The sequence below is a fragment of the Paenibacillus enshidis genome (genome assembly GCF_042136365.1).
Lineage (GTDB): Bacteria > Bacillota > Bacilli > Paenibacillales > Paenibacillaceae > Paenibacillus > Paenibacillus enshidis.
Window position 1 is genome coordinate 1 of sequence record NZ_JBHHMI010000036.1, and the last position, 42,446, is coordinate 42,446.

The 42,446-nt window shown below is 52.2% G+C and carries 39 protein-coding genes, 5 tRNA genes, 1 other RNA gene and 1 pseudogene; 2 read left to right on the forward strand and 44 right to left on the reverse strand.

Translation table 11 applies throughout. The annotated features are described in order from the left end of the window. From ACE41H_RS22995 to ACE41H_RS23060, 14 genes and pseudogenes are all read right to left on the reverse strand, one after another. Positions 1–253, reverse strand: a pseudogene (locus tag ACE41H_RS22995) (group II intron reverse transcriptase/maturase); the annotation flags it as partial. Between the two features lie 510 nt (positions 254–763). Continuing rightward, positions 764–1,612, reverse strand: a complete 849-nt coding sequence (gene ltrA, locus ACE41H_RS23000; RefSeq protein WP_375357904.1) for a group II intron reverse transcriptase/maturase — start codon at positions 1,610–1,612, stop codon at positions 764–766. Between the two features lie 534 nt (positions 1,613–2,146). After that, positions 2,147–2,722, reverse strand: coding sequence for an ATPase (locus tag ACE41H_RS23005; protein ID WP_375357905.1), 576 nt, complete (start codon positions 2,720–2,722; stop codon positions 2,147–2,149). Beyond that, positions 2,715–2,912, reverse strand: coding sequence for an MDR/zinc-dependent alcohol dehydrogenase-like family protein (locus tag ACE41H_RS23010; protein ID WP_236420363.1), 198 nt, complete (start codon positions 2,910–2,912; stop codon positions 2,715–2,717). Before ACE41H_RS23010 ends, ACE41H_RS23005 begins: the two co-directional genes overlap by 8 nt. 88 nt (positions 2,913–3,000) lie before the next feature. After that, positions 3,001–3,364, reverse strand: a transfer-messenger RNA (tmRNA) gene (gene ssrA, locus ACE41H_RS23015). Between the two features lie 258 nt (positions 3,365–3,622). Continuing rightward, on the reverse strand, positions 3,623–4,102 hold the full coding sequence (gene smpB / locus ACE41H_RS23020) for an SsrA-binding protein SmpB (RefSeq protein ID WP_375357906.1): 480 nt from the start codon (positions 4,100–4,102) through the stop codon (positions 3,623–3,625). A gap of 193 nt (positions 4,103–4,295) precedes the next feature. Continuing rightward, positions 4,296–6,947 carry a ribonuclease R gene (gene rnr / locus ACE41H_RS23025; protein WP_375357907.1) on the reverse strand — a complete coding sequence of 884 codons (2,652 nt, stop codon included), beginning with the start codon at positions 6,945–6,947 and terminating at the stop codon, positions 4,296–4,298. Between the two features lie 276 nt (positions 6,948–7,223). Continuing rightward, positions 7,224–7,457, reverse strand: a complete 234-nt coding sequence (gene secG / locus ACE41H_RS23030; protein WP_375357908.1) for a preprotein translocase subunit SecG — start codon at positions 7,455–7,457, stop codon at positions 7,224–7,226. Between the two features lie 355 nt (positions 7,458–7,812). Next, the gene (gene eno / locus ACE41H_RS23035) at positions 7,813–9,099 is read right to left on the reverse strand and encodes a phosphopyruvate hydratase (RefSeq protein ID WP_375357909.1); all 1,287 of its coding nucleotides are present in this window, start codon (positions 9,097–9,099) and stop codon (positions 7,813–7,815) included. 50 nt (positions 9,100–9,149) lie between these two features. Beyond that, complete coding sequence (gene gpmI / locus ACE41H_RS23040; protein ID WP_375357910.1) at positions 9,150–10,694, reverse strand: 2,3-bisphosphoglycerate-independent phosphoglycerate mutase; 1,545 nt, start codon at positions 10,692–10,694, stop codon at positions 9,150–9,152. A 1-nt stretch (position 10,695) separates the two neighbouring features. After that, a complete protein-coding gene (gene tpiA, locus ACE41H_RS23045) occupies positions 10,696–11,448 on the reverse strand; it encodes a triose-phosphate isomerase (protein WP_375357911.1) in 753 nt (250 codons plus the stop codon). A 20-nt stretch (positions 11,449–11,468) separates the two neighbouring features. Then, positions 11,469–12,650, reverse strand: a complete 1,182-nt coding sequence (locus tag ACE41H_RS23050) for a phosphoglycerate kinase (RefSeq protein WP_375357912.1) — start codon at positions 12,648–12,650, stop codon at positions 11,469–11,471. Between the two features lie 299 nt (positions 12,651–12,949). Then, entirely contained in the window at positions 12,950–13,957 is a 1,008-nt protein-coding gene (gene gap, locus ACE41H_RS23055; RefSeq protein WP_375357913.1) for a type I glyceraldehyde-3-phosphate dehydrogenase, read from the reverse strand. A gap of 98 nt (positions 13,958–14,055) precedes the next feature. Then, positions 14,056–15,084, reverse strand: a complete 1,029-nt coding sequence (locus ACE41H_RS23060) for a sugar-binding transcriptional regulator (RefSeq protein ID WP_375357915.1) — start codon at positions 15,082–15,084, stop codon at positions 14,056–14,058. A gap of 295 nt (positions 15,085–15,379) precedes the next feature. Between ACE41H_RS23060 and ACE41H_RS23065 the strand changes: the two genes are divergently transcribed. Together ACE41H_RS23065 and clpP are read left to right on the forward strand one after the other, a co-directional pair. After that, positions 15,380–15,454, forward strand: a tRNA-Arg gene (locus tag ACE41H_RS23065). A gap of 196 nt (positions 15,455–15,650) precedes the next feature. Beyond that, positions 15,651–16,247 (forward strand): ATP-dependent Clp endopeptidase proteolytic subunit ClpP, encoded by a 597-nt coding sequence (gene clpP, locus ACE41H_RS23070; RefSeq protein ID WP_375357916.1) that lies wholly within the window; start codon positions 15,651–15,653, stop codon positions 16,245–16,247. A gap of 97 nt (positions 16,248–16,344) precedes the next feature. Here clpP and ACE41H_RS23075 read toward each other — a convergent pair whose 3' ends face one another. The 30 genes from ACE41H_RS23075 to ACE41H_RS23220 form a co-directional block, all read right to left on the reverse strand. Beyond that, entirely contained in the window at positions 16,345–17,427 is a 1,083-nt protein-coding gene (locus tag ACE41H_RS23075) for a PdaC/SigV domain-containing protein (protein WP_375357917.1), read from the reverse strand. Between the two features lie 147 nt (positions 17,428–17,574). Continuing rightward, complete coding sequence (locus ACE41H_RS23080; protein ID WP_375357918.1) at positions 17,575–18,330, reverse strand: SIMPL domain-containing protein; 756 nt, start codon at positions 18,328–18,330, stop codon at positions 17,575–17,577. Positions 18,331–18,463: 133 nt separating this feature from the next. After that, positions 18,464–18,733: an HPr family phosphocarrier protein gene (locus ACE41H_RS23085; RefSeq protein WP_305757081.1), complete on the reverse strand. Its 270-nt coding sequence runs from the start codon at positions 18,731–18,733 to the stop codon at positions 18,464–18,466. A 147-nt stretch (positions 18,734–18,880) separates the two neighbouring features. Continuing rightward, complete coding sequence (whiA, locus tag ACE41H_RS23090; RefSeq protein ID WP_375357919.1) at positions 18,881–19,825, reverse strand: DNA-binding protein WhiA; 945 nt, start codon at positions 19,823–19,825, stop codon at positions 18,881–18,883. A 5-nt stretch (positions 19,826–19,830) separates the two neighbouring features. Beyond that, positions 19,831–20,817, reverse strand: a complete 987-nt coding sequence (gene mgfK / locus ACE41H_RS23095; RefSeq protein WP_375357920.1) for a gluconeogenesis morphogenetic factor MgfK — start codon at positions 20,815–20,817, stop codon at positions 19,831–19,833. Positions 20,818–20,832: 15 nt separating this feature from the next. Then, on the reverse strand, positions 20,833–21,735 hold the full coding sequence (rapZ, locus tag ACE41H_RS23100) for an RNase adapter RapZ (RefSeq protein WP_375357921.1): 903 nt from the start codon (positions 21,733–21,735) through the stop codon (positions 20,833–20,835). 45 nt (positions 21,736–21,780) lie between these two features. Further along, positions 21,781–22,731: an ROK family glucokinase gene (locus ACE41H_RS23105; RefSeq protein WP_375357922.1), complete on the reverse strand. Its 951-nt coding sequence runs from the start codon at positions 22,729–22,731 to the stop codon at positions 21,781–21,783. A 284-nt stretch (positions 22,732–23,015) separates the two neighbouring features. Next, the gene (trxB, locus tag ACE41H_RS23110; protein ID WP_375357923.1) at positions 23,016–23,969 is read right to left on the reverse strand and encodes a thioredoxin-disulfide reductase; all 954 of its coding nucleotides are present in this window, start codon (positions 23,967–23,969) and stop codon (positions 23,016–23,018) included. 31 nt (positions 23,970–24,000) lie between these two features. Beyond that, positions 24,001–25,743: a tetratricopeptide repeat protein gene (locus ACE41H_RS23115; RefSeq protein WP_375357924.1), complete on the reverse strand. Its 1,743-nt coding sequence runs from the start codon at positions 25,741–25,743 to the stop codon at positions 24,001–24,003. A gap of 143 nt (positions 25,744–25,886) precedes the next feature. Further along, complete coding sequence (locus ACE41H_RS23120) at positions 25,887–26,834, reverse strand: ribose-phosphate diphosphokinase (RefSeq protein WP_375357925.1); 948 nt, start codon at positions 26,832–26,834, stop codon at positions 25,887–25,889. A 203-nt stretch (positions 26,835–27,037) separates the two neighbouring features. Continuing rightward, a complete protein-coding gene (gene hisJ, locus ACE41H_RS23125; protein ID WP_375357926.1) occupies positions 27,038–27,862 on the reverse strand; it encodes a histidinol-phosphatase HisJ in 825 nt (274 codons plus the stop codon). A 47-nt stretch (positions 27,863–27,909) separates the two neighbouring features. After that, positions 27,910–28,605 carry a bifunctional phosphoribosyl-AMP cyclohydrolase/phosphoribosyl-ATP diphosphatase HisIE gene (gene hisIE, locus ACE41H_RS23130; RefSeq protein ID WP_375357927.1) on the reverse strand — a complete coding sequence of 232 codons (696 nt, stop codon included), beginning with the start codon at positions 28,603–28,605 and terminating at the stop codon, positions 27,910–27,912. Continuing rightward, positions 28,602–29,360 carry an imidazole glycerol phosphate synthase subunit HisF gene (hisF, locus tag ACE41H_RS23135; RefSeq protein ID WP_375357928.1) on the reverse strand — a complete coding sequence of 253 codons (759 nt, stop codon included), beginning with the start codon at positions 29,358–29,360 and terminating at the stop codon, positions 28,602–28,604. The genes hisIE and hisF overlap by 4 nt, the downstream gene beginning before the upstream one ends. Before the next feature lie 28 nt (positions 29,361–29,388). Beyond that, on the reverse strand, positions 29,389–30,126 hold the full coding sequence (gene hisA, locus ACE41H_RS23140) for a 1-(5-phosphoribosyl)-5-[(5-phosphoribosylamino)methylideneamino]imidazole-4-carboxamide isomerase (RefSeq protein WP_375357929.1): 738 nt from the start codon (positions 30,124–30,126) through the stop codon (positions 29,389–29,391). Between the two features lie 34 nt (positions 30,127–30,160). Then, positions 30,161–30,805 (reverse strand): imidazole glycerol phosphate synthase subunit HisH, encoded by a 645-nt coding sequence (hisH, locus tag ACE41H_RS23145; protein WP_375357930.1) that lies wholly within the window; start codon positions 30,803–30,805, stop codon positions 30,161–30,163. 3 nt (positions 30,806–30,808) lie between these two features. Then, complete coding sequence (gene hisB, locus ACE41H_RS23150) at positions 30,809–31,417, reverse strand: imidazoleglycerol-phosphate dehydratase HisB (RefSeq protein WP_375357931.1); 609 nt, start codon at positions 31,415–31,417, stop codon at positions 30,809–30,811. 3 nt (positions 31,418–31,420) lie between these two features. Next, positions 31,421–32,713 (reverse strand): histidinol dehydrogenase, encoded by a 1,293-nt coding sequence (gene hisD, locus ACE41H_RS23155; protein ID WP_375357932.1) that lies wholly within the window; start codon positions 32,711–32,713, stop codon positions 31,421–31,423. After that, positions 32,710–33,369 (reverse strand): ATP phosphoribosyltransferase, encoded by a 660-nt coding sequence (hisG, locus tag ACE41H_RS23160; protein ID WP_375357933.1) that lies wholly within the window; start codon positions 33,367–33,369, stop codon positions 32,710–32,712. Before hisG ends, hisD begins: the two co-directional genes overlap by 4 nt. Positions 33,370–33,398: 29 nt before the next feature. After that, entirely contained in the window at positions 33,399–34,598 is a 1,200-nt protein-coding gene (locus ACE41H_RS23165) for an ATP phosphoribosyltransferase regulatory subunit (RefSeq protein ID WP_375357934.1), read from the reverse strand. Positions 34,599–34,803: 205 nt separating this feature from the next. Then, positions 34,804–36,000, reverse strand: coding sequence for an acyltransferase (locus tag ACE41H_RS23170; protein ID WP_375357935.1), 1,197 nt, complete (start codon positions 35,998–36,000; stop codon positions 34,804–34,806). A 177-nt stretch (positions 36,001–36,177) separates the two neighbouring features. Continuing rightward, positions 36,178–36,660, reverse strand: a complete 483-nt coding sequence (locus ACE41H_RS23175) for an acyltransferase (RefSeq protein WP_375357936.1) — start codon at positions 36,658–36,660, stop codon at positions 36,178–36,180. After that, positions 36,657–37,310: a pyrophosphatase PpaX gene (gene ppaX, locus ACE41H_RS23180; protein ID WP_375357937.1), complete on the reverse strand. Its 654-nt coding sequence runs from the start codon at positions 37,308–37,310 to the stop codon at positions 36,657–36,659. The genes ACE41H_RS23175 and ppaX overlap by 4 nt, the downstream gene beginning before the upstream one ends. A gap of 2 nt (positions 37,311–37,312) precedes the next feature. Continuing rightward, on the reverse strand, positions 37,313–38,359 hold the full coding sequence (gene lgt / locus ACE41H_RS23185; RefSeq protein WP_375357938.1) for a prolipoprotein diacylglyceryl transferase: 1,047 nt from the start codon (positions 38,357–38,359) through the stop codon (positions 37,313–37,315). 35 nt (positions 38,360–38,394) lie between these two features. Continuing rightward, complete coding sequence (gene hprK / locus ACE41H_RS23190; protein ID WP_375357939.1) at positions 38,395–39,333, reverse strand: HPr(Ser) kinase/phosphatase; 939 nt, start codon at positions 39,331–39,333, stop codon at positions 38,395–38,397. Positions 39,334–39,536: 203 nt separating this feature from the next. After that, positions 39,537–40,661: an ABC transporter ATP-binding protein gene (locus ACE41H_RS23195; protein ID WP_375357940.1), complete on the reverse strand. Its 1,125-nt coding sequence runs from the start codon at positions 40,659–40,661 to the stop codon at positions 39,537–39,539. 101 nt (positions 40,662–40,762) lie between these two features. After that, positions 40,763–41,872 (reverse strand): PucR family transcriptional regulator, encoded by a 1,110-nt coding sequence (locus ACE41H_RS23200; protein ID WP_375357941.1) that lies wholly within the window; start codon positions 41,870–41,872, stop codon positions 40,763–40,765. 132 nt (positions 41,873–42,004) lie between these two features. After that, positions 42,005–42,077: transfer RNA gene (locus ACE41H_RS23205), tRNA-Lys, on the reverse strand. An 8-nt stretch (positions 42,078–42,085) separates the two neighbouring features. Further along, positions 42,086–42,171 (reverse strand) — tRNA-Tyr (locus tag ACE41H_RS23210). A gap of 8 nt (positions 42,172–42,179) precedes the next feature. Next, positions 42,180–42,252, reverse strand: a tRNA-Phe gene (locus ACE41H_RS23215). A 117-nt stretch (positions 42,253–42,369) separates the two neighbouring features. Beyond that, positions 42,370–42,446: transfer RNA gene (locus tag ACE41H_RS23220), tRNA-Asp, on the reverse strand.

Below are 42,446 nucleotides of genomic sequence, written 5' to 3' on the forward strand. Positions count from 1 at the left end.
CAGATACTGTAGGTACGCCCAGAATCCTCACTCCACCATTCTTCTTCGGTATTTCTACCGCTTTGACTGGCGGGGGGAAGTAGCTGCCCGAGGACATCCGGTTCCAGATTTTATAGAGGTTGTCTTTCAGGTTGGCTTCAAACTCCTGAATCGACTCGTCGTCGACTCCGGCCGCTCCATTGTTCGCCTTGACCAGCTTATACGCTTCCCAAACCATGTGCCTTGAGATTTCATACGGCTTTGTTTTGTCCATTTGTTCCTCCCACTTTTGCGGTTGACGCATTTCCAAAACGGGATAACACAGCCCCTTCGCTCCGCCACCTTTTCAGTGGGTTCATCGCTACTACGGGCTATTCCGCCCCTATACTCCGCATCTGTACTTTCATCCTTGCGGGATTTCCGCTTGGATTTTTCCATTATCATCGGAGTCGTAGGTTCCCACGTTCCGATCAAGAGCCTGTGCTGCGTTCACGCCGCCTTCATGCCGGTCACCATCTGGACAGTAAACAGGTTTCCTCCAGACTCATCCCAGGCCAACGACTCCCTCCTGGTTTTGATGACATCCCTACGCTTTCGACACTTTATCAGCCATTGACTTGTGTTCGTCTCCGTAGCACTCACCTGACAGAGTCTCGCTCTGCCTTTTCCTTAACGCTCACCACCACGGCTTTTGTCCGCAGCAGCTTAAGGTGGTTTGGAGCCTCCGCCTGCACAGCGGCTCCGAGGGGCCCGCCCTCATCTCTTGTTCAGCATTGCTTGGCTCTTACGCGCCGCGCATTCGTGGCGCACTGTCGTCCGCATAGCGCACGAATCGATGCCCCCGGTTCTCTAGTTCCTTGTCCAGTTCATTCAGCATGATGTTGCTGAGGATCGGACTCAGGTTTCCCCCCTGTGGTACACCGATTTCCGTGTCCGCGAAGCGGTGCTTCACAACTACACCGGCTTTCAGGTACTTATGGATGAGCGAGATGAACCGTCCGTCTTTTATGGTTCGGGATAATACCTCCACCAGCTTGCTTTGATTCACGGTGTCGAAGTATTTCTCCAAATCCATATCGACGACATACTTGTACCCTTCCTGGATGGTTCTCTGGCTTTTCCGAATGGCATCGTGGGCGCTTCTCTTGGGCCGGAATCCGAAACTGCTCTCCGAAAACTGCTTCTCGTAAATCGGTGTAAGGACTTGAGCAATCGCTTGCTGGATCACTCGATCCACCACCGTGGGAATCCCCAGATTCCTTTTCTTCCCGTTCTCCTTCGGTATCTCTACCCTTCGAACGGGTTTCGGACGGTACGTTCCATCCAGAATGCATTGCTTGATGGTTTCTCCGTTCTCTCGGAGGTATTGTAGAAGTTCATCTACTCCCATCCCGTCGATCCCGTGAGATCCTTTGTTTGCTTTGACTCGTTTGAACGCTTTGTTCATGTTGTCTCTGCTCACCATTTCCTCAAGTAATTCATCCCTCGACTCGATTGCGTCGGTGCTGTCGGTTTCAGATATCCTTGCAGAATTGTACGCTCTCGCATATTCTCCATGTTCCGCATGTACCTTCTGCCTCGAGCCCTCTTTTCGAGGTTGGCTGCACTTCGTTCCTGTTTTGATATCTTTCATTGACTCACACCTCCTAAGGTTCGGCCCTTCCCTCTTGCCGCCTGGCTGCATGAGGTACTATGGCTTCTGCTGACTTCTCATGATAAATCTTGTTTCAACCGTGATTCGAAATCCATCTCCTCACGTCCATGAGACCTCCCACGGTAAGACGATTCCCTTTCCTTCCATGTACCCGCACCATTTACACTGGCATGTCCGTGTAGTGTATTGGACTTCGCTTTGTGCTGCAAGCTCATCCCATGTCCCGTGCCTGATGATGTTCGTGTTCCTCAGGTCAGAAGTTTGCCTCCGGCTTCCTTCAGATTCCACCTCGCGATGGACACCCTTGCCCTTGGCTAGTGGTTGGCCACTACCAGCCCCCACAGCGGACTTTCACCGCCTAGGTAATCGCCATGCGTGGCGCACAGCAAAATCCACAACCAGATTCGGTTGTGGATTTAACAAATGGAGGCGAGGGGAGTCGAACCCCTGTCCGAAGATAACGCCACATAAGCTTCTACGGGTGTAGTAACAGTTTTGATGGCAACTAATTAATCATCTGTACCTTACAAGCACAGTTCTGGACCAATCAGGTATTGACTCCACACAATAAAGCAAATTACCATTTATGATTTCAGCAACAATCGAAGGCTCGTATGTATTATCAATGATGGTAACCTGTTCTGCGATGGCTAAAGCAGGTTTAAGATTTTGTAACGACTGACCATATCGAAAACGAATATCCTCTTCAGCAATCCAATGTCCACCTTGCTCGACACGAGAAGCTACACGATCTATATGCATTTGGACATCTTGGAGGCCGATATAATACATGACAATCTTATATCCGGCTTCTTTGGCAATTTGCATATGCTTCAAAACAAATGTACCTGATAATGTCGTTTCAATAGCAAAGGGGTGGCTTCCCTTGATGAGAGAACGAATTCTTTTTACTGCTTCCCGTCCTGCTGACAAATCGGCACCTCTTGGATCATCAGGCTTTAATTCTCGTGCGATCTGGTCTGGGTCAACTAGCTCACCTAGCCATTCTCTCATCTGCAAGCTAATTGTGCTTTTGCCAGCCCCATTGGTACCCGCAAAAACCGTCATAATGGGTCGGGTATCATTCATTATATTCTAGCTCCCGTCGGTTGCCGGTTGCATCAAAAACGATCTCGAATTTATTCCCTTCTGCGTCTTCTCGTATACGTTTATTATTTTTTATATAATATATTGATGCACCTGATTCTTTGGCTTGCTTGCGTGCATGTTGGTTAGCTTTTTTAAGAATTTCTTGGAGCTGTTCTCGATTTGAAAGCATCTTGAATCCCTCCATCTTTATAATTACGCTTATTATATCATAAAGAGCCACCAACCAGATGACTGGTCGATGGCCTTTGACTTACTACGTATGGAGGCGAGGGGAGTCGAACCCCTGTCCGAAGATAACGCCACATAAGCTTCTACGGGTGTAGTAACAGTTTTGATGTCACCCTAGAGACTCCCTGTTACCGGATTCCCTTCGGGTCAGCCTGGTTGTCTTCTTCAGCTAGCCGCAGGCGGAGACTAGACAGCGTATCCCACTAAAGTTGAGCCCTCATCCCGGTACATGGGCGATACAGAGCGAGAGCACGTGTGCAGGTTATTAAGCTGCTACAGCGTAGTTAGTTGTTTGTTTGCCGTTTAATAGGCTTTAGCGTTGATGAAGCGGACGCGTCCCCACTACCCGCTACTCATGCTCGAACTATCCCCGTCGAATCCATAAACGCCCCCTCATTATAAAAGGGCTCCTGGATTAGATCCGGCAATGCCGGGCATAAGCAATGATCTATTCCACATCCTCCCCCTCCATAAAAAGGAAGGATGCTCAGAAGCATCAAGGTGCGGTGCTCATAAGAACACTACTCCGTCATTATACCATATATCAGCCTTAAAATATATACGTTCTGCTATACTGAGCGTATATAAAATACCCCAACCCAGTTCATCTGAACCTGCGCAAGCAACTTGTACCTGTACATCCAAATCCGCTTAACGTGCCACCTTCTGCTTCTCGCGCAGCGCACGCTGGATGTCACGCTGGGCATCCCGTTTGGCTGCCGAGTCTCGCTTGTCGTATTGCTTCTTGCCTTTACCAAGGCCAAGCAGCAGCTTCGCGTAACCGTTGCGGACATAAATTTTCAGCGGGACGATCGCATAGCCATCCTGCTTCGACAAACCCAGCAGCTTGTTGATCTGCTCCTTATGCAGCAGCAGCTTGCGCGTGCGGGTCGGATCATCGGGATTATGCCGGTTGCCCTGTTCGAACGGACTGATGTGCATGTTATGAATATGAATTTCTCCGTTGCGGATGGTTGCGAAAGCGTCGCTAATATTGGAACGCCCGTTGCGGATGGACTTAATCTCCGTTCCCGTCAGCACCATGCCCGCCTCATAGGTGTCCTCGATAAAATAATCATGGGAAGCTTTCTTGTTCTGGGCGAGTACTTTCCCGTCGGCTTTTTTCCCCATGACGATCACTCCCTCAATAAATTGATGTTCCTTTAACCAAAATAGCGCGGCCAGATATTAATTGTAGCAAAAGCGGCTCGGCAAAAGCAAGGATATCCGAGGCGCCGTCCGTGGCCTCTGAGGTAACGGACGGCCCACATGCAGGTCGTTCTGCCGTGCTTACGTATAAATCGTCTATAGATTGTCTGTCCGTTTATTTTTTCTTCTTACGGACAAAGGTTGCCGTCGCATTTCCGCCACTGCCGCCTTTGGACTTCTTCCGCTTGCGGCGCACCGGACTGCCGGCATCATTGCCCGGCGTCGCCGACTCGCCGATGAAGACGCCGCTCGCCGATGTCTTCTTGCGGCGGCTTCCACTGCCGCCGTTGCCACCTGCAGGCGAGTTGTAGCCGCCCTTGCCGCTACCGAACCCGAAACTGACCGCCGGAGCCGAAGCAGCGCCCCGTTCGGAGCGGCCTCTGTCGCCGCTCCGCTTGCCTTTTCCGCCTCCATTGCCGCCGGAACGACCCACTTCCGACGCTGCAGCCGCACCATCGCGACCGCCTCCATTACCGCTCCGCTTACCTTTGCCTCCGGAGCGGCTTCCTTCAGCGGCGACTGCACCGCCACGACCGTCTCCCTTGCCTCGACCGCCGCCGCCCTTGCCACGTCCACCTGGCCGTCCGAAGCCGCCGCCTGCCCAGTCAGGCCGTCCGCGCTCGCTGCGCGGCTTCATGTCCACCAGCTCGAAGTCGATGGTGTGCTCATCCATGTTGACACGCGCTACTCGCACCTTCACTTCATCGCCAATGCGGAATACGCGGGAGGTACGCTCCCCGATCAGAGCCATGTGGGCCTCATCGAAGTGATAATAGTCGTCCGTCAGGCCGCCCATCCGGATGAGACCCTCCACCGTATTTTCCAGCTCGATGAACATACCGAAGCTGGTAACACTGCTGATCATGCCGTCGAATTCTTCCCCGACCTTATCCAGCATGTATTCCGCTTTCTTCATCTGCTCTACATCCCGTTCGGCATCCACCGCAACCCGCTCACGCTCGGAGGACTGCTGCGCAATATCCTGCATACGGGAAGCAAGGTATTCCTGCCGCTCCGGCGAAAGCGTGCCACCGCTTTCCAGCACCTCCCGAATGACACGGTGAATGACCAGATCGGGATAACGCCGGATCGGTGACGTAAAATGCGAATAATATTCTGCAGCCAGCCCGAAATGGCCCGTGGACTCCGCATCATATTTCGCCTGCTTCATCGAACGCAGCATCATCGTGCTCAGCACGGTTTGCTCCTTCGTGCCCTGAATATCCTCCAGCAATGTCTGCAGCGCGCGCGGGTGAATTGAATTGCCGCGGCCTTTAATCTGAAAGCCGAAATTGGCGGCAAATGCCATAAAGTTCTGCAGCTTTTCCTGATCCGGGTCCTCGTGAATCCGATAAATAAACGGCACCTTCAGCCAGTGAAAATGCTCCGCCACCGTCTCATTCGCCGCCAGCATGAACTCCTCGATAATCTGCTCGGCTACGCTACGTTCTCTTTTAACAATATCGACGGCCTTGCCTTCCTCATCCACGATAACTTTGGCTTCGTCAAAGTCAAAATCCACCGCGCCCCGGTTCATCCGGTGGCTGCGCAGCTTCATGGCCAGCTCTTTCATCAGCTTGAAGGTATCCACCAGGTCCTTGTACCGCTCCAGCAGCTCCGGTTCCTCTTCGTCAAGGATTTTGCGAACGTTTTTGTAGGTCATCCGTTCCTTCGTCTTGATCACGCTTGTAAAAATATCATGCCGTACGACCTTCATATTCGAATCGAATTCCATTTCACACGACATCGTGAGCCGGTCTACCTGCGGGTTCAGGGAGCAGATCCCGTTGGACAAACGGTGTGGAAGCATCGGAATGACCCGATCCACCAGATACACGCTGCAGCCGCGGTTATATGCCTCCTGATCAAGCTTGGAGTTTTCGCGCACATAATACCCTACATCAGCAATATGAACACCGAGCAGGTAGTTTCCGTTTGGCAGACGCTCTACATTGACAGCATCGTCAAGGTCCTTTGCGTCTTCACCGTCGATCGTCACGATCGTTTTGTCGCGCAAATCCCGTCTCCCCTGGCGGATGATCTCATCCTCCGTAATGGAATCGGGAGCCGCCTCCGCTTCCCCCATAACCTCTTCCGGGAAAGACTCCGGAAGCTGATGCTTGCGGATAATGGACAGAATATCCACACCCGGGTCGTCCTTATGACCAAGAATTTCAATGATCTCACCTTCCGCAGCCGTACGGCCCTCGGGGTAATTCACAATTTTCACAACGACCTTCTGTCCATTGACCGCTCCATTAAAGCTGGGTTGAGGAATAAAAATATCCCGATTAATCCGTTTGTCATCAGGAATCACGAAACCGTACACTTCATGGCTCTGGAACACGCCAACCACCTGCAGAATACCACGCTCAACGATCCGTACCACTTCACCTTCCAGACGTCCGCCTGCAGGTCCTCTGGAGGTCACACGGACGAGCACGGTATCGCCGTTCATCGACCCCTTGAGATCATTGGCATGAATATAGACGTCAGGATGGTCCCTGTCCTCAGGAATGAGAAAAGCAAAACCCTTCGCGTGAGCCTGCAGGCGTCCGCGCACCAGATTCATTCGCTCCGGAACGCCGTAGCGGTTGCCGCTGTTGAGCAAAAGCTTGCCGCTTTCCTCCAAAGCGTTCAGCAGCTTGAGGAATTCCCTGAAATCCGCCGCACTGTCAATCCCGAAATGCTTCTCCAGTTCCTGGTAAGTCATCGGCTTGTATGCGGCATCCCGCATAAATTCAAGTATTTGTTCTTCTGTTATCATTTTGTCCACCTCGGGTGACCTTTAATTTTCGACCCATTTATCTCTGATCTGTTCCTGCAATACGTCCATGAGTGCAGGCGCCTCATCCGGTCAGGATATGACCAGTCCTAGTATACTCATACCCTAGTATACACAGATTCAATCTCCGGCATCCCCGCTCCAGTGTAAGTATGAATTTCCTATATTAGAATATCGCTTATTATGTATCTCGGTCACTGCCGTTTGAATATTTAAAAAGCCCCCGTTTCGGTTGAAACGAAGGCTTAAGTGTTCGTATTAGCTCACCAGGACGGCAACCAGAATGGCGACGATCATAAACGCCGCTCCAAGCCCGGCTGTAACACGCTGCAGGATCAGATCCATCCCGCGCGCTTTGGTTTTGCCAAACAGATGCTCCGCTCCGCCGGAGATGGCACCGGACAACCCCGCACTCTTACCTTTTTGCAACAATACAACCGCAACCACAGCAATGGACAATACAACGAGCACAATTTTCAAAAACAGTTCCATGTATTCCACCTCCTAAGCCTGAGCATCACTTTTATACATTAAAATGAAGAGTTCACGTTTCATAAACAGCATTTTTATTCTATCACATCCCTTCGTTTAACACAACCAAACTTCCCAAAATCTCCAACAGGCTTAGCCCGGCACAAAGCATGAAAGTATCACAACCCATAATATTTCTTTGCCATGTTTTATATATGCTGCACTGCGGCTCAAACGCGCGGATTTAACCGGCCGGACTTTGAATGGAAAACGCCTTCACTAGCCCTCGAAAGACAGTCATTTTTCAAAAAAACAGGGTATTCCCGGCCATATGGCGGGGAATACCCTGTTTTGCGTTTACTGCCGAATCAGACAATTATTTCTTCAGGTTGTAAAAGGACTTCAAGCCGTTGTATTGAGCCAGCTCGCCGAGATCGTCTTCGATACGAAGCAGCTGGTTGTATTTCGCGATACGATCCGTACGGGAAGGAGCACCGGTTTTGATTTGACCAGCGTTCGTTGCAACCGCGATATCAGCGATCGTGCTGTCTTCGGACTCACCGGAACGGTGGGATATTACCGCTGTGTAACCGGCGCGTTTCGCCATTTCGATCGCATCGAACGTTTCAGTCAGGGTACCGATTTGGTTCACCTTGATCAGAATGGAGTTGCCGATGCCTTCTTCGATGCCTTTGTTCAGACGCTCGGTGTTGGTTACGAACAGGTCGTCACCAACCAGCTGGATTTTGTTGCCCAGCTTCTCAGTAAGCAGCTTCCAGCCTTCCCAATCGTCTTCTGCGCAGCCGTCTTCGATCGTAACGATCGGGTATTTCTCAACCCAGGAAGCCAGCAGATCAACGAACTCAGCAGAAGTGAAGGATTTTCCTTCGCCTTCCAGTGTGTACTTGCCGTCCTTGTAGAACTCTGTGGAAGCTACGTCCATGCCGAGCAGAACGTCTTCGCCTGGCTTGTACCCTGCTTTTTCAATCGCTTCGATAATAGAGGACAGCGCATCTTCGTTGGATGTGAAGTTAGGAGCAAAGCCGCCTTCGTCGCCAACTGCGGTGTTCAGGCCTTTTCCTTTCAGAACGGATTTCAGGTTGTGGAAGATTTCCGCACCCATACGCAGCGCTTCCTTGAAGCTTGGAGCGCCTACTGGCAGGACCATGAATTCTTGCACGTCAACGTTGTTGTCGGCATGGGCGCCGCCGTTCACGATGTTCATCATTGGCACAGGCAGTTGTTTCGCGTTGAATCCGCCGAGGTATACATACAGAGGCAGACCAAGAGCGTCTGCAGCAGCGCGGGCTACAGCCATGGATACCGCCAGAATCGCGTTTGCGCCCAGCTTGCCTTTGTTAGGCGTGCCGTCCAGAGCGATCATCTTTTTGTCGATTTCGAGCTGATTTACAGCGTCCAGACCGATGACTTCCGGTGCGATCACTTCGTTTACGTTTTTAACGGCTTGCAGAACACCTTTGCCGAGGTAACGGTCTTTATCGTTATCGCGCAGCTCTACAGCTTCATGCGCACCTGTGGAAGCGCCGGAAGGAACGATTGCGCGTCCCATCGCACCGGATTCCAGATATACTTCAACTTCTACAGTCGGGTTGCCGCGGGAGTCAAGGACTTCGCGAGCGTACACGTCAGAAATAATAGTCATTGTACAGATCTCCTTTTGGTATGTTTATTCTATTTCTAAATTAGCACATCTTATTTACGTCCTGCAATCATGGACGTTCCAGTCATTTCCTTAGGCAACGGCAGACCCATCAGGTCCAGCAGCGTGGGAGCCACGTCAGCCAGGATACCGCCTTCGCGCAGCACCAGGTTTTCATCAGTCACGATGAACGGAACCGGGTTGGTCGTGTGAGCGGTGAAAGGACGTCCCTGCTCATCGATTTCCATATCTGCATTGCCGTGGTCGGCAATGATAACCACAGTACCACCTTTGGCCTTCACAGCGTCCACTACACGTCCAACGCACTCATCCGTCACTTCTACCGCTTTAATCGTAGGCTCCATTTTACCGGAGTGTCCCACCATGTCCGGGTTCGCAAAGTTCAGGATAATCGCATCATGCTTGTCGGACTCGATTTCCTTCACGCAAGCGTCCGCCACTTCATAAGCGCTCATTTCCGGCTGCAGGTCATAGGTAGCAACTTTAGGCGAATTAATCAGAACCCGTGTCTCGCCAGGAAGCTCGACATCACGGCCGCCGCTGAAAAAGAACGTCACGTGCGGGTACTTTTCGGTTTCGGCAATACGCAGTTGCTTCTTGTTATGCTGTACAAGCACTTCACCGAACGTATTGTCCAGATTCTTCGGTTCGTAAGCCACAAAACCGTTCACCGTTTCGCTGAACAAAGTCAGACATACGAAATGCAAATTTTCCGGGAATTTCGGTCCTCTGTCAAATCCGCGGAAATCCGCGTTGGTGAATACTTGAGACAGTTGGATGGCACGGTCAGGACGGAAGTTCAGGAACACAACGGAATCCCCGCTCTCCACCAGTCCTACCGGGCTGCCGTTTGCCTGGGTAATCACGGTCGGTTCCACAAACTCGTCAAATACGGACTTCTCATACGATTCACGCAGGGCCTGCATTGGATCCGTATATTTCGGACCATCTCCGTACACGATGGCACGGTAAGATTTCTCAACCCGTTCCCAACGCTTGTCGCGGTCCATTGCATAATAGCGGCCTTGTACGGTCGCTATTTTGCCAATGCCGCTTTCCTGAATCTTGGCAATCAGCTTCTCCATGAAACCAACGCCGCTGTCAGGCATGACGTCGCGTCCATCCATAAATGCATGAATATAAACTTCGTGCAAATCCTCTTTCTTCGCCAGGTCGATCATGGCGAACAGATGATCAATATGGCTGTGCACGCCACCATCGGACAGCAGTCCGTACAGATGCAGCTTCTTGTTGTTGTTCTTCGCGTTACGAACCGCCTCAACCAACGTTTCGTTATCGAAGAACTCGCCCTCCCGGATGGACTTGGAGATTCTGGTCAGATCCTGATACACAATCCGCCCTGCGCCAATGTTCAGGTGTCCTACCTCCGAGTTGCCCATTTGTCCTTCCGGCAGTCCAACCGCTTCACCGGACGCTGTCAGCGTCGTGTGCGGGTAAATGCTTAAGTATTTGTCGTAGTTCGGCTTGTTGGCCTGTGCAACGGCATTGCCTTCCACAGTGTCGCGAAGTCCGAATCCGTCCATAATAATTAATGCAACCGGTCTTGGTGCAGTCATGTTACTTCGCCCCCTCAACAAGCGCGATATAGGATTCCGGCTGCAGGCTTGCCCCGCCGACCAGTGCGCCGTCGATGTCGCTTTGACCCATGTATTCTGCTACATTTTCGGGTTTTACGCTGCCGCCGTATTGGATACGAACCGCATTAGCCGTGCTCTCGTCATACAGTTCTGTAATCAGCGTACGAATGTAGGCAATAACCTCATTGGCATCCTGCGCCGTGGAGGACTTGCCTGTTCCGATCGCCCAGATTGGCTCGTAAGCCACGACAACCTGTGCTGCCTGATCCTTGGCAAGCCCGGCAAAAGCCGCCTCTGTCTGCACTTTGCAAACTTCCTTCGTCTGTCCGGCTTCACGCTCTTCCAGCTTCTCACCGACACATACGATTGGAATCAGATCGTTGCGGAAGGCGGCGTGAACTTTCTTGTTCACCGTTTCATCCGTTTCCGCGAAATATTGACGGCGCTCGGAGTGTCCGATAATGACGTAGTCCACGCCCAGATCCTTCAACATGCGGCCGCTGATTTCGCCCGTATAAGCACCGTCTTCAGCGAAGTGAAGGTTTTGTGCTCCGATTTTGATGGAGGTTCCTTTTACAGCTTCCACCAGAGCAGGCAGATTCGTGAATGGCGCGCAGATCACGCTCTCCACACCTTCCACTTCGGCTTTGCCTTTTACGTTCTGAATGAAGTCTGTTGCTTCAGGAACCGTTTTGAACATTTTCCAGTTGCCTGCAATAATCGGTGTTCTCACTTTTTTCAGCTCCCTGCTAGTTACTTATCGTTCAATGCCACAACGCCCGGAAGCGCCTTGCCTTCCATGAACTCAAGGGAAGCGCCACCGCCTGTGGAGATGTGATCCATTTTATCAGCCAGACCGAATTTCTCGGCTGCAGCCGCGGAATCGCCGCCACCGATGATGGTGTAGCCTTCGGTTGCCGCGCAAGCTTCCGCTACTTCACGGGTACCATTCGAGAATGGCTCGATTTCGAATACGCCCATTGGCCCGTTCCAAACGACCAGCTTGGAGTTTTTGATAACATCTGCATAAATAGCACGGGTTTTCGGACCGATGTCCACGCCTTCCCAATCGGCAGGGATTCCGTCGATATCAACGATTTGCGTATTCGCATCAGCGCTGAAATCATCGGATACCACGATATCCACCGGCAGGTAGAAATTTTTACCCAAGCTTTTTGCTTTCTCGATAAAGCCAAGGGATACGTCCAGCTTGGAATCGTCCAGCAGGGACTTGCCGATTTCGTGGCCTTGTGCTTTCAGGAACGTGTAAGTCAAACCGCCACCAATGATGATGTTGTCTGCAAGGCTGATCAGGTTGTCGATCACGTCAATTTTGTCTTTAACCTTGGAACCGCCAATAATGGCCGTGAACGGACGATCCGGATTGGACAGCGCTTTGCCCAGGACGGACAATTCTCTCTCCATCAGCAGGCCGGATACGGCCGGCAGCTGATGTGCAATGCCTTCCGTGGAAGCATGCGCACGATGTGCGGCACCGAATGCGTCGTTGACGAACAGGTCCGCCAGCTCGGCAAATTGCTTCGCCAGTTCAGGATCGTTTTTCTCTTCGCCTGGATAAAAGCGGACGTTTTCGAGCAACAGTACGTCACCGTTTTGCAGCTCCGCCACTTGTGCTTTCACCGCTTCACCAACAGCCTCATCAGCCTTGGCTACAGGTCTGCCCAGCAGCTCGGACAGGCGTGCCGCCACAGGTGTCAAGCGCATGGATTCAACCACTTCACCTTTGGGGCGTCCGAAATGGCTTGCCAAAATAATTTTAGCACCTTTTTCGATCAGGTAGTTAATCGTTGGCAAGGTTTCACGGATACGCTTGTCGTCGGTAATTTTGCCGTCTTCCACAGGAACGTTGAAATCTACGCGGACAAACACTTTTTTGCCGCTTACTTCTACATCGCGAACGCTTTTCTTGTTCATATCCATACTCCTCCGCACCAGGGATTTGATGATGTGCACTACAAGAGGTTGTTCAAAAAGTCATCTTTTGATCACGAAGTAAATCAGGAAGCGGACTCGACATCGAATCTTGAATTCAGCCGGGCCTTCCGGTGCTCACGTACCCCTAGTACGCTCCGCTCCTCAGTCCCTAGCTTCATCCAACCTTCTCGGTGCTGAAAACCTGACTTTTTGAACTCTCACTACAAGGAAGTCATATATAAAGAGCGGAAACAATAGTCTGTTTCCGCTCTATGTGGTTGCATAACGCCAAGCCGTTATTACTTAGCCAGCTTCGCGAAGTGCTCCAGGGTACGAACCAACTGAGCTGTGTAGGACATTTCGTTGTCGTACCAAGCTACAGTTTTAACCAGTTGTTTGTCGCCAACAGTCAGCACTTTGGTTTGAGTTGCATCAAACAGGGATCCGAAAGTCATACCTTTGATATCGGAAGATACGATTTCATCTTCTGTGTATCCGTAAGTTTCCGGATCGGAAGCTGCTTTCATTGCTGCGTTAACTTCGTCTACAGTTACGTTTTTCTCCAGAACGGTTACCAGCTCAGTCAGGGAGCCAGTTGCAACCGGAACGCGCTGTGCAGCACCGTCCAATTTGCCTTGCAGTTCAGGGATAACCAGACCGATTGCTTTAGCAGCACCAGTTGTGTTAGGGATGATGTTCTCAGCAGCAGCGCGTGCACGACGGAAGTCGCCTTTCGCATGCGGAGCGTCAAGTGTATTTTGGTCGCCTGTGTAAGCGTGGATTGTAGTCATCAGACCTTCCACAACACCGAACTTGTCGTTCAATGTTTTAGCCATAGGAGCCAGGCAGTTGGTTGTGCAGGAAGCACCGGAGATTACAGTTTCAGTACCGTCCAGTGTGTCATGGTTTACGTTGTACACGATCGTTTTCATGTCGCCTGTAGCTGGCGCGGAGATTACAACTTTCTTAGCGCCGCCTTTCAGGTGCTTTTCAGCTGCTTCTTTAGTTGTGAAGAAGCCTGTGCACTCCAGCACGATGTCAACGCCCAGCTCGCCCCAAGGCAGTTCTTCAGGGTTGCGGTTAGCCAGAACCTTAACTTCTTTGCCGTTTACTTTGAAGAAGCCGTCATGTACTTCAACGTCTCCGTCGAAACGTCCTTGCGTTGTATCATATTTCAGCAAATGAGCCAGCATTTTGGCATCAGTCAAGTCGTTGATTGCTACTACTTCAATGCCTTCCACATTTTGAATACGACGGAAAGCCAGTCTGCCGATACGTCCAAAACCGTTAATACCTACTTTAACCATGAGTAAGTTCCTCCCAAGTTTTGTATGTTTTTATTTATTCAAGACAGGCGGTAAAGCCCGTCAAGACAACAATATTTAAAATATCTCCGTGAAAGAAATCAGCAATTGCGCGCGATAATCTCCGCTGCCGCTTCGTCGGTGACCAGAATATCTTCCTGTCCGAACCGCAGCACGGCCTGAATCGCCGCCGCCTTGCTTGCCCCCCCGGCGATGCCGAGCACGATTTCCGTCCGCTTAATGTCCTCGAGACGCAGCCCAATGGTGAGCATCCGGTGTACAACTACACCCTGTTCGTTAAAGTAGTAGCCAAAAGATTCAGCTACCGCTCCCTCAGCCTGGATCTCCGCCACCGTATCCGGGTCAAGCCTGCGCCTTTTCGCCATTGCCATGGCATTACCAATCCCGTGGATGATAATCCGGCTCTTGCGGATCGTCTCTACAATTTCCTGAATCATATGATCCTGGACAAGCGATTCATAGGCTTCCTGGCTCAACAAATCCGGTACATGCAGCAGTCTGTACTGTGCCCCTACGTTGCCAGCCATCTTGGAAACAATGGAGTTGGCTTGCATTTCCAGGCTTTCGCCCAAGCCCCCACGAGCCGGCACAAACCATCCGCCCTTCAGCGGTCCGCCCGGCGGTGTCGTCAGATGCTCCGCGACATCGGCAATGGTGGTTCCTCCGGTCACGGCCACAACGTCCTCATCCCCCATGACGCTCAGCAGCGCCTTGGCTCCCGCCCGGCCCAATTCCCGCTTGGTCATCGGCGACGTATCCGAATCACCCGGCACGACGATTACCTTGCGCAGGTTATATGCCTGACGGATTTGATCTTCAAGCAAAGACAATCCAAACAGCTCTTTGGCAATGGGTTCAAGCTGTTCCAGCAGCTCCCTGCCGGCTTCGCTCACCCGCATACCAATACTCTCAATCTCTATAAGGCCCTGGGCTTTCAAAAGATCGGTTTCGGCTCGCAGCACACGTTCGGTCATATGCAATGAAGCCGCAAGCGTTCTGCGTCCGATGACGTCTGACAGCATGATCTGATGCAGGATGGTATACCTTTTCTTCAATACATCCGTGAGATCTGGCAGAAGCTGCTTCTGAATTTCTAATATATTTCGCATGCTTTCCACTCCCGCAGACTTCCTACTGGTTCATATACATTTATGTTGCTTTATGCTGGCCTCAAAATGTCCCGGGTTAACTTTTTAAGTCCCACATTCATTTTAACCAATTCCAACCTCACATGCAAGTGTCAGAACCTATATTTCTCACTCCTCCAACCGATTATGCGCAGCGTTTTAGCATCCATTATTAACATAAAAGCCTTTCGTCAGACCACTGAAATAAAAACTTGCATTTTGCCCCAGAGTCACATATAATCATTTTTGTGTCCTATTTCAAAGGAATGTTAAATATGCGCCCGTGGTCCAACGGATATGACGTAGGCCTCCGGAGCCTGAGATCGAGGTTCGATTCCTCGCGGGCGCGCCATTTTTATTGATGTTATATATAAGTGTTTAACCAACGAGAGCGCTGAGGGCTCTTTTTTTTCACCGATAGTTTGACTTTCTTTGACTTTTTACTCGAAATTGTTTATGATGTGGTTAATACGGTAACAGTTTATTATGGAGACTTTACCTGTATCAGGTAGTACGTATCCTAGCACATATTTAAGGGAGGGTTTTACGTGAGCTACATTCCTATGGTCGTTGAACAAACCAACCGCGGTGAGAGAGCCTATGACATTTACTCCAGATTGCTGAAGGATCGCATCATTTTCCTCGGGTCTGACGTAAATGACGTGGTCGCCAACTCCATTATCGCGCAAATGCTGTTTCTGTCTGCGGAAGATCCGGAAAAAGACATCCACCTCTACATCAACAGCCCCGGCGGTTCCATCACAGCCGGCATGGCGATTTTCGATACGATGCAGTTTATCAAACCCGACGTATCCACCATCTGTGTGGGGATGGCCGCTTCCATGGGCGCATTCCTGCTGAACGCAGGCGCCAAAGGCAAGCGCTTCGCCCTGCCAAACAGTGAGGTTATGATTCATCAGCCTTTGGGCGGCGCTCAAGGTCAAGCGACAGATATCGAAATCCGTGCACGCCGTATCCTGAAAATGCGGGATAAGCTGAACCGCATCCTCGCCGAGCGTACCGGCCAGCCGCTGGACCGTATCGAGAAGGATACCGACCGTGACTACTTCATGTCAGCTGACGAAGCCAAAGAATACGGCCTGATCGATCAAGTGATTTCCAGCACTCCAACACCAGGAGTCTGACCCGTAACACAAGTCTTTTAAGTCCCATTTGCAAAAAAATCCGCCCCATGTTCCTGATGCAGGAACGCGGGACGGATTTTTCTTTTCTCCTGGATGATTACTTTCCGAGCGGCTTGGCCCCAGCAGGAAGAAGCTCCGTGAAAGCAAAAGGGAACTCCGGAATACCTGCCGCATAAGCTGTGTACTCGTACTGTTGGAAGAAGATGACGATGCCTGTGCCAGTGACGTAGAAACCCGGCTGATCCGAAAGCCCCTTAAAGTCTCCCAAATATCCGTTGGATGCCGGCACTTGTTTGAGCAGCTTGTTGTTCAGCGTTTTCTTGTAATCCGGGTTGGCCTTCAACACATCGCCCAGTCCAAGCTGCTTGCCGTCTGCCAGCGAGAACGTATACCCTGTGCGGGTCGTGGAGCCGTGAGCGCCGCCAAAATAGGAGTAGTCCTCCACAATCAGGCTGATATAACCTCCCCTGTTGTAGATCACGGCATAATTGCTTTCAAATTGATAAGGTCGGTCCGCGGTAGCTTCTCCGATCTCTTTGATTTGCTTCTTGATCTCTGCCAGCACCTTTTCTTCATGCTGCTTCAGCACGGCATTGATTTTATCAACACCTGCCTGGCTGCCTGTAAGCTGAGGGTATTTCAGATCGAAGTTCATCGTATCCGATTTTTCCCGAGACAGGCTTACCGTTTTGATGGAGACGGAATTCAGCTGGCTTTTGGTCATGCTGACCGTCTTGGCGGCTGCGTTCCAGGCAGCGTCAATGCCGAGGTAAGCCTTCAGGTGACCGATAGGAACATAGAGCCGGTTGCTGACCATCCGGGCCTGCATATCATACGTGTGCACCCCGTTTACATTGACGTACAGCTCATCGTACCCTGTTGTAATTTTCAGCTTGTTATAGCCGGCACCGATCGTATAAGATTTCTCGGACGTATTATATGACACAGGCAGCTTCAGGTCATCCCTGAGAGCCGCTACAGGAATCAGGGTCTGCCCTTTGATCATGAGCCCTTTCGTTTGCAGGGTCTTGCCGTTCCATTTCAAGGTTACCTGAGTTTGCTGAACGGTTTGGGCTGCACCACCAGCTGCGTGCAGTTCGGAAAAAGCAGCAGTAACGCCACCGGTGACCAGAGCGGCCGCAAGCATTACTGTACCCAATCGTTTTGTGTGAATATTCATTTGTTAATATCCTCCTCTGATCCTTGACGCAAGTCGCGGGATGAAAAAACCATCTGAGTGATATATTAAAATACTTTGAGCCGGAAAATGTTACAGGCTGGGTTACAATCCTGACTCATTTCCGGCTCATTGATCACTTTCGTGTAATCAGTTCATTTCATACTGGGCACTTAACTGGGTATTGAGCTTAATTTCCCCTGGCTCTACCGCAGTGTTGGCGCCTGCAGAGTCTGCAGCCTTGGCCACAGCAGCCTCCTGATAAAAAACGGGCGGCTGGGCATTCTCCAACGATACATTAAGCAGGCTGCCCAATTGGCGCTTGGCCGCTTTAGCCACCGCACCCGCTTTCATCTGCGCGTTGGCGAGCGCTTTGGCAATCACTTCTTCTTCATACTTCTCCGGATTCTCTACCGTAAACCGGACACCGTCAATGTTGTTGGCGCCGGCACTTGCCGCTGCGTCAAGCAGCTGTCCAATCTTGGACAAATCACGATAAGCCACGTTCAGCGTATGATAAGCTGTATAACCTTTTAGCTTCTGACCCTCTTGTTCGCTGTAGGCGTAATCTGGCTGAACCGAAAACTGGGTTGTCTTGATATCCTTTGCGTTAATACCCCAGGTTGTCTTGAGCAGACTGTTCACTTTGTCCATGATCTGTGCATTCTCTTTCTGGGCGGCGACTGCCGTCTTCCCCTGCGTCTGTACACCGATGGACAGGTAGGCGATATCCGGACTTACTGAAATTTCACCTTCGCCATTTACACTGATGACATTACGGACCACGTTGGCAGCATCAGCATATACGGTTCCACTATAGTTCCCAAAGCCCAATCCGCCAAAACCGCCAACAAACACTGTTCCCGCCAGCAGCACCGCGCCCGCTGTTTTTGCCCACATTTTCATTTGTACCCGCTCCTCATGGCAGTTTTTTCATAAAATTGTTGTACCCTCTAGACGGAGATAGAGCCAAAAGGTTGCAGGACAATCTAAAAAAGGCCCCCTATCCGGGGACCTCCTTAACGAATTCAGCCGTACTTTACTGGTTTTCCAGCTCTTCCTTGCTGACCAGGCTAACTAAAGCGTTTACAGCCTGTTCTGCATCCGCACCTTCTGCACTGACATAAATTTCTGTGCCGGAACTAATCGCCAGGCTCATAATACCCATGATGCTCTTGGCATTTACTTTCTTGTCGTCCTTTTCCACAAACACTTCTGAGGAATATTTATTGGCTTCCTGTACGAACAATGCAGCAGGTCTTGCATGCAGGCCTGTTTTCAAACGTACAACTACCGGATGTTTGGTCATGAACAACGGCTCCCCCTTTATGAGTAAATTGACAAATGAATCTAAAATCACATTTATTCCATTTTATTTATCACATTATACCATCAACCCGAATCATAAACTAGAAAAAAAACAGGCACCCATCCCCGTGCGTGCCTGTCAGACGGGCTACAGGATCAATCCCCGCTCTGCCCGGACCTTGTCAGCCAGCTCATCAATCTTCCGCAGACGATGGTTTACCCCGGATTTGCTGACCGTGCCCTTCAGCAGCTCTCCGACCTCTTTCAGATTCATGTCCGGGTGGGCCAGGCGTATTTCAGCCACTTCGCGAAGTTTGTCCGGCAGGGTATCCAGCCCGACCTCCTTCTGCAGCAGCTTGATATTTTCGATTTGACGGACCGCCGCGCCGATCGTCTTGTTCAGATTCGCGGTTTCACAGTTGACGATCCGGTTGACCGAGTTCCGCATGTCACGCATGATGCGCACATCCTCAAACTTGAACAAAGCCTGATGAGCACCGATAATGCTCAGGAACTCAATAATTTTCTCGCCTTCCTTAATGTAAAGAATGAACCCCTTCTTCCGTTCAATACAACGGGCATTCAAATGAAACTCATTCGCGAGATCCACCAGTGCCTGGCAGTGTTCTTCATACATCGAGGCAATTTCCAGATGATAGGAAGAGCCCTCCGGATTATTCACCGAGCCCCCGGCCATGAACGCTCCCCGCAGGTAAGCCCGCTTACAACAGTTTTTCCGGATTATTGCCGGATTAATCCCGTCTGTAAACAGAAAGCCCTCCGAGACGATGTACAGCTCCTTCAAAATCTCTTGAACCCGGTCCGGAATGCGGACAATGTACACATTGTTTTTCTTGAGCCGCATTTTCTTGCGGACCAGCAGCTCGGTATGCACTTGAAAATGCTTTTTAATGAAGGAGTAAATGCGCCTTGCGATCGCGGCGTTTTCAGTGGAAATGTCCAATACCACTTTTTTGTTCGAAACCTGCACGGAGCCTAGCATCCGGATCAATGCCGACAATTCGGCCTTCTCACAGCAAGGCTGGCCTTCAATCATCGTCAGCTCTTTTTTCGTTTGAGCCGCAAAAGACAAGGGACTCACCTCCTTCTTAAAATCCAGTTTTGCACGAGCTGATAGATGTGCTGGCTCAGCCTGTCGGCATCATGCCTTAAATATGTTCTGAACAGCACCAGTGTATCAGCCACCACTTTATACCCCTGTCCGGTCACCGATTCCAGGTCCAGCTGAACCGGCCTGGCGCCCTGTTCTGCGTATTTATCCAACACCTGGGCCGGAATGTCCCCGTTATTGACGATCACGTAGTCAAAAAGCTGATGACCTACATGATCGTAAACAGCCTGCAGGTGATCCCCTACACTGTAATTATCAGTTTCCCCCGGCTGAGTCATGACATTGCATATAAAAATCTTGACCGCCTGTGAAGCCACGACCGCTTCGGCCAGCTTGGGCACAAGCAGGTTGGGAAGAATGCTCGTATACAAGCTTCCCGGTCCTATCAAGATAGCATCAGCCCGCTCGATCGCCTCCACCGCCTCAGGCAACGGTTCCACGTGAGTCGGCTCAAGGAAAACACGTTTGATGCGGCCACCGGCTTCCGGGATCTTGGACTCGCCCGAGACCACGCTTCCGTCTTCCATTTCCGCATGCAGCACCACCGCTTCCCCTGCCGCAGGCAGCACCCGACCGCGTACGGCAAATACACGGCTCAGCTCACGAACACCAGTAACAAAATCACCCGAAATATCGGTCATGGCCGCCAAAATGAGATTGCCCAGACTGTGGCCCGCCAATCCCGACCCTGAGCTGAAGCGGTATTTGAGCAAATCCGCCATCAGTGGCTCAACATCGGCCAGGGCCGTTAGTACGTTGCGGATATCACCAGGCGGGGGCATTTGCAACTCGCTGCGCAAGATGCCGGAGCTGCCCCCGTCGTCAGCAACGGTAACGATCGCCGTGATATCCAGCGGCTTCTGCTTTAATCCCCGCAGCATGACGGACAAGCCCGTTCCCCCGCCCATCACGACAATGCGCGGACGCTCCAGCTGTGGTCCCGCTAATTTCATAATTTCACCTCTATATCAATGCCGATCCCGATCCGCGTCCCGATGGCTTACCGCAACGGCCTCCGTTTCACTCGTTCCAAGCATTTTCCCAAGATATTCGGAGATGGCCACCGACCGGTGCTTGCCTCCGGTACATCCTATACCGATAATGACCTGACTCTTGCCCTCCTTGCGGTACTGCGGGATGAGGAAATGCAACATATCCAGCAGCTTTGTCAGAAAGGTCTGGGTTTCTGGCCACTTCATTACATACTCATATACGTCGCTGTCCATCCCGGTATGCGGCCGCAAGGTCTCTATATAATGCGGATTCGGCAGAAAACGCACATCAAACACAAGGTCTGCGTCAATAGGGATACCATATTTGAATCCGAAGGACATGATGTTAATGGATAGCAGACTGCTTTCCAGGTGAGAAAACCTGGATATAATACGCTTTTTTAGCACAGAAGGCTTCATCGTGCTGGTGTCGATGACCTGTGTCGCCGAACTTTTGAGATCCTCCAGCAGCTTGCGCTCCATACGGATGCCGTCAAGCGGCATGCCGTCCGGGGCAAGGGGGTGGCGGCGCCGGCTCTCTTTATAACGCTGAACCAGGACGCTGTCATTGGCATCGAGAAAAAGAATTTCACAGTGAATCGTAAAATGATCTTTAATATAATTCAAGGATTCCGAGAGTGCTGTGAAAAATTCCCGGCCACGCAAATCGATCACCAGCGCTACCTTGCCAATTTTGCCGTTGGACTGCTCAATCAGCTCCGCAAATTTGGGAATAAGGACAGGCGGCAGGTTATCAACGCAAAAGAAACCGAGATCCTCCAGGCTCTGTACGGCGATTGTCTTGCCCGCACCGGACATCCCTGTAATAATAATCAGCGTTGCGCCTACCGACGGTGCCGTGTTATTATTCTCCGACATGTTCCTTCTTTCCCCTTCCCGTAATCCAAAATGATAAGCCGGGCTCTAGGACCGCAGAAGCAATCCGGCTGCTCCGACGATACCGGCGTCATTCCCCAGCGTAGCCGGCACAATGGACGTGCCTCGCTGAAGCGGCTCCGGTGTCAGCTTGGCGAACACCTGCCGCAATTCGTCGAACAGAATGTCGCCCGCCTTGGATACGCCGCCGCCTATAATGAACATTTCCGGGTTTAAGAGCGCAGCAGTTGTCGCCATGGCTTTACCCAGATAAAAAGCGGCCCGGGCAACAATACGCAACGCCACTTCGTCCCCGGCCTTGGCCGCGTCAAACACACCCTTGGCCGCAATTTTCTCTACCGTTGCAAGGGACGTGCGATCACCACGCTCCACCGCATCGTTGGCCATGCGGATAATGCCCGTGGCTGAAGAGACTGTCTCCAGACAGCCCATTTTGCCGCAGCCGCACTGAATCGCTTCGAGGTCAGGCACAACGGCGATATGACCGACTTCCCCTGCCATGCCAGAGAAGCCCTGATAAATTTTACCGTCAATAATAATGCCGCCGCCTACACCAGTCCCCAGTGTGAAGCATAGACAATTGTCCACACCCTTGCCTGCTCCGGCCCAGGCTTCGCCCAGTGCCGCTACGTTGGCATCGTTATCAATTTTGACCGGCTTCGCCAGCCGTTCCTCTAATAGGGCCCGAATCGGCACATCACGAAAACCTATATTCGGCGCAAGCACGACAACTCCATCACGCACGTTCAGAAAACCCGCAATACCGGCGCCAATCCCCTCCAGCTGCTCCCAACCGAATGGCGATTGCTCCACAATAAGTCTTACGTACTTCTCGATATTGGCCAAGACGGAGTCCACACCCTTAGCCACCTCGGTGGGACCTTCATAGGTATGCAAAAGCTGCCCTTCCACATTGCAGATGCCGACTTTGATTGTCGTACCGCCCAAATCCACGCCGATATAGATGCTTTCAGACATGTTACAAGCCACCTTTTTCTATACATATAATGTTGTTACCGGTCTATAATACAGCACCGGCAAACGATGGTTCCATATCGCAAGTCTCGTATCCAACTATAAGCGAACCTCCCCATCCGGTCAAGGCGCGGAAGCCGCTCCGGGAGTGTGAGGAATACTTGTGCCCGGCAAAATTTTGTGTCCCCCGATTACCTCGTCTTCCGCTAAAAAGCACCCGCGCAAGAAATGCTGTGCGGGTGCTCCCGGTGAAACAATCGCTGCAAAGCAGAGCAAGCTTCTACAGGTTACTTATCAAGTGTTTCACTCCAGTCATGCACTTCACTGCCTTCGAGGAATTTCTCGGCATCCATGGCTGCCATACAGCCTGTGCCTGCCGCAGAAATAGCCTGACGGTAGCGGTTATCCTGCACATCGCCGCAGGCGAAGACGCCCGGAATATTCGTCTCGGTTGTACCCGGCTTCACTTCAATATAACCCTGGGCATCGGTCGTAATTTGTTCTGCCAGGAAGCCTGTGTTAGGGGTATGTCCAATCGCCACGAATACGCCGTCCGCTTCCATCAATTCCTCCTGGCCGGTCTCATTATTGAGCACCTTCAAGCCTTTTACTCCGTTGTCGCCTGCAATGACTTCAATCGGAGTACGGTCCAGCGCCCATTGGATCTTTTCGTTATCACGGGCACGGTCCTGCATGATTTTGGAGGCACGCAGCTCCTCACGGCGGTGAACCAGTGTCACTGAGGAAGCAAATCGTGTCAGGAAGCTCGCTTCTTCCATGGCGGAATCGCCGCCGCCGACAACCACGATCTTCTTGCCGCGAAAGAAGAAGCCGTCACAGGTTGCACAGGTGCTGACCCCGCGTCCCACGTTGTCCTGTTCGCCAGGGATACCTAAATATTTGGCAGAGGCACCAGTCGCGATGATGACAGATTCAGCTTCCAGCACACCTTGTCCTTCGACCTTGATTTTGAAAGGACGCTTGCTGAAATCCACTTCCTCTACCCAGCCGGATTTGAATTCCGCGCCGAAGCGTTCAGCCTGCTTGCGCATGTTGTCCATCAATTCGGGTCCCATAATCCCTTCCGGAAATCCGGGGAAGTTCTCGATTTCGGTCGTCGTCGTCAACTGTCCGCCCGGCTGCATGCCTTCGATGACAAGCGGATTCATGTTGGCACGTGCCAGATAAATCGCTGCTGTATATCCTGCAGGGCCTGTTCCGATGATAATGGATTTGTACATAGATGGTACCTCCTTCATAATTTATATTTTGTTATACCTTCTCGGTAAAAGAAGGGAATCGCTGGGCGATTTTCTGCTTGATCCCGCATACACTGTCAATCTGGCGAGCGTAACGGCTGACGGTGGATACCGAAATGCCGTATCGGTCGGCAATCTCTCTATAGGTTGCCCGTGTGTGATGCATTTTGGCTGTCAAATACTCAAGAGCCGCCGCCCAGCCTTCCACATGCTGAATGGAAAATCCCTCCGGGCTGATCCGGTCCAGGTACTCGAACCACAGGTCTTTCAGATCATTCTGCCGGGCGATGTCATAACGCTTGCCCATCACGGAAAATGCCTTATCCAGCACTGCCTGGATCTGCGGATCGGCGGCCGCTGTTCTCTGCTCCAACGGCTGCTCCCCTGGCTGACCGGCAGACACGAGCGCGTGCGCAGGCATCCGGCTTGCATCCATATCCTGCAAAGCGGCCCTTGCCTGCTCTCTCAAGGCCGGAGCCTGAGTCGTATCGGCAAGCAGCAAGCCGAGCGCTTCCCGCACCTCTTCGTCTCCAATGAGCGTCAGCGCTTGAATGACCTGGGACTTCGTGGCATCGTCCCCATGGCGGAGTGCCCAGAAGAACGAAGACCTGACAAGCGGGTCTTTCTTCATTTCCTCCGGCACATTGCGGCTTCCGTACTTCTCCCACAGCTTGAATTGCTCATCAAATGGCAGATGATAATGGTAGCTGAGCTTCTCCATAGGCTTGCTCCTGCTGCGGAGCTCATGCAGCCGGGACAGATAAAACCGCGGTGTCTCCGAAGCCGGGTCGAGCTTCTTGACTTGCTGCCACAGCCGTTCGGCCTCCTCATACCTCCCCGTATTGCTGGCGGCCACGGCCGCGTAGTGATACAGGGATGCATCCGTCTTGTTCCCGCTGTCCTTCAGCAGCCGGCGGAAGTGCTTGTAGGCCTCCTCGTGGCGGCCCATGATGCCCATCGTCGTCCCCAGCTTGAATACCTGGTCCTGCTGAAAGGGCACGATGACCGCCAGGCTCTCCAGCAGCACATCAAGATGGGGTCCTCCGCCCTCATTCTGATAAAATATAGCCAGGTTGCAGAGCGCATGCAGATTGCCTGGATCATCCTGCAGCACCCGCAGAATGGTCCCCTTCGCCTTTTCGAACATTCCCATATAATAATAGGAAAGCGCCAGGTTATTGCGTGCCGCCAGCAGATCGGGCTGGTCACCAGAGATTTTCTCCAGCAGCTTTGCAGCCTGTGCAAATTTGCCTTCCTCCAGCAGCAGACGGGCCTGATCGTGCTCAACGGCTCCCTGCCGCGCTTTGATCCGGTTCAGCTTGGTCGGCCGGTTCAGCTCATAATACAGCAGCTCCATCATGTCTTCCGCTTCCTCCAGGAAATGGCCCTCCTCATCTTCCTCCAGATAGGTTACAAGCGCGGTCTCGGCCGCCTCGAACTGTTCCATGTTGGCATAGTTGTTCGCCATATAGAAGTAGCATTCCGTCATCGACGGACTGACATTTTGCAGAACGGATTCCAGCACCTCATTCGAGCCCTGGTAATCGCCCATCTCAGATAATATACCCGCCATATTGCAATGATTTACCGGATTATCCGGTTCATATTCCACAGCCTTGCGAAAATATTTCAATGCCTTGTCATAATGATTGCGATCCAGCGAGCGGACGGCTCTCTCAAAGAAAAAAGACGCGTCAAGACGCAGGGCAATAATATTGGGGCGAGTGTCCGTAACCCGCAGGTTTTTGCCTTTCATAATAACAAAGGCACCTCCTTTAACTTGCTATTGAGCCTATACATTATAACATAAGTTTGAAGCGCTGCTCATCCCATTTGAAAGCATGTTTTCTGTAATTTCACCCAAATGGTTTCATAGAACGCAGCTCAAAGACACGGGCTTTATATACCCGCGTCTTTGAATAGAGTCGCTATAGATCCGCCATCCACAATGATGCGGACAGCGCGGGCCAGCATCGGGGCGACGGGAAGCACCGTAAGCCTGTCCGGAACCTCCTCCGGCAGCTGAATGGAGTCCGTAATCACAATCTCCCGGATATAAGGATGCTTCAGCTTCTCCAGAGCGGAGCCGGAGAACAGTCCGTGGGTGGCGCATACGATGGCCTCTCCTGCCCCTTTCTCCTTCAGCCCCTCAACCACATTAACGATCGTAGAACCGGTATCGATTAAATCTTCAATAATAATCGGCGTCCTGCCTTCCACGTCACCTATAAGATGCGTAATGACGGATTCATTGTGGGCCGGTCTTTTCTTGATCATGATGGAAAAAGGCGAGTCCATACGGTTCGCCAGCTTCTCCGCCATGGATGCCCTGCCTGCGTCCGGCGATACGATCACAGGCTTTTCGATACCGCTCGTCCGCAAATATTCACTGATGAGATCAAGCGCGGTCAGATGATCCACCGGAATGTTGAAAAAGCCCTGTATGGCTGCTGCATGCAGATCCAGCGTAACCACTCGAGACGCCCCTACCGTTGTCAGCACATCGGCCACCATTTTGGCGGAAATGGGTTCACGCGGCGCCGACTTGCGCTCCTGGCGGGCATAACCGTAATAGGGAATAATAATGTTGATGGTACGTGCCGAAGCCCGTTTGGCCGCGTCGATCATGACCAGCAGCTCGACGAACAGTTCATTGACGGGGTGAGCCAAAGACTGCACAAGAAAAACGTCACAGTTCCGAATGCTCTCTTCATAATGCACATAAATTTCACCGCTTTTGAAACGGGACAGCTTGATCTTGCCCAGCTCAACGCCGAGCTTGTCGCAAATATCGCGGGCAAGCCTCGGATTCGAAGATCCGGAAAAAATACGCAAGGACGGTTGCATCGTTTTCCTCCTTCGGCAGCTTTACGGTCTCGAACATAGGTAACCCAGTCTATTGCTCGTATACTTTGATTTATATTTAGATTTCACTCTAAACGCGGTCTGGCTTCTTTGAATGTACGTCGATAGACGTTTTTATTATACCTTTCAGGACCGCCATATGGAAATAGCCGGTCATTTGTAGAAATAACCAGCTTGAACATATTTTATATGGTTAGCTTTACGCTAGAACGTTCCCTTTTTTCAAAGACAGCCAGCTCACGATAACCAACCTTGTAAAGCAACTCGCGGGCCTGATCCAGATGCTCTGACAGCTTTTCAGGCTGATGTGCGTCAGAGCCTACGGTTACAGGGATGCCGAGACGATGCGCTTCCTCAAGCATGCGCCTGCTCGGGAACATTTCCGCGCACGGCTTGGACAGGCCGGAGGCGTTCAGCTCCATGGCGCGGCTGCTGCGCGCCACCGCGGCAAGAGCCCCCTTTTCCAATGCACGCAACTCCTCTTCCTGCTCCGGAGCAGGCTTATGCCCGAACCTTTTGATTACGTCCAGATGCCCCATGATATCATAAAAGCCCGTGGCGGCGGCTTTGGCTACGGCGTCATAGTATGTACGGTACACGCTGAGCACATCCTTGCCCTCCCAATGATGCACCTGACGGAAATCCGTCACATCCCATTCGCCCAGAAAATGCACCGATCCGATGACATAATCCCAAGGATAAGAGACAACAATGTCCTCAATCTGCCGCTCCCAGCCTTCGATATAATCCCCTTCAAGGCCGACGCGAATGTCGATCTGCCCACGGTAGCGCTCTTTCAGCTCCAGACATTCCTCCACATAACACGGCAGCTCCTCCATTGACATGGCCATCTCCGGGTAATAATCCGCCGGATTCACATGCAGGAGCGGCATATGGTCGGACAAGCCCAGCTGATCCAGCCCGAGGCGGATTCCCTGCTGAACATATTGCTCAAGGCTCCCGGACGCATGTCCGCAGCGGGCATGATGCGTGTGGTAGTCAATACGCATAAACGCTACTCCTCTGCAAAGTGATAAATTCAAGCCGTTGCGAAAAACTAATCCCTGCGTGGCCGTTCATGTCTGCGGTTCAGCTCGGCCATAATGTCGTCCAGCGGCAGCTTCCGCTCCTGCAGCAGCACTAACAGATGGTAGATCAGGTCGCTGACCTCAAGCCGCAGCTCATCGTTATCTTTATTTTTGGCGGCAATAAGGGTCTCGGAAGCCTCTTCGCCGACTTTTTTCAGAATTTTGTCCACGCCCTTGTCAAACAGATACGTCGTATACGCGCCTTCCGGGCGCGTCCGCTCCCGTTCCGCAATGACAGCCTCCAGCTCGGCCAGCACCGCAAACCGCCCGCTGCCTGAGCGTGCTGCCCTCTGCAGTCCTGGGTCCGTGCCGACGGCAATGTCACGATAAAAGCAGGTCTCTTCCCCGGTGTGACAGGCCGGGCCCTGTGGATTCACCTGAACGACCAGACTGTCCCCGTCGCAATCCAGGCTCATCCGAACGATCTGCTGTGTATTGCCGGAAGTGGCCCCCTTGTGCCACAGCTCCTGCCTGGAACGGGACCAGAACCACGTCTGACCGGTTTCCAGCGACAACCTCAAGGACTCCTGATTCATATAGGCCAGTGTCAGCACCTGTCCCGTAGCCGCATGCTGCACAATGGCCGGGACGAGACCCGAAGCGTCCCAACGGATATGTTCAAGAAGCTGCTCCAGAGAAAGCTCCTGCCGTATATCGTCACTCATCGTATTTCCACTCCTCTGTCCTTCAAATCACGCTTCAATTCAGGGATCGCAATTTCTTTATAATGAAAGATGGTCGCCGCCAGCCCCGCATCCGCCTTGCCCTCGGTGAACACATCATAGAAATGCTCCTTCCGCCCGGCTCCGCCGGAGGCGATGACCGGAACGCCAACCGCATCCACGATAGCCGAGGTTAACGGCAGATCAAAGCCGTCCTTCGTGCCATCCGCATCCATGCTGGTCAGCAAAATTTCACCGGCTCCCAGCCGCTCCGCATCCTTGGCCCAGGCTATTGCACGGATGCCGGATGGCTTTCTGCCGCCATGAGTATAGACCTCCCACTCGCCCCACGCCTCGTTATATTTCGCGTCGATCGCCACGACGACACACTGGGAGCCGAAGCTGCGGGCTCCGTCCGTAATCAGCTGCGGATTGAGCACAGCAGCTGTGTTAATGCCAATCTTGTCCGCCCCTGCGCGCAAAATCCGTTTCATGTCTTGCACTTGGGAGATTCCTCCCCCTACCGTAAACGGAATCTTAATTTCTCCTGCGGTCTGGCGTACGACTTCCTCCATGGTCGCCCGGCCTTCCACAGACGCCGAGATATCCAGAAACACAATCTCATCGGCACCTTCGCGGTCATACAGAGCAGCCAGCTCCACGGGATCGCCCGCATCGCGCAGATTCACAAAATTAACACCTTTGACTACCCGTCCGTCCTTCACGTCCAGACATGGGATAATGCGTTTCGCCAGCATTGCTGATCCCCCTTTTCCGCTTCCTCGGTTAACGGGTTATGCCCGCCACGGCGCCAACCGCTTCCTTCAGGTTGATGCTGCCTGTATACAGCGCCTTGCCGACGATCGCACCACCGATGCCTTCCTGCGCATGGACAGACAGCTTCAGCAGGTCATCCATCACGCTCACTCCGCCAGAAGCGATTACCGTGCGTCCGCTGGCTTTAGCGAGAGAGAGTATTGCCTCTACATTTGGCCCCTGCATCATGCCGTCCCGCGAGATATCCGTGAAGATGAACGTCTCCGCCCCTTTGGCCGCGAGCTCGCGCGCGAGCTCTTCTGCCTTTACCTCCGACGTTTCCAGCCAGCCTCTTGTCGCCACATAACCGTTCCGGGCGTCCAGCCCAATGGCAACCCGGTCTCCGTACGCCCCGAGCACCTCTTCCGTGAATGCGCGGTCTTCAATAGCGGCTGTACCGAGAATGACGCGGCTTACCCCAAGGGTCAGCAGCCGCTCCACATCACTGCGGGTGCGCAGGCCGCCTCCTACTTGCACGGGGACACTGACCGCAGCTGCAATTTGCCCGATCAGCTTATCGTTCACAGGGTGCCCGGCCTTGGCACCGTCCAGGTCAACCAGGTGGATGAATGTGCCTCCAAGTCGCTCCCACTCTTGTGCGACCTCAAGCGGGTTATCATTATAAACCGTTTCACGGTTATAGTCTCCCTGGATCAGACGCACACACTTGCCGTCACGAATATCAATGGCTGGATAGATCGTAAACATGACTGCCTCCTTAACTATGCTGAAATTAGCTGTATTATGAGTTCTGCCCTTCCGGCTTTCGCACGGCTCCCGTCAATGCAAGGAAGTTACCGAGCAGCTTCATGCCGAGCTGGCCGCTCTTTTCCGGGTGAAACTGCATGCCGTATACCGAATCCCGACCAACAATCGCCGTGACCGGTCCGCCGTAATCCGTTACGGCCAGCAGATCGGAGGCTTGCTCCGTCTTGGCGTGATAAGAGTGCACAAAATAGACATGCCCCTCTTCAAGTCCCGCAAACAGCGGGTGATCCTCCTGCGAGAAATACAGCCGGTTCCAGCCCATGTGCGGCACCTTCAAGCCTGAAGCGGACGGGAAGCGCACAACCGTTCCCGGCAAAATATCAAGCCCTTCATGCTCTCCGTATTCCTCCCCGCTGCTGAACAGCAGCTGCATCCCGAGACATACGCCAAGCAGCGGCTGCCCGGCGGCGGCCGCTTCCTTGACGACGCGGTCCAGACCGCTGCCGCGCAGATGGTCCATCGCGTCTCCGAAGGCGCCTACCCCTGGCAGGATGACGCCGTCGGCGGTCCGAATCTCAGCTTCGTCACCCGTGACAACAGCCTCATAACCGAGCCGCTCCACCGCCTTACTGACACTGTGCAGGTTGCCTCTGCCGTAATCCACAATTGCAATGGCCATGGATTACAGCACCCCTTTCGTGGATGGCACCCCCGTCACACGCGGATCGATGCTGGTCGCTTCATCAAGCGCGCGGCCCAGCGCTTTGAACACCGCTTCAATCATATGATGAGTGTTCTGGCCGTAATGAACGATCACATGCAGCGTCATCCGCCCCTCCAGCGCGAGCTTCCACAAAAATTCGTGCACAAGCTCAGTGGAGAAGCTGCCTACCTGTTGGGAAGGATACTGTGCCCGGTATTCGAAGTGCGGGCGGTTGCTCAGATCGATTACCACCTGTGCGAGCGCTTCGTCCATAGGAACAAACACGCTGGCATAACGTTTGATCCCCTTTTTATCACCAAGGGCCTGCAGCAGCGTCTGCCCCAGACAGATTCCGATGTCCTCCACTGTATGATGATCATCGATCTCGATATCGCCTTTGGCGTCGACCTTCAGGTCGAACTGGCCGTGCTTGGTGAACAGGTCGAGCATATGGTTCAGAAAAGGCACATCCGTCTCGATCTCCGACTTCCCTGTTCCGTCCACCGTAAATGCCAGCTGGATATCCGTTTCATTCGTTCTGCGGCTTACTTCAGCCGACCGTACCTGTCCGTTGCCGATATTATCCATCCCTTATCCCGCCTCTCCTTCGTTTTGCAGCCGGATCCCGATCGCCCGGGCATGCCCTTCCAGGCCTTCATGGCGGGCCAGCTCCATGATCGCTGCGCCATTCTTGAACAGGGCTTCTTTACTGTAATAAATCAAGCTGGATTTCTTGATAAAATCGTCCACGTCCACCGGCGAGGAGAATCTCGCCGTCCCGTTCGTCGGGATGATATGATTAGGCCCGGCAAAATAATCGCCTACCGGCTCCGAGCTGTATGTGCCAAGGAAAATGGCGCCCGCATTTTCAATCAGCCCGGCATACGCCATCGGATTCTCCACCATAATCTCCAGATGCTCCGGAGCGAGGCGGTTCACGACTTCGATGCCTTCCTGCAGCGTGTCTGTCACGATAACCGCCCCATATTGTTCAATAGAGGCGGAGGCAATTGCACGGCGCGGCAGCTCGGCGAGCTGCTTCTGCACCTCGGCCGATACGGCTTCAGCCAGCCTGCGCGAAGGGGTGACGAGAATGGCAGAAGCCATTTCGTCATGCTCCGCCTGGGAGAGCAAATCCGCCGCCACATAAGCCGCATTGGCCGTATCGTCCGCGAGCACGACAATTTCGCTCGGCCCTGCGATGCTGTCAATATCGACGGCTCCGTATACCTCGCGCTTGGCGAGCGCTACGTAAATATTGCCTGGACCACATATTTTATCGACCGGCTGGATGGTCTCCGTTCCGTACGCCAATGCCGCAATGGCCTGCGCGCCGCCAATCCGGTACGCTTCCGTTACCCCTGCTTCGGCAGCGGCCACCAGCGTATAGGGATCGATCCCGGCCTTGCCGCCGGTTGCGGGCGGAGTGACCATCACGATCTCGGGAACGCCGGCAACCTGTGCCGGGATGACATTCATCAGCACCGAGGAAGGATAAGCGGCCTTGCCGCCAGGGACATATACGCCGACCCGTTTCAGCGGGCGGATGATCTGTCCGAGCAGGCTTCCGTCCGGCTGCAGATCCATCCACGAGTTGCGCTTCTGCTTCATATGAAATGCGCGGATATTGGCCGCCGCGGCGCGGATCGCCTCAAGGAAGGATGGCTCCACCCGGCTGTAAGCCGCCTGCAGCTCATCCGGGGAAATACGCAAATCCTGTGGTGACAGTGTCACCTGGTCAAAGGCTTCCGTGTAACGCAGCAGAGCAGCGTCACCCTCGGCGCGCAGGCCGTGAATAATATCTTTAACGGCCTGATTCTGCTCAGGAGTTCCGTAATCCACCTCCCGCTGCAGTTTGAAATCACGGGCAGATACGATCTTCATACTCTGATGCCTCCCTGCGGCTGCACGGCTTTGCCCGGGATGATCTGCTGCAGCCGGTCACACAGCTCCTGAATTGCTGTATTTTTCATCCGGTAGCTGACCCGGTTCGCAATCAGCCTGCTTGTAATATCCAAAATGCTGGTCTGCTCGACCAGTCCGTTTTCCCGCAGCGTCTGCCCCGTCTCTACCATATCGACGATACGATCGGCAAGCCCGATCAGCGGAGCCAGCTCAATGGAGCCGTTCAGCTTGATGACCTCAACCTGCTGGCCTTGCTCCCTGAAATATTGGGACGCCACACGTGGATACTTGGTCGCCACACGCTGGTGAATGCCCGGCTGCCAATCCGGGAGTCCGATCACGGACATGCGGCAGCGGGCTATTTCCAGATCCAGCAGCTCATATACGTCCTTGTTTTCTTCCAGCAGCACATCCTTGCCCACGATGCCAATATCCGCCGCTCCGTATTCCACATAGGTCGGGACATCGACAGGTTTGGCCATAATAAACTCCATGCCCAGCTCCGGCAGGGGGATAACCAGTTTGCGCGTGTCATCCACGTCTGGCGGGATAGGTACGCCTGCTTCGCGCAGCAATTGGGATGCCTGTTTATATATACGCCCTTTGGGCATCGCCACCTTCAGCATATCCGTCATGACGAAACCTCCTTTTCCTGCTTTTCCTGTTAACGAGGGCCGAGAGCCGACGCGCCCGGCTTGTAAGTATAAATCGCTTCGTATGATTGCTCCTCTACAAAAGGTTCTTCAGAAAGCTCCCCGCCTCCGATCAGCCGCGTAACAACAATATTTCCTGCCGAACGAAGCTGAGCTGCCTTTTCAAAGGCCTCCTTGCGCCCGGATTCGTCGTATCTGATCAGGATCGGGAGCCGGACCGGAGCTTGAATACCTTCAATGCCATCCACAATCCGGTTCGTCTTCAGTGCGAAGCCTGTGGCAGGAATGTCGCGCCCGAACTGCTGAAGCAGATTGTCGTAGCGGCCTCCGCTGCACACGGGCGAGCCGATCTCGCCCGCATAACCTTCAAAAGTCATGCCTGTATAATAGGAGAAATCCCCGATCATCGTCAGATCGATCAGGACTTGCTCGGCCACACCATATGCCTCAAGCACCTCCCACACCTTGCACAGGTGGGAAATCGAGGACAGGGCCCCCGGTGCTGTGCTAAGCGCCTCCGCCTGCTCACAGACTCCCTTTCCACCGCGCAGACGCAAAATCGACTCCAGCTTGCTTAAGTGATCCTGTTCAATATCCAGCCTGCCTATAGCCGCCCGGTAACCGACCACATCCCGCTTGAGCAGCAGCTCCTTCAATCCCTCCTGCTCATCCGTACGGCCCGGGATGACCTCTTCAAACAATCCGTTCAGAAATCCGACATGTCCCATCGCAATCTTGAAGGAGCTTACGCCCGCAGCCTGCAGCGAGGCAATCGCCAGAGCTACTACTTCGGCATCCGCCTCGGGTGAATCGTCCCCCACCAGTTCAAGACCGGTCTGGAAAAACTCCGCTTCCCTGCCCGCCTCTTCCTCTATGGCACGAAACACGTTGGCATGATAGGACAATCGGAGCGGCAGCGGCTCTTCCTTCAACAGGGAGGATACCACCCTGGCAATCGGTGCAGTCATATCCCCCCGCAGCACAAGGGTAGTACCCCGATTGTTGAGCAGCTTGAAAAGCTTCTGGTCTGAGGTGGAACTGGCCACTCCAACCGTATCGTAATATTCCATCGTGGGGGTCATAATTTGACGGTATCCCCAGCGTTCCATGCATTCCAGTACATTGCGTTCAATGGCACGCAGCTTGCTGACCGCACGCGGCAGATAGTCCCTGACGCCGGCCGGCTTTTCAAAACCTTTCGGTTTAGACATAGATTATTCACCCCGATAGCCTAATCATCATCACATTCTTCATTATGGTAAAGCGATAATAAACTAAAGTATATTGGATATATTAACACGCCTTCTGGCACCCGTCAAACTCAGGCTCTTTGAGTCGTTGATTCACAGCCCCAAACAAAAAAAGGCTGCTCGGATATAGGATTAACCGAACAGTCATTTTGCCGAACCTGATTTGTCACGTATCTGCTTTTTGAACCCGGCCCGCAACCTGCCTTCCTTTAATTCTCCCCGCAGCCGAATAAGACTTCGGCACACTTCCCAGAAGCAGCCTTGCAAACGGAACATACCGGAAGCCGAAAACGACGATGAACCAGGTTATGAACAGTGCGACAAGCAGCCCGCCCCAAATCCAGACCACGTACGTGAAGGAATCGATGGGAATATAGTAGCGAAAGCGGCGATAGATCGCCAAAATCAGCGGATGAACCAGATAGATTGCAAAAGAAGCTTCCCCCAGGCGGATCAGGAAAGTGACGACACTCGGGGACGCCTGGTCGTACAGGCGGAAGGCCGCCTGCAGCAGCACCAGCGACGACAGCATCGTATGCACATTCCACAGCAGCTCATACCATAACGAATCGACCCAAATGCCATCATGCCGGCCGTAGTACCACAGTGTCACATGAAACAGTGATACGATCAGCCAGTAGCCCCATAAGAGGAGGGTCCATCTTTTATGATCAGAAGACATCTGCCTCCATGAAGCCTTCAGCCAACCCTTGAATTTATCAAAATGCAGGGCCACATAGGCCCCCATCATATAATAAGCCAGATAAGAAATGGCGTAGCTGCCTTTGTTCGGGATCTGCCATTCATACTTGTTCAGGAAAATGAAAATCCACTGTAGCGCGAGCCCGAACGGTATCGCCCAGCGTACCATAAAACGTGAGGACTGCAGCAGCTTCAGCATAAACGGAAACAGAATGTAAAATTGAACGCTGATAAATACAAAATATAAATGAGTGTAGGCTGAGCCTGTCAGCAATTGGCGCACAAAACTGGACAGATGCTCCATCAGCGGCTGTCCGAGCAAGCCGTTAACCAGTTGGGACAAGATAAAGTACCCGCTAGAAATGATTACATAGGGCACTAGAATGTACCCCAGCCTCTTCCCGTAAAAACGGCTTACCAGCGCACGGTCAAGCGACCTGTCGTAATAGTTGTAGAACAGCACAAAGCTGCTTAGAAAAATAAATGATGGCGTCCCATACTTGAAAAAGATGTTCACAAAATTCAATATAAAATAATAAGGCGAATCCAATGCCTGAACACCGGCCGCGTATGATGTGGCATGCACATGAAGAACACCAAGGATAGCAATAGCCCGGAAAATATCAAGCTGCGGCAGCCTTTCCTTCTGCCTCACCGCCATGGCCACTCCCCCTTTGCAGTTAACTGACCTTTTAACGATACCGGATTATGTAGTTCATTTCAACGCTTTCCCCTGTTCCCGCTGCTTCCCGAAACATGTCAAAAACACGTAAAAGCCCGTAACCTCAAGGGTTGCGGGCTGTCTGTGCAGCAGATTTCTATGGTAAAAAATAGTTATTTAGTCCCGACTCAGTTCCCGCAGCGGATTACCGCCAACAAAGGCGCCGGGAGGAACGCTCTTGTGAACCATCGAGCCGGCAGCGACCACCGCTCCGTCCCCAATCGTAACCCCGGGCAAAATCGTAGTGTTCGCCCCGATCAACACCTCATCTCCGATGATCACCTGGCCGAGCCGATATTCCTTGATCAGATATTCATGGGCGAGAATGGTCGTATTGTAGCCAATGACCGAATTGCGGCCAATCGAGATTTTTTCCGGAAAAAACACGTCAACCATAACCATTAATCCAAAAGCGGTATGCTCCCCTATCTTCATGCCGAGCAAACGGCGATAAATCCAGTTCTTGAGGGGCAGTACCGGACAATAGCGGGCAAGCTGGATACATATAAAATTTTTGACGCCCTTCCATGGACTAACGGTTTTATAGATCTGCCATAAAGCATTGTGACCCTCTACAGGGTATCGCTCTACGTTTCTCACTTGGCTTCCGTACCTTGAGCGACCAGGTCCAGCAGATCTGTCATGTTCTTGAGCATAAAATCCGGGTTGTAGCCGCGCAGCGTCTCCTCGCCTTTAAGAGACCACGCCACGCCGGCGGATTGGACCCCGGCCGCCTGGGCCGCCAGAATATCAAATGAGCTGTCCCCGACCATCAACGTATGAGCAGGGTCCGCGTTAAGCTCTTGTATCGCCTTCAATACAGGCTCGGCATGCGGCTTCGGATGCTCTACATCATCCACCGTTACAATGCTGCCCATATAGGAGGCCAAATCGAACATTTCCAGTACACGAATCGTGTTAGGTCTTATTTTGGTGGTTACCACGCCCAGCTTAATGCCCTGTTTATGCAAGGTTTTGACAACTTCAAGCACATTCGGAAAAGGCTTGACCATAGTATCATGATGAAGCATACTATATGCCCGGTAATCCCTTACCAGTCCGGCGACATCCGCCAGACCCGTCAAGGTCTGAAACTGATTCTCCATCGTTCCGCCCATATGCGGAATAATCACTTCTCTGGTCAACGGCTGCATCGTTTTCCCTTGCAAAACATGGAGAAATGAAGTGATGATCAGTTCATTCGTATCAATTATCGTGCCGTCCAAATCAAACAAAATGGTATTGATCATGACTACTCCTTCTTCTGCTGGTCTGCGACCGGAATTTCAGGGACATCAAGCTCGTTCTTCGAATGCACCGTACGCTGCTCGTGGTGCTGAGCCTGTTCCCCTGCTGCCATATCCGGCAGCTGATCTGCCGTTGCTTTGCTGGATACAATCGGATCGCTGTACCGTTCTGGCGCCCTGCCCGTCGTGCGTCGCATGATGATAAATATTACTGCAGCTACAACCAGCCCTACCGCCAACAGCTGGGAGATACGCACATTCCCGTAGGCCGGATCCAGGTACCCTGGCTCAAAGCCGAACCAAACCATCGGAGACCAAAGACCATTCATGAACGAAACGAGCCATTCCGGTCCCTGGAAGGCCAGGCTGTCCGTTCTCAGCCTTTCAATGAAGAAACGGCCAATCGAGTACCAGATGAAATAAGAAGCAAACAGTTCGCCCGCACGGAGGAAAGGCCGTCTGCGCAGGATAAGCAACACAATAACGCCTGCCAAGCTCCACAAGGACTCATATAAAAAGGTCGGGTGATGGTAGACACCGTTCACATTCATCTGGTTCACAATAAAGTCAGGCAGGTTGAGCTGCGAACGCAGGAACGATTCATCGACAGGTCCGCCGTAGGCTTCCTGGTTCACGAAGTTCCCCCAACGGCCGATCATTTGTCCGACAAGAAGGCCCGGAGCGCAAATATCGGCAATTCGCCAGAAATTATAGCCTTTATACCGGAAATAAAAGAACCCGCAGATGATGGCGCCAATCAAAGCGCCATAAATCGCTATTCCGCCATTCCATATTTTGAATACATCCCAAAGATTGTCCCGATAATCCTCCCACTTGAAGGCAACATAATAAATCCGAGCCCCGATGATCGCAGACGGAACCCCGAGCAAAAGCATATCCATAAAAAATTCCTGGGGTATTCCGTAACGTTTACCCTCGCGGATCGCGACCACCATACCCACAAGGGCTGCCAATCCGAGAATGATTCCGTACCAGTGTACCCGCAGGGGCCCGAGCGTAAACGCAATCGGGTCAATCAGCAATGTCGCCATATCGTTCAATCACTCCTTGTTTACCCTTCGCGTTTTCAGTCCAAGTCATCCATATCTTCGGAAATGGTAGCCGTCAGCTTATTCGTAAACTGCAGAGCTGCATTGTAGCCCATTTGCTTCAGACGGTAATTCATGGCCGCCACTTCAATAATGACCGCAAGGTTCCGTCCCGGCCGAACCGGAATGGTGACCAGTGGGACATCGGTATCGATAATGCGCGTTGTTTCCTCGTCAAGTCCCAGACGGTCGTATTGTTTATCCTGCTGCCATGCTTCCAGCCGTACCACCAGCGTAATTCTCTTGTTGTTGCGGATTGCGCCGGCACCGAACAGAGTCATAACGTTAATAATGCCAACCCCGCGGATTTCAAGCAGATGCCGGATCAGCTCCGGCGCAGTGCCGTGCAGTTGAAAATCGGAGGTTTGACGGATTTCCACCGCATCATCCGCAACCAGACGGTGGCCTCGTTTGACCAGTTCCAGCGCGGTTTCACTTTTGCCGATGCCGCTGCCGCCGGTAATGAGCATTCCCACACCGTATACATCACAAAGCACACCATGTATGGTCGCAGTAGGAGCAAGCTTGCGCTCCAGAAACCCTGTAATGCGGCTGGATAAAATAGTAGTGGCCATGCTGCTGCGCAGGACGGGAATATTCCGCTCCGCGCTAATCTCGATCAGTTCCTGCGGCACATCAAGCCCACGGGTGATTACAATACAGGGGGTCTGCTCGGTGCATAACCGGTCCATGCGGTCCCGTCGGTCTTCTGCTGGCAGCATGGACACGAAGGCGAGCTCGGTTCTGCCGAGCAGCTGAACCCGTTCCTGCGGGTGATATTCAAAATAGCCAGCCATCTCCAAACCAGGCCGATTCAGGTCATCTACCGTAATGGCTCTACGGAGCCCATGCTCCCCGGATATAACCTCCAGGTGAAATTGCTGTACAAGCTCTGATACTTTAACCTTTTTTGCCATTGTCGTGTTTTCTTCCTTTCAGCCTCGTCCTAATCCGTTATGTCTGTACGAAAAACTGTCCATGTTTAACACAATATGCGTATCCCCATCGTAAAGGAATTTGTAGCCGAATGCAATGCTCTGGCCGTTGTCGTAACGGTTCCAAACATGCCAAAAGCCGCCTGTCCCGAAGGACAGGCGGCTTGCTTCGTTCTGATTGCAGATTAGTCTGCGATCAGAACGTTCAATTCAGATTCTTTATCGAAAATATGAACTTTGTTCATATCAACCGCCATTTTTGTTGGAGCGCCTTCACGTGTATTGGAACGTCCATCTACGCGGGCGATGATCGTGTCGCTGCCGGCACCACTCAGATAAAGTAGCATTTCGTGCCCCAGGTTCTCGGTTACATCCACATTGGATGTAAAGACCGTTCTCGGAGAAGCCTCCAGGAATACCGGCTCTTCATGGATATCCTCAGGACGAATACCCAAAATAACCTCTTTACCACTATAACCTTTGCTCTTCAGCACCTGAGCTTTGCCTTCAGGCACAAGCAGATCGATATTGTTAGCCGTAAAATACATGCCACCGTCTTTTTCAGAAAGCTTGCCGTTAACAAAGTTCATCGTAGGAGAACCGATAAAACCGGCAACAAACAGATTCACCGGTCGGTTGTACAACTCATCCGGAGATGCGGCCTGCTGGATCACGCCGTCTTTCATAACAACGATCCGGTCGCCCATCGTCATGGCTTCAACCTGGTCATGCGTTACATAAATAACGGTAGTCTCAAGGCGTTTAGCCAGCTTGGTAATCTCCGCACGCATCTGGCCGCGCAGCTTCGCATCCAGGTTGGACAGCGGCTCATCCATCAAGAATACTTGCGGATCACGCACAATCGCACGTCCCAAGGCTACACGCTGGCGCTGACCGCCGGACAATGCTTTCGGCTTGCGGTCAAGCAAATGCTCAATGTCCAAAATTTTTGCGGCTTCCCGTACACGTTTGTCGATTTCATCCTTCTTTACCTTACGGAGTTTCAGACCAAAAGCCATGTTTTGGTATACGTTCATGTGCGGGTAAAGAGCGTAGGATTGGAACACCATCGCAATGTCGCGGTCTTTCGGAGCTACGTCATTGACGACGCGGTCACCGATATACAGCTTGCCGTCGGAGATTTCCTCCAGCCCTGCAATCATACGGAGTGTTGTAGATTTACCACAGCCGGACGGACCTACCAGCACCAGAAACTCTTTATCCTGAATGTCCAGGTTCACATCGATAACCGTTGGTTTGTCAGAACCCGGATACTTTTTGAAAATATGTTCTAAACGTACACCTGCCATGACTTTTGCCTCCCTGAATCAAATTATGAAATCGAATACATTTATAATGTTATATTACCCGAGCTTGCTCAGGGTGGCTATCCACAAACTGCACAAAAAAACTATTTGCTTTTTGTTACTTTATACAATAACAAAATTAAACGCACCAGCACCGCATCATTGAAAGTCCGAACATCCAGCCCGGTTTCCTGCTTGATTTTATCCAGACGGTAGATCAGCGTATTACGGTGAACGTACAGCCTCTTGGCCGTTTCGCTTACGTTGCAATCCAATTGAAAAAAAGTATCCAGCGTGCTCAAGGTTTCCGCATCCCCGAACAGCCCCGAATTTATGCCGTCCTGTTGAATAAAGCCCTGTCTCTGCTCATCCGGAATGCTGTAGAGCAGCCTTTCCAGCCTTAGCTCCCAAGGAAGATGAATATGCTCGGACACATGGAACAGCTCGCCCAAATGCAGCGTCTCCCGCAGCAGAGATAAAATTCCCGGGAGACCTTCTGTCGGCAGAAACGGCCTGCTTATGGAGATATGGAATACACCGCCCCATTCGCTCGCGATCAGCTCATACAGCCCTAGTGCAAATGCAGTCAGCACCTCTTCAACAGGCTCGGAAAGATCCTTGTCCCTCTCATCTTCTCCCCCAAGCACCAAGCTCTCACTGGCCAGCATGAGCCACTCTCTCTGCTCTAGTGGAACCAGCAGCACATCTCCTCCCAGATAACTATCCAGAAGCTTGTTCAGTTGGGAGTAAGAGACCTGCAAACCGTCTCCTTGAAGCAGAAGCGGAACCATTCGATTAACCAGATCATCCGACAGGTTCAAATCGGCGGGAGGCAGCCCGCTTTCTTCTATATTCTGCTGCTGCAGCCATTGCCCGAACTGCCTCATTCTTTCCTCTTCACTCAGCCTGCTTTTATGAGACTGTAATGGCCGTGTCTGCAGCCCAGCCAGTAACGCCTCAATTAAATGCCGCTCTCTAAGCGTAATCTGATGTTCATTCACCGTAAAGGCTATCGCGTCTTCCAGTCCAATATAATGTGGAAAATATACAAGCTCATCAAATATAAAAGATGTGGGAAATGAGCCGCTATCCGATTTGTCCTTTTTGAAGAAGTCTGACAACGCCGGCTCCAAACTATCCGCTAAGGATACTATGCCAAAGGGAGTACCCATGATTTGCTGGAGCTGCTGCTGAATCGATTCGGCAGATCTCACATCATCACCACTCTTCAGATTATTAATGTAGGCCGAAAATTGATCAGATTTTATGACGCCTCAGCAAACCGACTCTTCTAATATATCCAGATATGCAAAAAAAGCCATCAACCATAGTTGATGACTTTCAGATGAGCCATGAAGGACTCGAACCTTCGACACCCTGATTAAAAGTCAGGTGCTCTACCGACTGAGCTAATGGCTCTCAAAGACTGGTGGAGGCTGATGGATTCGAACCACCGAACTCGTAAGAGAACAGATTTACAGTCTGCTGCGTTTGGCCACTTCGCTAAGCCTCCATATAAGGTGGCTCGGGACGGAATCGAACCGCCGACACGAGGATTTTCAGTCCTCTGCTCTACCGACTGAGCTACCGAGCCATAAAACACAAGTTCATCTCTGCTGAGAACTCAAAAAATCTAGTCATAAAAAAATAAAGTGTTATAGGAATATCCCTTCCCACTTTACTGCTTGTACACAGTTCATAATTTGATTAATGGCGGAACCGACGGGATTCGAACCCGCGATCTCCTGCGTGACAGGCAGGCATGTTAGGCCTCTACACCACGGTTCC

Excerpts from the sequence above, each read along its gene's own strand:
- ACE41H_RS23050 (WP_375357912.1), bottom strand. The coding sequence starts at position 12,650 with ATGAACAAGAAAAGCGTTCGCGATGTAGAAGTAAGCGGCAAAAAAGTG.
- mgfK (WP_375357920.1), bottom strand. The coding sequence starts at position 20,817 with ATGAAATTAGCGGGACCACAGCTGGAGCGTCCGCGCATTGTCGTGATG.
- ACE41H_RS23120 (WP_375357925.1), bottom strand. The coding sequence starts at position 26,834 with ATGCAACCGTCCTTGCGTATTTTTTCCGGATCTTCGAATCCGAGGCTT.
- ACE41H_RS23080 (WP_375357918.1), bottom strand. The coding sequence starts at position 18,330 with ATGAAAATGTGGGCAAAAACAGCGGGCGCGGTGCTGCTGGCGGGAACA.
- hprK (WP_375357939.1), bottom strand. The coding sequence starts at position 39,333 with ATGGCAAAAAAGGTTAAAGTATCAGAGCTTGTACAGCAATTTCACCTG.
- hisIE (WP_375357927.1), bottom strand. The coding sequence starts at position 28,605 with ATGAGTGACGATATACGGCAGGAGCTTTCTCTGGAGCAGCTTCTTGAA.
- ACE41H_RS23010 (WP_236420363.1), bottom strand. The coding sequence starts at position 2,912 with ATGCTTTCAAATCGAGAACAGCTCCAAGAAATTCTTAAAAAAGCTAAC.
- hisG (WP_375357933.1), bottom strand. The coding sequence starts at position 33,369 with ATGACGGATATGCTGAAGGTGGCGATGCCCAAAGGGCGTATATATAAA.
- ACE41H_RS23165 (WP_375357934.1), bottom strand. The coding sequence starts at position 34,598 with ATGTCTAAACCGAAAGGTTTTGAAAAGCCGGCCGGCGTCAGGGACTAT.
- hisD (WP_375357932.1), bottom strand. The coding sequence starts at position 32,713 with ATGAAGATCGTATCTGCCCGTGATTTCAAACTGCAGCGGGAGGTGGAT.
- eno (WP_375357909.1), bottom strand. The coding sequence starts at position 9,099 with ATGACTATTATTTCTGACGTGTACGCTCGCGAAGTCCTTGACTCCCGC.
- ACE41H_RS23075 (WP_375357917.1), bottom strand. The coding sequence starts at position 17,427 with ATGAATATTCACACAAAACGATTGGGTACAGTAATGCTTGCGGCCGCT.
- rnr (WP_375357907.1), bottom strand. The coding sequence starts at position 6,947 with ATGATAACAGAAGAACAAATACTTGAATTTATGCGGGATGCCGCATAC.
- ltrA (WP_375357904.1), bottom strand. The coding sequence starts at position 1,612 with ATGAAAGATATCAAAACAGGAACGAAGTGCAGCCAACCTCGAAAAGAG.
- ACE41H_RS23005 (WP_375357905.1), bottom strand. The coding sequence starts at position 2,722 with ATGAATGATACCCGACCCATTATGACGGTTTTTGCGGGTACCAATGGG.
- gap (WP_375357913.1), bottom strand. The coding sequence starts at position 13,957 with ATGGTTAAAGTAGGTATTAACGGTTTTGGACGTATCGGCAGACTGGCT.
- smpB (WP_375357906.1), bottom strand. The coding sequence starts at position 4,102 with ATGGGGAAAAAAGCCGACGGGAAAGTACTCGCCCAGAACAAGAAAGCT.
- ACE41H_RS23060 (WP_375357915.1), bottom strand. The coding sequence starts at position 15,084 with ATGCGAAATATATTAGAAATTCAGAAGCAGCTTCTGCCAGATCTCACG.
- hisA (WP_375357929.1), bottom strand. The coding sequence starts at position 30,126 with ATGTTTACGATCTATCCAGCCATTGATATTCGTGACGGCAAGTGTGTG.
- hisF (WP_375357928.1), bottom strand. The coding sequence starts at position 29,360 with ATGCTGGCGAAACGCATTATCCCATGTCTGGACGTGAAGGACGGACGG.
- ACE41H_RS23170 (WP_375357935.1), bottom strand. The coding sequence starts at position 36,000 with ATGGCGGTGAGGCAGAAGGAAAGGCTGCCGCAGCTTGATATTTTCCGG.
- ACE41H_RS23115 (WP_375357924.1), bottom strand. The coding sequence starts at position 25,743 with ATGAAAGGCAAAAACCTGCGGGTTACGGACACTCGCCCCAATATTATT.
- gpmI (WP_375357910.1), bottom strand. The coding sequence starts at position 10,694 with ATGACTGCACCAAGACCGGTTGCATTAATTATTATGGACGGATTCGGA.
- hisB (WP_375357931.1), bottom strand. The coding sequence starts at position 31,417 with ATGGATAATATCGGCAACGGACAGGTACGGTCGGCTGAAGTAAGCCGC.
- ACE41H_RS23195 (WP_375357940.1), bottom strand. The coding sequence starts at position 40,661 with ATGGCAGGTGTACGTTTAGAACATATTTTCAAAAAGTATCCGGGTTCT.
- ACE41H_RS23105 (WP_375357922.1), bottom strand. The coding sequence starts at position 22,731 with ATGTCTGAAAGCATCTATATCGGCGTGGATTTGGGCGGTACGACAATC.
- lgt (WP_375357938.1), bottom strand. The coding sequence starts at position 38,359 with ATGGCGACATTGCTGATTGACCCGATTGCGTTTACGCTCGGGCCCCTG.
- hisJ (WP_375357926.1), bottom strand. The coding sequence starts at position 27,862 with ATGCGTATTGACTACCACACGCATCATGCCCGCTGCGGACATGCGTCC.
- ppaX (WP_375357937.1), bottom strand. The coding sequence starts at position 37,310 with ATGATCAATACCATTTTGTTTGATTTGGACGGCACGATAATTGATACG.
- trxB (WP_375357923.1), bottom strand. The coding sequence starts at position 23,969 with ATGTACAAATCCATTATCATCGGAACAGGCCCTGCAGGATATACAGCA.
- secG (WP_375357908.1), bottom strand. The coding sequence starts at position 7,457 with ATGGAACTGTTTTTGAAAATTGTGCTCGTTGTATTGTCCATTGCTGTG.
- ACE41H_RS23085 (WP_305757081.1), bottom strand. The coding sequence starts at position 18,733 with ATGACCAAACATCCGGTAGTTGTACGTTTGAAAACAGGCCTGCATGCA.
- rapZ (WP_375357921.1), bottom strand. The coding sequence starts at position 21,735 with ATGTCGGAGAATAATAACACGGCACCGTCGGTAGGCGCAACGCTGATT.
- hisH (WP_375357930.1), bottom strand. The coding sequence starts at position 30,805 with ATGGCCATTGCAATTGTGGATTACGGCAGAGGCAACCTGCACAGTGTC.